The 55,619-nt window shown below is 72.9% G+C and carries 53 protein-coding genes (2 of these 53 cut by a window edge); 26 read left to right on the top strand and 27 right to left on the bottom strand.

Going from position 1 to position 55,619, the window contains the following annotated elements:
* On the top strand, nt 1–112 hold the 3' portion of the coding sequence (locus ACZ4SV_RS02460; protein WP_468000803.1) for a hypothetical protein. It extends 1,007 nt beyond the left edge of the window; only the last 112 of its 1,119 coding nucleotides appear in the window; its start codon lies beyond the left edge, outside the window; the stop codon is at nt 110–112.
* Nucleotides 113–206: 94 nt separating this feature from the next.
* Nucleotides 207–872, top strand: coding sequence for a peptide-methionine (S)-S-oxide reductase MsrA (msrA, locus tag ACZ4SV_RS02465; protein WP_468000805.1), 666 nt, complete (start codon nt 207–209; stop codon nt 870–872).
* 68 nt (nt 873–940) lie between these two features.
* Here the strand turns inward: msrA and ACZ4SV_RS02470 are convergent, their stop codons facing one another.
* Nucleotides 941–1,981: an NAD(P)-dependent alcohol dehydrogenase gene (locus ACZ4SV_RS02470; RefSeq protein ID WP_365876225.1), complete on the bottom strand. Its 1,041-nt coding sequence runs from the start codon at nt 1,979–1,981 to the stop codon at nt 941–943.
* Between the two features lie 173 nt (nt 1,982–2,154).
* On the opposite strand from ACZ4SV_RS02470, the gene ACZ4SV_RS02475 reads away from it, so the two are divergent.
* Nucleotides 2,155–3,063 carry a helix-turn-helix transcriptional regulator gene (locus ACZ4SV_RS02475; protein WP_365876226.1) on the top strand — a complete coding sequence of 303 codons (909 nt, stop codon included), beginning with the start codon at nt 2,155–2,157 and terminating at the stop codon, nt 3,061–3,063.
* A 117-nt stretch (nt 3,064–3,180) separates the two neighbouring features.
* On the opposite strand, the gene ACZ4SV_RS02480 is transcribed toward ACZ4SV_RS02475, so the two are convergent.
* The 5 genes from ACZ4SV_RS02480 to ACZ4SV_RS02500 all read right to left on the bottom strand — a co-directional run bounded on the left by ACZ4SV_RS02480 (nt 3,181) and on the right by ACZ4SV_RS02500 (nt 10,844).
* Nucleotides 3,181–6,489 carry a S8 family peptidase gene (locus ACZ4SV_RS02480; protein ID WP_468001298.1) on the bottom strand — a complete coding sequence of 1,103 codons (3,309 nt, stop codon included), beginning with the start codon at nt 6,487–6,489 and terminating at the stop codon, nt 3,181–3,183.
* A 242-nt stretch (nt 6,490–6,731) separates the two neighbouring features.
* The gene (locus ACZ4SV_RS02485) at nt 6,732–7,415 is read right to left on the bottom strand and encodes an ABC transporter ATP-binding protein (protein ID WP_397949027.1); all 684 of its coding nucleotides are present in this window, start codon (nt 7,413–7,415) and stop codon (nt 6,732–6,734) included.
* 44 nt (nt 7,416–7,459) lie between these two features.
* Entirely contained in the window at nt 7,460–8,884 is a 1,425-nt protein-coding gene (locus ACZ4SV_RS02490) for an ABC transporter permease (protein WP_365883433.1), read from the bottom strand.
* Nucleotides 8,885–9,016: 132 nt separating this feature from the next.
* Nucleotides 9,017–10,267: a L,D-transpeptidase gene (locus ACZ4SV_RS02495; protein ID WP_468000808.1), complete on the bottom strand. Its 1,251-nt coding sequence runs from the start codon at nt 10,265–10,267 to the stop codon at nt 9,017–9,019.
* Nucleotides 10,268–10,499: 232 nt separating this feature from the next.
* Nucleotides 10,500–10,844, bottom strand: coding sequence for a hypothetical protein (locus tag ACZ4SV_RS02500; RefSeq protein ID WP_365883971.1), 345 nt, complete (start codon nt 10,842–10,844; stop codon nt 10,500–10,502).
* A gap of 109 nt (nt 10,845–10,953) precedes the next feature.
* On the opposite strand from ACZ4SV_RS02500, the gene ACZ4SV_RS02505 reads away from it, so the two are divergent.
* Together ACZ4SV_RS02505 and ACZ4SV_RS02510 are read left to right on the top strand one after the other, a co-directional pair.
* A complete protein-coding gene (locus ACZ4SV_RS02505; protein WP_365883970.1) occupies nt 10,954–11,286 on the top strand; it encodes an LAETG motif-containing sortase-dependent surface protein in 333 nt (110 codons plus the stop codon).
* A 42-nt stretch (nt 11,287–11,328) separates the two neighbouring features.
* Complete coding sequence (locus ACZ4SV_RS02510; protein ID WP_468000811.1) at nt 11,329–12,123, top strand: hypothetical protein; 795 nt, start codon at nt 11,329–11,331, stop codon at nt 12,121–12,123.
* A gap of 71 nt (nt 12,124–12,194) precedes the next feature.
* Here ACZ4SV_RS02510 and hutH read toward each other — a convergent pair whose 3' ends face one another.
* From hutH to ACZ4SV_RS02525, 3 genes are all read right to left on the bottom strand, one after another.
* The gene (gene hutH / locus ACZ4SV_RS02515) at nt 12,195–13,754 is read right to left on the bottom strand and encodes a histidine ammonia-lyase (RefSeq protein ID WP_468001300.1); all 1,560 of its coding nucleotides are present in this window, start codon (nt 13,752–13,754) and stop codon (nt 12,195–12,197) included.
* An 88-nt stretch (nt 13,755–13,842) separates the two neighbouring features.
* Nucleotides 13,843–14,985, bottom strand: coding sequence for a GGDEF domain-containing protein (locus ACZ4SV_RS02520; protein ID WP_468000813.1), 1,143 nt, complete (start codon nt 14,983–14,985; stop codon nt 13,843–13,845).
* Between the two features lie 243 nt (nt 14,986–15,228).
* Complete coding sequence (locus ACZ4SV_RS02525; protein WP_468000815.1) at nt 15,229–16,023, bottom strand: enoyl-CoA hydratase/isomerase family protein; 795 nt, start codon at nt 16,021–16,023, stop codon at nt 15,229–15,231.
* Between the two features lie 180 nt (nt 16,024–16,203).
* Between ACZ4SV_RS02525 and ACZ4SV_RS02530 the strand changes: the two genes are divergently transcribed.
* On the top strand, nt 16,204–16,719 hold the full coding sequence (locus tag ACZ4SV_RS02530; RefSeq protein WP_468000817.1) for a hypothetical protein: 516 nt from the start codon (nt 16,204–16,206) through the stop codon (nt 16,717–16,719).
* Between the two features lie 51 nt (nt 16,720–16,770).
* On the opposite strand, the gene ACZ4SV_RS02535 is transcribed toward ACZ4SV_RS02530, so the two are convergent.
* Nucleotides 16,771–17,898, bottom strand: coding sequence for an adenylate/guanylate cyclase domain-containing protein (locus ACZ4SV_RS02535; protein ID WP_468000819.1), 1,128 nt, complete (start codon nt 17,896–17,898; stop codon nt 16,771–16,773).
* A 952-nt stretch (nt 17,899–18,850) separates the two neighbouring features.
* Nucleotides 18,851–19,711, bottom strand: coding sequence for a biotin--[acetyl-CoA-carboxylase] ligase (locus ACZ4SV_RS02540; RefSeq protein WP_468000821.1), 861 nt, complete (start codon nt 19,709–19,711; stop codon nt 18,851–18,853).
* Nucleotides 19,712–19,821: 110 nt separating this feature from the next.
* On the opposite strand from ACZ4SV_RS02540, the gene ACZ4SV_RS02545 reads away from it, so the two are divergent.
* The 4 genes from ACZ4SV_RS02545 (at nt 19,822) to ACZ4SV_RS02560 (ending at nt 22,655) form a co-directional block, all read left to right on the top strand.
* Nucleotides 19,822–21,444 (top strand): acyl-CoA carboxylase subunit beta, encoded by a 1,623-nt coding sequence (locus ACZ4SV_RS02545; protein WP_397970936.1) that lies wholly within the window; start codon nt 19,822–19,824, stop codon nt 21,442–21,444.
* Between the two features lie 9 nt (nt 21,445–21,453).
* Entirely contained in the window at nt 21,454–21,672 is a 219-nt protein-coding gene (locus tag ACZ4SV_RS02550; RefSeq protein WP_397941574.1) for an acyl-CoA carboxylase epsilon subunit, read from the top strand.
* 105 nt (nt 21,673–21,777) lie between these two features.
* Nucleotides 21,778–21,906 carry a morphogenic membrane protein MmpB gene (gene mmpB / locus ACZ4SV_RS02555; RefSeq protein WP_365878601.1) on the top strand — a complete coding sequence of 43 codons (129 nt, stop codon included), beginning with the start codon at nt 21,778–21,780 and terminating at the stop codon, nt 21,904–21,906.
* Nucleotides 21,907–22,037: 131 nt separating this feature from the next.
* Nucleotides 22,038–22,655, top strand: coding sequence for a Maf family protein (locus ACZ4SV_RS02560; RefSeq protein WP_365878599.1), 618 nt, complete (start codon nt 22,038–22,040; stop codon nt 22,653–22,655).
* Here ACZ4SV_RS02560 and ACZ4SV_RS02565 read toward each other — a convergent pair.
* Nucleotides 22,627–23,214 carry a hypothetical protein gene (locus ACZ4SV_RS02565; protein WP_468000824.1) on the bottom strand — a complete coding sequence of 196 codons (588 nt, stop codon included), beginning with the start codon at nt 23,212–23,214 and terminating at the stop codon, nt 22,627–22,629. The genes ACZ4SV_RS02560 and ACZ4SV_RS02565 overlap by 29 nt on opposite strands.
* Nucleotides 23,215–23,578: 364 nt before the next feature.
* On the opposite strand from ACZ4SV_RS02565, the gene ACZ4SV_RS02570 reads away from it, so the two are divergent.
* Entirely contained in the window at nt 23,579–25,354 is a 1,776-nt protein-coding gene (locus tag ACZ4SV_RS02570; RefSeq protein WP_468000826.1) for an acetyl-CoA carboxylase biotin carboxylase subunit, read from the top strand.
* A 150-nt stretch (nt 25,355–25,504) separates the two neighbouring features.
* Here ACZ4SV_RS02570 and ACZ4SV_RS02575 read toward each other — a convergent pair whose 3' ends face one another.
* The 3 genes from ACZ4SV_RS02575 to ACZ4SV_RS02585 form a co-directional block, all read right to left on the bottom strand.
* The gene (locus ACZ4SV_RS02575; RefSeq protein ID WP_468000828.1) at nt 25,505–26,743 is read right to left on the bottom strand and encodes a phosphorothioated DNA-binding restriction endonuclease family protein; all 1,239 of its coding nucleotides are present in this window, start codon (nt 26,741–26,743) and stop codon (nt 25,505–25,507) included.
* 72 nt (nt 26,744–26,815) lie between these two features.
* Nucleotides 26,816–27,760 (bottom strand): DeoR/GlpR family DNA-binding transcription regulator, encoded by a 945-nt coding sequence (locus ACZ4SV_RS02580; RefSeq protein WP_365879190.1) that lies wholly within the window; start codon nt 27,758–27,760, stop codon nt 26,816–26,818.
* Between the two features lie 166 nt (nt 27,761–27,926).
* Complete coding sequence (locus ACZ4SV_RS02585; RefSeq protein ID WP_365879188.1) at nt 27,927–29,375, bottom strand: NAD(P)H-quinone dehydrogenase; 1,449 nt, start codon at nt 29,373–29,375, stop codon at nt 27,927–27,929.
* A 96-nt stretch (nt 29,376–29,471) separates the two neighbouring features.
* Here ACZ4SV_RS02585 and ACZ4SV_RS02590 point away from each other — a divergent pair, with 96 nt between their 5' ends.
* From ACZ4SV_RS02590 to ACZ4SV_RS02600, 3 genes are all read left to right on the top strand, one after another.
* Nucleotides 29,472–29,909 (top strand): gamma-glutamylcyclotransferase family protein, encoded by a 438-nt coding sequence (locus ACZ4SV_RS02590; RefSeq protein ID WP_365879186.1) that lies wholly within the window; start codon nt 29,472–29,474, stop codon nt 29,907–29,909.
* A 133-nt stretch (nt 29,910–30,042) separates the two neighbouring features.
* Nucleotides 30,043–30,867 carry a purine-nucleoside phosphorylase gene (locus ACZ4SV_RS02595; protein ID WP_365879184.1) on the top strand — a complete coding sequence of 275 codons (825 nt, stop codon included), beginning with the start codon at nt 30,043–30,045 and terminating at the stop codon, nt 30,865–30,867.
* Nucleotides 30,868–31,219: 352 nt separating this feature from the next.
* Entirely contained in the window at nt 31,220–32,851 is a 1,632-nt protein-coding gene (locus tag ACZ4SV_RS02600; RefSeq protein ID WP_397941567.1) for a phospho-sugar mutase, read from the top strand.
* 262 nt (nt 32,852–33,113) lie between these two features.
* On the opposite strand, the gene ACZ4SV_RS02605 is transcribed toward ACZ4SV_RS02600, so the two are convergent.
* Complete coding sequence (locus tag ACZ4SV_RS02605; protein WP_397941566.1) at nt 33,114–33,815, bottom strand: PH domain-containing protein; 702 nt, start codon at nt 33,813–33,815, stop codon at nt 33,114–33,116.
* Between the two features lie 227 nt (nt 33,816–34,042).
* Here ACZ4SV_RS02605 and deoC point away from each other — a divergent pair, with 227 nt between their 5' ends.
* From deoC to ACZ4SV_RS02620, 3 genes are read left to right on the top strand one after another with little or no spacing between them, the layout of a single operon-like run.
* The gene (deoC, locus tag ACZ4SV_RS02610; RefSeq protein ID WP_365879194.1) at nt 34,043–35,002 is read left to right on the top strand and encodes a deoxyribose-phosphate aldolase; all 960 of its coding nucleotides are present in this window, start codon (nt 34,043–34,045) and stop codon (nt 35,000–35,002) included.
* A gap of 3 nt (nt 35,003–35,005) precedes the next feature.
* On the top strand, nt 35,006–36,436 hold the full coding sequence (locus tag ACZ4SV_RS02615) for an aldehyde dehydrogenase family protein (protein ID WP_468000831.1): 1,431 nt from the start codon (nt 35,006–35,008) through the stop codon (nt 36,434–36,436).
* Nucleotides 36,429–37,313, top strand: a complete 885-nt coding sequence (locus ACZ4SV_RS02620; protein WP_397946636.1) for an aldehyde dehydrogenase family protein — start codon at nt 36,429–36,431, stop codon at nt 37,311–37,313. Before ACZ4SV_RS02615 ends, ACZ4SV_RS02620 begins: the two co-directional genes overlap by 8 nt.
* 136 nt (nt 37,314–37,449) lie before the next feature.
* Here ACZ4SV_RS02620 and ACZ4SV_RS02625 read toward each other — a convergent pair whose 3' ends face one another.
* Entirely contained in the window at nt 37,450–37,854 is a 405-nt protein-coding gene (locus tag ACZ4SV_RS02625; protein ID WP_468000834.1) for a hypothetical protein, read from the bottom strand.
* Nucleotides 37,855–38,014: 160 nt separating this feature from the next.
* On the opposite strand from ACZ4SV_RS02625, the gene ACZ4SV_RS02630 reads away from it, so the two are divergent.
* Complete coding sequence (locus tag ACZ4SV_RS02630; RefSeq protein ID WP_468001302.1) at nt 38,015–38,617, top strand: uridine kinase family protein; 603 nt, start codon at nt 38,015–38,017, stop codon at nt 38,615–38,617.
* Nucleotides 38,618–38,809: 192 nt separating this feature from the next.
* On the opposite strand, the gene ACZ4SV_RS02635 is transcribed toward ACZ4SV_RS02630, so the two are convergent.
* Nucleotides 38,810–39,550 carry a SigE family RNA polymerase sigma factor gene (locus ACZ4SV_RS02635; RefSeq protein WP_365879170.1) on the bottom strand — a complete coding sequence of 247 codons (741 nt, stop codon included), beginning with the start codon at nt 39,548–39,550 and terminating at the stop codon, nt 38,810–38,812.
* 241 nt (nt 39,551–39,791) lie between these two features.
* Between ACZ4SV_RS02635 and afsQ1 the strand changes: the two genes are divergently transcribed.
* The 5 genes from afsQ1 to ACZ4SV_RS02660 all read left to right on the top strand — a co-directional run bounded on the left by afsQ1 (nt 39,792) and on the right by ACZ4SV_RS02660 (nt 43,809).
* Entirely contained in the window at nt 39,792–40,469 is a 678-nt protein-coding gene (gene afsQ1, locus ACZ4SV_RS02640; protein ID WP_026248263.1) for a two-component system response regulator AfsQ1, read from the top strand.
* The gene (locus ACZ4SV_RS02645) at nt 40,466–42,064 is read left to right on the top strand and encodes an ATP-binding protein (RefSeq protein WP_468000837.1); all 1,599 of its coding nucleotides are present in this window, start codon (nt 40,466–40,468) and stop codon (nt 42,062–42,064) included. The genes afsQ1 and ACZ4SV_RS02645 overlap by 4 nt, the downstream gene beginning before the upstream one ends.
* Entirely contained in the window at nt 42,061–42,663 is a 603-nt protein-coding gene (locus ACZ4SV_RS02650) for a hypothetical protein (protein WP_397941558.1), read from the top strand. The genes ACZ4SV_RS02645 and ACZ4SV_RS02650 overlap by 4 nt, the downstream gene beginning before the upstream one ends.
* A 278-nt stretch (nt 42,664–42,941) precedes the next feature.
* Nucleotides 42,942–43,538, top strand: a complete 597-nt coding sequence (locus ACZ4SV_RS02655) for a VanZ family protein (protein WP_468000839.1) — start codon at nt 42,942–42,944, stop codon at nt 43,536–43,538.
* Between the two features lie 70 nt (nt 43,539–43,608).
* Nucleotides 43,609–43,809 (top strand): PspC domain-containing protein, encoded by a 201-nt coding sequence (locus ACZ4SV_RS02660; protein WP_365884114.1) that lies wholly within the window; start codon nt 43,609–43,611, stop codon nt 43,807–43,809.
* A 75-nt stretch (nt 43,810–43,884) separates the two neighbouring features.
* On the opposite strand, the gene ACZ4SV_RS02665 is transcribed toward ACZ4SV_RS02660, so the two are convergent.
* The gene (locus tag ACZ4SV_RS02665; RefSeq protein WP_468000842.1) at nt 43,885–44,268 is read right to left on the bottom strand and encodes an ATP-binding protein; all 384 of its coding nucleotides are present in this window, start codon (nt 44,266–44,268) and stop codon (nt 43,885–43,887) included.
* A gap of 151 nt (nt 44,269–44,419) precedes the next feature.
* Nucleotides 44,420–45,607, bottom strand: coding sequence for an adenosine deaminase (locus ACZ4SV_RS02670; protein WP_468000844.1), 1,188 nt, complete (start codon nt 45,605–45,607; stop codon nt 44,420–44,422).
* Nucleotides 45,608–45,737: 130 nt separating this feature from the next.
* Here ACZ4SV_RS02670 and ACZ4SV_RS02675 point away from each other — a divergent pair, with 130 nt between their 5' ends.
* Entirely contained in the window at nt 45,738–46,499 is a 762-nt protein-coding gene (locus ACZ4SV_RS02675) for a dienelactone hydrolase family protein (protein WP_397941551.1), read from the top strand.
* Nucleotides 46,500–47,124: 625 nt separating this feature from the next.
* On the opposite strand, the gene ACZ4SV_RS02680 is transcribed toward ACZ4SV_RS02675, so the two are convergent.
* Nucleotides 47,125–48,078: a LysR family transcriptional regulator gene (locus ACZ4SV_RS02680; RefSeq protein ID WP_397941549.1), complete on the bottom strand. Its 954-nt coding sequence runs from the start codon at nt 48,076–48,078 to the stop codon at nt 47,125–47,127.
* Between the two features lie 63 nt (nt 48,079–48,141).
* Between ACZ4SV_RS02680 and ACZ4SV_RS02685 the strand changes: the two genes are divergently transcribed.
* Together ACZ4SV_RS02685 and ACZ4SV_RS02690 are read left to right on the top strand one after the other, a co-directional pair.
* Nucleotides 48,142–49,428 (top strand): MFS transporter, encoded by a 1,287-nt coding sequence (locus ACZ4SV_RS02685; RefSeq protein WP_468000847.1) that lies wholly within the window; start codon nt 48,142–48,144, stop codon nt 49,426–49,428.
* Between the two features lie 175 nt (nt 49,429–49,603).
* Nucleotides 49,604–50,617, top strand: coding sequence for a sigma-70 family RNA polymerase sigma factor (locus ACZ4SV_RS02690; protein WP_365880232.1), 1,014 nt, complete (start codon nt 49,604–49,606; stop codon nt 50,615–50,617).
* Here ACZ4SV_RS02690 and ACZ4SV_RS02695 read toward each other — a convergent pair.
* From ACZ4SV_RS02695 to ACZ4SV_RS02720, 6 genes are all read right to left on the bottom strand, one after another.
* The gene (locus ACZ4SV_RS02695) at nt 50,501–50,854 is read right to left on the bottom strand and encodes an STAS domain-containing protein (RefSeq protein ID WP_365880230.1); all 354 of its coding nucleotides are present in this window, start codon (nt 50,852–50,854) and stop codon (nt 50,501–50,503) included. The two genes, ACZ4SV_RS02690 and ACZ4SV_RS02695, sit on opposite strands and share 117 nt — an antisense overlap.
* A 108-nt stretch (nt 50,855–50,962) precedes the next feature.
* Nucleotides 50,963–51,547, bottom strand: coding sequence for a Uma2 family endonuclease (locus tag ACZ4SV_RS02700; RefSeq protein ID WP_468000850.1), 585 nt, complete (start codon nt 51,545–51,547; stop codon nt 50,963–50,965).
* A 95-nt stretch (nt 51,548–51,642) separates the two neighbouring features.
* Nucleotides 51,643–52,920: a thymidine phosphorylase gene (locus ACZ4SV_RS02705; protein ID WP_468001304.1), complete on the bottom strand. Its 1,278-nt coding sequence runs from the start codon at nt 52,918–52,920 to the stop codon at nt 51,643–51,645.
* A gap of 78 nt (nt 52,921–52,998) precedes the next feature.
* Nucleotides 52,999–53,403 (bottom strand): cytidine deaminase, encoded by a 405-nt coding sequence (locus ACZ4SV_RS02710; protein ID WP_365880228.1) that lies wholly within the window; start codon nt 53,401–53,403, stop codon nt 52,999–53,001.
* The gene (locus tag ACZ4SV_RS02715; protein WP_468000852.1) at nt 53,400–54,686 is read right to left on the bottom strand and encodes an ABC transporter permease; all 1,287 of its coding nucleotides are present in this window, start codon (nt 54,684–54,686) and stop codon (nt 53,400–53,402) included. Before ACZ4SV_RS02715 ends, ACZ4SV_RS02710 begins: the two co-directional genes overlap by 4 nt.
* A protein-coding gene (locus ACZ4SV_RS02720; protein ID WP_365880224.1) for an ABC transporter permease crosses the window boundary here: on the bottom strand, nt 54,686–55,619 show its 3' portion. Its footprint extends 194 nt past the window's final position; only the last 934 of its 1,128 coding nucleotides appear in the window; its start codon lies off the right edge, out of view — the gene reads right to left on this strand; it ends in the stop codon at nt 54,686–54,688. Before ACZ4SV_RS02720 ends, ACZ4SV_RS02715 begins: the two co-directional genes overlap by 1 nt.

Here is a 55,619-nt window from a genome sequence, read left to right on the forward strand (position 1 = left end):
GCTGCCGTGGACCCTGTCCGACGACCCGGCCGCCGCCTTCGCCCTCCACCGCGCCCTGGCGGTCGGCGGCTACGAGGCCAACGGCGGCACCCCGGCGGGCCTGCCGGGCTGATCAGGACCGGAATGCCCGGCGTCCGCCGGACGTTGTGAGAGTGTCGGCGCCGCGCAGGCGGCCGGCACTCCTACCCGACCGACAGGGAGACCCGATGCTCTTCGGCCGCACCCCCCAGCTGCCCACCCCCGAGCAGGCGCTCAAGGGCCGCCCCGCACTCGCCTACGAGGTCCCCGACCGCCACACCGTCCTCGGTACGCCGCTGCTCGGACCGTACCCCGAGGGTCTGGAGACCGCCGACTTCGGCCTGGGCTGCTTCTGGGGCGCGGAGCGCGCGTTCTGGCAGCTTCCGGAGGGTGTGTACACGACCCTGGTGGGCTACCAGGGCGGTTACACGGAGAACCCGACGTACGAGGAGGTCTGCTCGGGCCTGACCGGCCACACGGAAGCGGTCCGGGTGGTCTACGACCCGCGGCTGATCTCGTACGACCAGTTGCTGAAGACCTTCTGGGAGTCGCACAACCCGACCCAGGGCTTCCGCCAGGGCAACGACGTGGGCACGCAGTACCGTTCGGCGATCTACACCCACACCCCGGAGCAGGCCGCGGTGGCCGAGGCGTCCCGCGAGGCCTACCAGAAGGTCCTGACCGGCTCGGGCCACGGCACGATCACCACGGAGATCCTCCCGGCCGAGGGCCGCGTCTTCTACCCGGCGGAGGCGTATCACCAGCAGTACCTGGACAAGAACCCGGGCGGCTACTGCGGCCTCGGCGGGACCGGCGTGTCCTGCCCGATCGGACTCGCACGCGCCGAGGGCTGAGTCGTGCGCCGGGGGCGGGGCCGGGCGGGTGCCCGGTCCCGCCCCCCGGACGGTTGTACGGCTGATTGTCAGATCGTCGCCGTGTCGATCACGAAGCGGTAGCGGACGTCGCTCGCCAGTACCCGCTCGTACGCCTCGTTGACCTGCGCCGCGTCGATCAGCTCGATCTCGGCGCCGATGCCGTGCTCGGCGCAGAAGTCCAGCATCTCCTGGGTCTCGCGGATGCCGCCGATCATGGAGCCCGCGAGGGTCTTGCGGCCGCCGATCAGGGAGAACAGGTTGAGCTCGACCGGCTCCTCGGGGGCGCCCACGTTGACCAGCGCGCCGTCCACCTTCAGCAGCGACAGCAGCGCGCCGAAGTCCATCGGGGCGGACACGGTCGAGACGATCAGGTCGAAGGTGCCGGCCAGGTCCTCGAAGGTCTTCGGGTCGCTGGTGGCGTAGTAGTGGTCGGCGCCCAGCTTCAGGCCGTCGTCCTTCTTGCGCAGGGACTGGGACAGGACGGTGACCTCGGCGCCCATGGCGTGCGCCAGCTTGACGGCCATGTGGCCGAGCCCGCCCAGGCCGACGACCGCGACCTTCTTGCCGGGGCCCGCGTTCCAGTGGTGCAGCGGGGAGTAGGTGGTGATGCCCGCGCACAGCAGCGGCGCGGCCACGTCCAGGGAGAGGCCGTCGGGGATGCGCAGGACGAAGTTCTCGTCGACGACGATCTTCTCGGAGTAACCGCCGTAGGTGGGCCGGCCGTCCTTGCCGACGGCGTTGTAGGTGCCGACCATGCCGCGCAGGCAGTACTGCTCCTCGCCGCGCAGGCAGTTCTCGCACTCACGGCAGGAGTCGACCATGCAGCCGACGCCCACCCGGTCGCCGGCCTTGAACTTCGTCACACCGGGGCCGACCTCGGAGACGACGCCCGCGATCTCGTGACCGGGGACCATCGGGAAGGTCGCTTCGCCCCAGCCCTCCCGGACCTGGTGGATGTCGGAGTGGCAGATGCCGGCGAACTTGATGTCGATCAGGACGTCGTGCTCGCCGACCGCGCGCCGCTCGATGGTCGTCCGCTCCAGCGGGGCCTTCGCGGCGGGCGCGGCGTACGCGGCAACAGTGGTCATGCCGGGGATCTCCTAGCGAGGGGGGTCTCGTGCCCGGCTGCCTTCCGCCGGGCACGGCGTCCAGCCTGCCGCGTGGGCGGGCGTTCACCCAGACCACGGTCTTACGTACGACCGCTGTGCGTACCACCAGCAGTGTCAGGCTCCGGTGCGTAGGACCAGGAATACTGGAGGGCATGGAGAGCAGGGACGAGCAGCCGGACGCGACGACGGCCACCGGCCGGACCCTGGACCGGCGGGCGGAGCTGAGCGAGTTCCTGCGCAGCCGGCGGGCCCGGCTGAAGCCGGAGGACGTGGGACTGGCCGGTTTCGGACGGCACCGCAGGGTGCCGGGGCTGCGCCGGGAGGAGCTGGCGCAGCTCGCCGGGGTGTCGGTGGCGTACTACACCCGGCTGGAGCAGGGCAACGGCCGGAACGTGTCGGCGGAGGTGCTGGACTCGATCGCCCGGGCGCTGCGGCTGACGGACGCCGAGCACGCGCACCTGACGCATCTGGCCAAGCCGACGGCGCACAAGAAGAAGCCGGCGGCCCGCCAGCAGCAGGTGCGCGGGGCGCTGCGGCAGCTCCTGGAGACGATGGACGGGGTGCCGGCGTACGTGGTGGGCCGGCGGGCGGAGATCCTCGCCTGGAACCGGATGGCGGCGGCCGTCTTCGGCGACTGGGCGGAGCTGGTGCCGGCCGAGCGGAACTGGGCGCGGCTGGTCTTTCTGCGCCCGGAGTACCGGGAGCTGTTCGTCGACTGGGAGCAGAAGGCGATCGACATCGTGTGCGCGCTGCGCATGGACGCGGGCTGCTATCCGGACGATCCCCGGCTGTCGGCGCTGGTGGGCGAGCTGTCGGTGAAGAGCGAGGAGTTCCGCCGGCTGTGGGCCACGCACGACGTCAAGGAGAAGAGCCATGGCGTCAAGGAGCTGCACCATCCGCTGGTGGGCGCGCTCGCGCTGCACTTCGAGAGCTTCCGGCTGACCGACGGCTCGGACCAGTCCCTGATCACCTACCACGCGGCGCCGGACACGCCCACCGCCGAGTCGCTGCGCCTGCTGGCGAGCTGGGGCGCGGACGCGACCCGGACGGTCTCGTCCTAGGACACCGGACGGTGTCGTCCCAGGACACCGGGCGGGAGGGGCACGACGGCGGACGGCCCGCGGCAAGCAGACGCTTGCCGCGGGCCGTCCTCACGCGTTACCGGAGCCGGTGAGGGCTCACTTGCCGTAGTACGCGTGGTAGATCGTGATCTCCGACGTGTTGCCCTTCTTGTCGGTGATCTTGGCGCGGAACGAGACGGCCTTGTTCTTCGCCGGGTTCTTGATGGTGATCTTGCCGTTCTTCACGGTGGTCTTCGTGAAGGTCTTGCCGTCGTAGGAGACGTAGACGGCGAGGGACTTCAGGTTGCCGCCGGCGGCGGCGCCCTCCACGGTGACCGGGAAGGTGACCTTCTTGCCGGCCGCGACGCGGCTGTCCAGGCCCGTGGTGGCCCCGAAGTGCAGGGCGGAGGCGGGCAGCTGGGCGGAGGCGCCCGACGGCTTCTTCGAGCGGAAGGTCCACGTCGCGTCGACCCGCGTGGAGGCCTCGGAGACCTCCGCGGACCGCTTGACCGAGGTGGTCAGCTTGTACGCGGCGTCGCCGGCCGGGACCTTGAAGGTCTCGTCGCCGTACAGCGGGTCGGCGTTGGAGCCGACCTTGGTGCCGTTGCGGTACAGGGTGGTCTTCACCGAGGTGTACGACGAGTACCCGACGTGCTTCCCGGAGTCGGCGAGCAGCGGCAGCATGCCGTAGATCTCGTTGCCGTCGCGGAAGAGGCCGAAGTCCTTGGTGAGGTGCGGGCCGAAGACCGCGGTGTTGACCGTCTTGGTGTAGCTCTGGCCCGCCTTGAAGGCGAACTGGCCGAGCGAGTAGCCGGAGTCGGAGGCCGGGAAGCCGTCCTTGTCCGGCTTGCCCTCCTGGCCGAACTCCAGCTCCCAGCTAACGCCGCCCTTGGCGGACAGGTGCAGGGTGCGGGTGCCGGGCAGGCTCTGCGGCACGCTGATGGAGCTGCCGCTGGTGCTGCCGGGCAGCCAGCCGACCGCGTCGACGGAGCCCTTCTTGCCGTGTGCGGCGGCGCCCATGCGGACCTTCACCGTGGCCAGGTCACCGGCCTTGTAGTGCTTGGTGTAGCCGGTGGCGAGCTGCCTGACCTGGGAGCCGCCCACGACGGAGTACTCCTCGGTCGCGCCCTTGGTCCAGTGGCCGTCCCACTGCTGCCACAGCGTCCCGGCGGGCAGCTGCGCACCCAGGTGGGCGGTGCGGAAGTTCTTGTACGAGTCCAGGAACCAGCCGTAGCCGTACTGGCCGTCGCCGATGGTGACGTCGAACTCCGGCGAGACGAACTCGGACTTGGCGCCCGAGGCCGGGACGGTGATGTTCACCGGCTTGGCCTTGCGCGCGTCGATGGTGATCGTCTGCTTCTTGCCGATGGTCAGCTTCGGCTGCGCGATCCAGTCGATGCCCTTGGCGGGGTTGTCGAGGGCGCCGTAGACGGCGGTGTTGAGGATGTACGTGCCCTTGGGCGCGCGCACCTTCACCGTGCCGGACTTGTCGTACGGGTTCAGCCAGGTGCCGTTGGCCAGGCCCGCCACGCCGCTGAGGTTGGCGTCGTAGTACGGGGCCGGCTTGCCGTCGCGGCCGATGAACTTCAGCGTGACGTCGTAGGACTCCACCTCGCGCTGGACGGCGGCGGCGGTGCGGACCGTCTGGCCGTCGGCCTTCGCCGTCACGTACGCGGAGTAGGCGCCGTCGACGGTGCCGCCCAGCTTGGTGTCGGCGGTGAGGTCGACCGCGGCCGTACCGTGCGCCGGGACGGTCACCTGGGTCGCGCCCAGCTTGAAGAAGCCCGCCGGGGCGGCGGCGCCCTTGGGGTTGGTGGCGGTGCTGGTGAGGCTGAGCGTGACGTCCTTGTCGCCGAGGTTGCGGTACGTCAGCTTCTTGGTGACGGCCTTGTCGTCGGTGTGCGGCCACTGCTGCACACCGAAGTTCAGCGACACCGGCTCGGCGACGACCGACTGCTTGATGGCCTGGTCGACCTGGATGCGGCCCGTGCCCTGCTGGAACGGCGTGTACTTGCCGCCCTTGGCGGAGCCGGTGAGGGCGGCCTTCAGCTCGGTGTAGCCCCAGTCGGGGTGCTCCTGCTTCAGGATGGCGGCGGCGCCCGCGACGTGCGGGGTGGCCATCGAGGTGCCGGAGATGGTCAGGTAGCCCTCGGGCTTCTCCCCGACCTCCTTGTCGATGACGCTGCCCGCGGCCGCGGCGGCGGTGATGTCGACGCCCGGCGCGGTGACGTCCGGCTTGATGGCGCCGTCACCGGCACGCGGGCCGGTGGAGGAGAAGTCCGCCAGGACGTCCTTCTTGTCGACGGCGCCGACGGTGAGCGCGGCGTCCGCGCTGCCCGGCGAGCCGATCGACTGCGGGCCGTCGTTGCCCGCGGCGATCGCGAACAGGACGCCCTTCTCGGCGGAGAGCTTGTTGACCTCGGCCTCGAGCGGGTCGATCTCGGGGGTGTCGTAGCCGCCGAGGCTCAGGTTGATGACGTCGGCGCCCTGGTCGGCCGCCCACTCCATGCCGGCGAGGATGCCGGAGTCGTCACCGTAGCCGTCGTCGTCCAGGACCTTGCCGTTGAGCAGCTTGGCGTCCGGGGCCACACCCCTGTACTTGCCGCCCGACTTGGCGCCGGTGCCCGCCACGATGGAGGCGACGTGCGTGCCGTGCCCGAAGTGGTCGGTGGCGTCGGCGGCGGTGGTGAAGTTCCTGGACTGCGCCACCTGGTCCTTCAGGTCCGGGTGGCGGGTGTCCACACCGGTGTCCAGGATGGCGACCTTGACGCCCTTGCCGGTGTAACCGGCCTTCCACGCGGTGGGGGCGCCGATCTGCGGGACCGACTTGTCGAGGCTCGCCTTGCGGACGCCGTCGAGCCAGACGTGCGCGATACCGGAGGCGGTCTTGCCGCCGTTGGTGAGCGCGTCCCACAGTCCGGCGGTGTCCTTGACCGGGGTCTGCACGGCGTCCGCGTTGAGCGCCGTCAGGCTGCGGCGCAGGGTGCCCGCGTCCCGGACGTCGGTCTTGGCGGCGGTGGCGGTGCCGCGGTAGCCGACGATGACCTTCAGGCCGTTCTTCTGCGAAGCCCGGGTGACGGCCTTGTTCAGCTCGGTGACGTCGAAGAGGCGCTGGTCGAGCGTGCCGGAGGCGACCAGGTGGGCCGCGTCGGCGGGGATGACCAGTGTGTGTCCGGACGTCTTGCGGACCTGGAAGGGTATGTGTTCGCGGCCCTTGGCCCGCTCCAGGCCGACGACGCGGCCCTTGGCGTCGAGGGCGACGCGGTCACCGGTGATCAGGGTGACGTGGTGCTTGGCGGTGAGCTTGGAGGCGGCGGTGGCCGCGGTCGTGGTGCGGCCCGGCTTCGCCGACGCGGGGCTGGTCATACCCGCTGCGAGGGCGACCGCCGCGGCCGTCGCCACGGTGGCCGCGGCCGCGTTCTTCACTTGTCTGCGCAAGTTCTCCCCCTGGAGATGAGGTAACGGGCGAATTCCCCGTTCGCCCGGCCGGGGGCGGACTCGCACATCTGCACGCCAACCCCCCGGATCACGAAGTATGCCGGGGGGTGATCACGCGGCTCAATAGATGAGAGGACGGTGAGAAAGAGCGACCGGAAACTGTTACACGTCGCCCCGGACACCGTTACACAACCGCGAAGTCCCTTTACCGGAAAGGGTGTTATGGACCGTCAGGCGTCGGCGTTCTCCTTCACCGTGATCTTGCCCTTGCGCAGCGTGGCCAGTCGCGGCGCCTTTTTCGCCAGCGCGGAGTCGTGGGTGACCATGATGAAGGTCAGCCCGTGTTCCTTCCACAGGCGTTCGAGCACGTCCATGATCTCGTCGCGCATGCCCTCGTCGAGATTGCCGGTCGGCTCGTCGGCCAGCAGCACCTTGGGCTGCTTCACCACGGCGCGGGCGATGGCGACACGCTGCTGCTGACCTCCGGACATCTCGCCGGGGAGATGCCCGAGGCGCTCGCCCAGGCCGACGGATTCCAGCGCCCGCGCGGCGCGTTCGCGTCGTTCCCCGGCCTTGACGCCGAGGGGGACGAGGGCGGTCTCGACGTTCTCCTGGGCGGTGAGCGTCGGGATGAGGTTGAAGGACTGGAAAACGAAGCCGATGTTCTGGCTGCGGAGCCGGGTCAGCCGTGTCTCGCCGAGCCCGGCCAGGTCGGTGCCGTCCAGGAGGACTTCCCCGGAGGTGGGGCGGTCGAGGCCGCCGAGCATCTGCAGCAGGGTGGATTTTCCGCCGCCGGTGGGGCCCTGGATGACGAGCCGGTCGCCGTCCGGGATGGTGAGGTCGATTCCGTCGAGGGCGTGGACGGTGTCCTTGCCTCTGGTGTAGCGCTTGGTGACGTTTTTCAGCTCGTACACGGGATGGCTCCTGAGTGGTTTACGGGACGGGTCGGAAAGCCGGGTCATTCCACCCGCCGCAGCGCGTCCGCCGGGCGCAGCCGGGACGCGCGCCAGCCGCCGAACGCGCCCGCGACCAGACCGCCGGCCACCGCCAGGCCCACCGCCAGCACGATCGTGGTGACGCTGACCGGGGCGGTGAGCGCCACCTCCAGCGTCTTCGCGGGCTGCCGGCCCGGTCCGCCGAAGCCGCCGCCGGTGGTGCCGCCCGCGCCGCCGCCGAGCTGGGCCTCCAGGCCGGGGCTGACGGCGGTGACGGCGTACGCGCCCGCCAGGCCCAGGGCGATGCCGAGGACGCCGCCGACCAGGCCGTTGACCACGGCCTCGCCGATCACCTGGCCGGTCACCCGGCCGGACTTCCAGCCCAGGGCCTTGAGCGTGCCGAACTCGCGGACCCGCCGGGAGACGGCGGAGGAGGTGAGCAGACCGGCCACCAGGAACGCGGCCGCCAGCACGGCGGCGGACAGCCACCTGCCGACGCCGGCGGCGAGCGAGGAGGCGGTGGACAGGGAGCCGGAGACGGTGTCCGCGAGGTCGGCGGAGGTGGTGACCGTCGTACCCGGGACGTTCTTCCGGATCGCGGACCGGACGCTGCCGATCTTCGTTGAGTCGGTCGCCTCGACGTAGACCGTGGTGACCTTGTCCTTGGCGCCGGCCAGGGCCTGGGCCCGCTTCAGCGGCAGGTACAGGTCGGCGGCGGCGTCACCGCTGTCGGCGGTGGCGATGCCGATCACCGTGAACGCGACGCCCTTGACGGTGACGGTGGAGCCGGCCTTGTACTTCTTCTGCCGGGCGTAGGCGGAGTCCACGACGGCGACCTTGGCGTCCGACTCCGCCGGCCGGAAGGCGCGGCCGCTGGTGATCTTGGAGGAGGTCAGCGGGCCGAGGCCGGGCTTGGTGACGTCGGTGCCGTAGACGGAGTAGCTGTTGACGTCGAAGTCGGCGCCGCCGCCCTGCACCTGGCCCGGGCCGCCTTCGCCGCCGCGCTGGAAGCCGCCGCCGTCCTGCTGGACCTTGCCCCGGGTGAACTGGCCGCTGACCTTGACGACCTGGAGGCTCAGCCCGCCGACCGCGTCCGAGACGCCGGGCTGCGCGCCGACCTTGCCCACCGTGGCGGCGGACAGCGTCTGGAAGCCCTGCACGGTGACGCGGTCGCTGCTCTGGGCGGAACTGTCGTCGTCACCGCGCGCGTCGAACCGGAACCGGGGCCGCTGGGCGTCGCCGGTGGGCGCCGACGCCGCCTTGGTGACCGTCATGTCCGTGCCGAGCCCGTACAGCGACTGGAGGACCCTGTCCTGCGCCTTCCCCATGCCGTTCGACACGGAGTCGACGACGATGACGAGCGCGATACCCAGCGCGAGCCCGGAGGCGACGACGAGGGCCGCCTTTCTGCGGCGGCGCAGTTCGCGCCTCAGGTAGGTGAAGAACATGGCCGCAAGCTAGGCACGGACCGTGATGCCACCATAAGGCCGCCATAAGAGAAGCATGAGAAGGCCGCGGCCGGAGGTGAAAAAGCCGGTGCCGCCCCTGGGGGCGGCACCGGCGGACGGGGTGAGGGGGCGTCAGACGGCCGAGCCGGCCTTCCACTGCGCCCAGTCCATGTTCCAGCCGTTGAGGCCGTTGTCCGGCGAGACCGTCTTGTCGCCGGTGTGCTGGACGACCACCACGTCACCGATCAGCGTGTGGTCGTAGAACCAGGCCGCGGGCGTGCTCGGGTCGCTCGCGCCCTTCTTGTCCTGGAGGCCGACGCAGCCGTGGCTGGTGTTCACGTTGCCGAACACCGAGGGCGCGCCCCAGTAGTTGCCGTGGATGAAGGTGCCGGAGGTGGTCAGGCGCATGGCGTGCGGCACGTCCTTGATGTCGTACTCGCCCTTGCCGTCGTCGTCGGTGAAGCCGACCGTCGCGCCGTTCATCCGGGTCTCCGTGAACTTCTCGGAGACCACCATCTGGCCCTCGTACGTCTTGTTGTCGGGCGAGCCGGCGGAGATCGGTATGGTCTTGACGACCTTCCCGTCCTGCGTGATCTTCATCCGCTTGGTCTGCGCGTCGACGTACGAGACCTGGTTGCGGCCGATGTGGAAGGTGACCGTCTTCTGCTGGACGCCGTAGACGCCGGCGGCGCCCTCGACGCCGTCGAGCGCCAGCTTCAGGGTGACGGTGGCGCCTTCCTTCCAGTACTGCTCCGGGCGGCAGTCCATGCGGTTGGCGCTGAACCAGTGGCAGGCAACCTCCTGGCCGCTGCTGGAGCTGACCGTGATGCCCTTCTGCACGGCCGCCTTGTTGGTGATCGCCTTGTCGAAGTTGATCGACACCGGCATGCCGACACCGACGGTGGTGCCGTTGTCCGGGGTGAAGCTGCCGATGAAGCTGTTGGCCGGGGAGACGGTGGTGAAGGAGGCGTTCTCGTGGGCTATGCGGCCCTCGGAGTCCTTCGCCGCCGCGGCCAGCTTGTAGGTGGTGGACCGCTCCAGTTGGACGCTGGGCTTCCAGCTCTTCTTGTCCGCGGACAGCTCACCGGCGACGGTCTTGCCGTCCCGGCTGGTCATGGTGACGGCCGTCAGGGTGCCCTTGCGCACCGTGACGCCGGCGGCGTTGTTGATCGACGCGTTGTCCGAGCCGTCCTTCGGCGTGATCGTGATCTGCGCCTCGGAGGACTTCTTGGCCGCCGCCTCGTCGACCGTGGCCTGCGAGGTGTCGCCGCTGCCGCCACTGGAGGCATCGGCGTCAGCGCCGGAACACGCCGTGAGCACCAGCACACCACCGAGCAGAGCGGACGCGGCCGTCAGGCCCCTGCGCCGCTTACTGTCCGTCATCACAAGCTTCTCCATCGTTGCCGAGTCGCGATAACCCCGAGAGTCCCCGTCGAGAACCTTCAACGCTACGGCCGGTTCGTCCCGTTCCCCACCCCGTCAGGCTGTGGGGCATCCCACGTCCGCGGCTCGCGGCGGGACGCCGGTGGTGCGGGATGTGGTCCGTGCGCTCCCCCGGGACGACGAAGACCCCGGACGGCGGTCGCCGTCCGGGGCCCTGGGTGCCCCGGGACGCTCAGCCGATGCCGTCCTCTTCCTCGTCGTCCTCCCTATCATCCTCGTCCAGGTCCCACTCGGGCGAATCCGGGTCGTAGTCGATCGCCTCGCTGGACCAGGACGCCTGCTGGAGTTCCACTCCGGGCACCTCGCCGACCAGGTCGAACGGGTCCACGAGATACGCCAGGGCCTCCGCGGTGTCTTCCGTCACAGCGGCCTCGGCCTGGGGCCGCTCCGCCTGGGGCAGCTCGGTGTCCCCGGCCAGCCGGCGCAGCGCGGCCTTGGTCAGCTCGTCCTCGTCGTGCACTTCCAGCACCAGCTCGACGCGAAGCCGTACAAAACGTGAGGTCTCTTCTGTGGTCATGGCGCGAGCGTACGGCCGAAACCTCCCGTGACTTTCCTGTGACCCGCGCCTTTCACTAACATCGCCTCACACGGCCAATTCGCCAGCGTCACAAGGGGATCGATATTCCGTGTCATCCGCTCGCCGCCCGCTGCTGACCGCCACCGCCGCCGGCACCCTGCTGTGCGCGCTGTGGTTCGTCCCGTCCGCGAACGCCTCCCAGGAGGCCCCGGAGAGTCATGCGGCGGCTGTCTCGACACCGGCCCGGGTCGTGCACGTCACGCAGGCCAGAGCGGTCACGGCGCAGAGTGCCGGGACCGCGGAGCCGGCGGTGGAGGAGGCCGAACTGGCCGACACCGGCAGCTTCGACACCACGCCGTACGTCGTCGGCGGCAGCCTGTTCCTCGCCGTGGGCGCCGGATTCGTGGTGTATTCGGTGCGCCGCGAGCGCCTGGGGTTTTGATTTTCCTTGACTGAACTTTGACAGCCCGCACATAGTTCGCCCATGAAGAGATCATCGGGCGGGCGGCTGTGCGCCGCCGCGGTCGTGAGCGTGCTGTCGCTCGCCCTCGTCACCGGCTGTGGCGACGAGAAGTCCCCGGGCGCCGGGAGCACCGCGGGCGGGGACGGGGCGAAGCCGGCCGCGCGGACGCCGAGCGCCGCCGAGCTGGAGAAGCTGATCATCGCCAAGGGCGAGGTGCCCGGGTACACGGTGGGACCGGTCAAGGGCGGCGTCTCCGACCGGAGCAAGGTCACGTCCGCCGACGCCGGGTGCGCCCCGGTGCTCCAGGCCTTCGCCGGCATCGCGCCCGGCACCCCGGCGGCGCACACCAGCCGTATGGCGACCGAGGACAAGAAGGCTCCCACGGACGGCGCCACGTCCCTGGACGGCCTGTCCGACGGCAGGTTCGAGGGCGCGATCAACAAGTCCATGGACCTCGACGTCACCGTGGTCACCCTGGCCTCGTACGACGGGGACGGCGCCGAGCGGGCCCTGAAGTCCGTCCAGGACGCGGTCGAGAACTGCGCGGACGGCTTCGCCGGCGAGCAGGACGGCGAGAAGGGCGAGTTCACCAAGGTCGCCGAGGAGAAGTCCGCCGGCACGGGTGACGCGTCGGTGGCGTTCACGGCGACCGACGAGGCGGGCGAGGACGGCGCGCTGCCGCTGCACGCCGAGGTGGTGCGGCACGGCAACACGCTCGCGACGTACACCACGGTCAACATCGGCGCGATGATGAGCAAGAAGCCGTACACGGTCTCCGCCGCGGTGGTGAAGGCGCAGGCCGCCAAGCTGAAGTGACGTTCCGTCGATGACGCGGAAGGGGCCCCGGCCGTGGCCGGGGCCCCCTCGCGTTCATCCGGAGCCGTGGCTCACTGGAGCGGACCGGTGACCTTCTCCACGGCCGTGAGCAGGTCACCGCCGCGCACGAAGGCGTCGGCGGCGGCCAGGTCGGGCGCGAGGAACCGGTCCGGGCCCGGCCCCTGGACGCCCGCGGCGCGCGCGGCGTCGATGACCGCCCGGGTGGCGGGCGCCGGGGTGAGGCCCTCGCGCAGTTCGACGGCGCGGGTGGCCGCGTACAGCTCGATGGCGATGACCCGGGTCAGGTTGTCCACGGCGGTGCGCAGCTTGCGCGCGGCCGACCAGCCCATGGAGACGTGGTCCTCCTGCATGGCGGAGGACGGGATGGAGTCGGCGGAGGCGGGTACGGCGAGCCGCTTCAACTCGCTGACCAGCGCGGCCTGCGTGTACTGGGCGATCATCAGACCGGAGTCGACACCGGCGTCGTCGGCGAGGAACGGCGGCAGGCCGTGGCTGCGGTTCTTGTCCAGCAGCCGGTCGGTGCGGCGCTCGGCGATGGAGCCCAGGTCGGCGACCGCGATGGCGAGGAAGTCCAGCACATAGGCGACGGGCGCGCCGTGGAAGTTGCCGTTGGACTCCACCCGCCCGTCCTCGCCGGAGCCCGGAGCACCGGGCAGGACGACCGGGTTGTCCACGGCGGCGGCCAGTTCGCGTTCGGCGACCAGGCGGGCGTGCGCGAGGGTGTCGCGGCCGGCGCCGGCGACCTGCGGGGCGCAGCGCACGGAGTAGGCGTCCTGCACGCGCGGGGCGTCGTCCTGGTGGTGCCCGGTGAGCCCGGACCCCTCCAGCACGGCGAGCATGTTGGCGGCGCTGGCGGCCTGTCCCGGGTGCGGCCGGATGGCGTGCAGTTCGGGCGCGAGGACCCTGTCGGTGCCGAGCAGCGCTTCCAGGGTGAGGGCCGCGGTGACATCGGCGGACTTGTACAGGGTGTCCAGGTCGGCGAGGGCCATGATCAGCATGCCGAGCATGCCGTCGGTGCCGTTGAGGAGGGCCAGGCCCTCCTTCTCGCGCAGTTCGACGGGCCGGATCCCGTGCGCGGCGAGCAGTTCGCCGGCGGGCCGTACGGTGCCGTCGGGGCCCTCGGCTTCACCCTCGCCCATCAGGGTGAGGGCGCAGTGGGAGAGCGGGGCCAGATCGCCGGAGCAGCCGAGGGAGCCGTACTCGTGCACGACCGGGGTGATGCCGGCGTTCAGCACGTCGGCCATGGTCTGCGCGACCTCGGGCCGCACTCCGGTGTGTCCCGAGCAGACGGTCTTCAGCCGCAGGAACATCAGGGCGCGGACGACCTCGCGCTCGACCCGGGGGCCCATGCCGGCGGCGTGCGAGCGGACAATGTTGCGCTGTAGCTGGGCGCGCAGCTCGGGGCTGATGTGCCGGGTCGCCAGCGCGCCGAAGCCGGTGGAGACGCCGTAGACCGGGTCGGGCTTGGCCGCCAGCGCGTCCACGATCTCCCGGGCCGCCGCGAGGGCCGCCACCGCCTCCGCCGACAGCTCGACGCGGGCACCCCCGCGCGCCACGGCGAGAACGTCGGACGCCGTGACACCGGACGTCCCCACCACCACAGTGTGCATATCCATATTCAGGAGCGTACGCATTGAATGCGACGGTGTCACTAGTGGAAGGCGGAGTCACCCCTTACCGCGCGGTGTGGGCTTCGCCTCACGGCCGGCGCCCGCGGAACCGGCGCCGCTCGGCGCGCGGCGGCGGCGGCTCGTCGGCCAGCCGTACGACCGGGTCCTCGGGCCCCTCCCGGCCGGCCACCACCGGCCGGCTCAGCCGCAGCGCCTTGGCCCGGTACTGGGCGGCGTCCGCGAGCCGGAACAGCCGCCGGGCGTCCCGCACCTCGCCGATCGCCTCCTCGGTCGAGGCGACCCCGCACGCGACGCCCTCGCCCAGCTCCAACTCCCCCGCCCTGCGGCACACTTCGTCCGCAGCCCGCACCACCTCGTCGGCCGGCGGCCCGACCGCGAGCAGGCAGAACTCGTCCCCGCCGAGCCGCGCGACCAGCGCGCCCGGCACCATCGCGCCGCACAGCGACAGCACCGAGCCGAAGCGTTCGAGGAGCCGGTCGCCTACGGCGTGCCCGAGGGTGTCGTTGACCCGCTTGAGCCCGTTGAGGTCGCAGACGACGAGACTGACGGCCACGCCCTCCACCCGGTGCCGGTCTACGGCCTCCTCCAGGCGCACGTCCACGGCCCGGCGGTTGGCCAGACCGGTCAGCGGGTCGGTGTACGCGAGCCGGCGGGCCTCCTCCAGCCGCTCGGTCTGCGCCATGCCCGCGGCGACGACGGCGGCCAGCACGGTGGCGAAGTCGGCGTCGGCCCGCGCGAACAGCGGCGCACCGACCGGGCGGGCCACGTACAGCTCCCCCCAGGCGCGGCCGTGCAGGACGACGGGGGCGACCACACAGCAGCCGCGGCCCCTGCGGCGCAGGGCCGCGACCCGCTGATGGAGGTACCCGGGGGTGCCGGCGGCCGCGCCGGCGGCGGTCTCCACCCACGCGTGCGGGCCGCCGCCGCCGGCCCAGCGCTCGTGCAGGAACTCGGTGATCTCCGGGAACTGGTGCACCGGATACGTCTCGGACTCCGGGAACTCCTCCTCGTCCGGCGTGCGGTCCCCCACGTTCGCGAGGACCCGGAGGCGGCCCAGCTCGCGCTCCCACACCGACAGCGCGGCGAAGCCGCCGTCCAGCGCGTGGCAGGCCCCGAGGGCGGCGGCCCGCCAGGACTCCCGGGGGGTGTGCGCCGCCGCCATGCCCTGGGCCAGCGCCACGACCGCGGCCAGCCGCTCGTCCTCACCCATTACTCCAGATTAGGGAGGAATGTTCCCTTCCGGGATGTCGGGAGGGCGATCAGGTGGAGCACACGGGCCGGGCCGCCCCTTCCGGGGCGCCGGTAAAAGCGAGCAGGTGGACGGCGAGCCCCCGGCTGCCCCCTTCCGGGATGCCGGGAAGCTGATCAGACGGACCGCGCGGCCCCGGCTGCCCCCTTCCGGGATGCCGGGAAGCTGATCAGACGGACCGCGCGGCCCGGCCCGGGGCCGGGTCTACTCGCCCGGCCACTGCGGCTTGCGCTTGTCGTTGAAGGCCGCCACGCCCTCGGCCCGGTCCCCGGAGAACGCCACCGCCCGCCACGCCGCGTCCTCGACCTCCAGGCCGGCCCGCAGATCCAGTCCGTGCCCCAGCCGCAGCGCCCGCTTGGCGGCCCGCAGCCCCACCGGCGAGTTCGCGGCGATCCGGGCGCCGAGGGCCAGCGCCTCCTCCCGGTCCCGCCCCTCCTCCACCACCTGGTCGACCAGCCCCAGCCCGGCCGCCTCCGCCGCCTCCACCCGCCGCGCCGTGAAGATCAGCTCGGCGGCGCGGGCGGCACCGACCCGCCGGGGCAGCAGCTGCGTGCCGCCGCCGCCCGGGATCACTCCCACGGACACCTCCGGCAGCCCCACCACCGCCGTACGGTCCGCCACGATCAGGTCGCAGGCCAGGGCCAGCTCGAAACCGCCGCCCAGCGCGAAGCCGTGCACCGCCGCGATCGTCGGCATCGGCAGCTCCAGCACCCCGGTGTACGCCCCGCGCGCCACCGGGCGCTGGCGCACCAGTTCGGCGTCGGTGAAGGAGTTCCGCTCCTTCAGGTCCGCCCCGACGCAGAACGCCCGTGCGTGCGACGAGGTCAGCACGACCACCCGGGCCTCGCGGTCACCGGCGAGCGCGGCGCACGCGCCGGCGAGGGAGCGGGCCATCTCCGTGGAGACGGCGTTCATCGCCTTGGGCCGGTCCAGCACCAGCTCCGCGACCGGCCCGTGCCGCCGCACCAGCACGAACTCCCCGAACCGCTCCTCGCTCATGACGCCCTCCGGTTAACGCGGGTTAACTTCCTACACGTCCGATCATCGCAGCCGCGACCGATCCGGAAAAGACCAGGGCCCTACGCCCGTTCGAGTGACAACCCGGCCGTATCCCGGCACCTCGCCCACCGCGGCGCATAACGTGCGCTCCTTCATGGCGCGCGCCGGGGAGGAAAACCCATGACACCGAGGGCGGCACCGCGGAGTGCGCCGGGCGTACGCCGCGGACGGCACCGCAGGCCCCGCTCCCGCACGTGGCTGCTGACGGCCGGCGCCCTGATCCTGGCCGCGGCCGTGTTCGCCGTGCTCCGGACCGCCCCGGCACCGGGCACGGGCGCACCCGCCACGACGGACGCGGTCCCCCGCCCGGCCGACCGCTCCCCGCGCCCCGCGGCGAGCACCCGGGCCGCCACGCCGCCGCCGGCGCCCCCGCCCGTGACCAGCGCGAGCCGTACCCCGCTCCGCACGCCCCCGAGCGCCCCGGACACGCCGTACCCGGACCGTCCGCACCGACCGGAGCAGCTCCGCGCACCGCGCCCGCCGGCCGCGCCCGCGCCGTCCCTCCTGGCCACCCGCTCCGCCCCGCCCGCCACCGGCCCGGCGGGACCCGGTCCGGACCGGCCCGGACCGGACGGGGTCTGCCTGCCGGTGATCGGCCTGTGCGTGGACGTACTCGGCGACCGGGACGGACGGTGACCGGCTGGGACCGGCCGTCGCGGGTGCCCGGCCGGGACGGACGGTGACCGGCTACGGCTGGCTGTCGCGCCGGGTGAGCAGCCAGGGCTCGACCACGCCGAGCCCGCGTACCGGGCGCTGCCACATCGGCTGGAGCGCGAAGCGGTACACCGGCGGCTCCTCGCCCTCCTTCTCGGCCGCCGCCGCGGCCTCCGCCGCCTCCGCCTCGGAGACCGGCGCCTCGCCGGTGCGGATCAGCTCCTCCGCGAAGGCGCTGTCGACCAGGACGGCGTCCCGGGGGGCTATGGACGTCAGCCGGGAGGCCAGGTTGACCGTCGTACCGAACACATCGCCCATCCGGGTGGTCACCGTGCCGAACGCCATGCCGACCCGCAGCGCGGGCATCGTCTCGTCGTTCGCCAGCGTCTCCACCAGCCGCAGCGCGATGTCCGCGGCCGTACCGGCGTCGTCCGCCGCGTACAGCACCTCGTCGCCGAGGGTCTTGATCAGCCGGCCGCCGCGCGCGGCCACCAGGTCGGCTGCGGTCGTCTCGAACGCCTCGACCAGCTCGCCGAGCTCCTCCTCCTCCATCCGGCGGGTGAGCCGGGTGAAGCCGACGAGATCGGCGAAGGCGACGGCGAGCCGCCGGTCCACCATCTCCTCGTCGTCGGCGACCTGCACGACCCGGCCGGCGGAGGCGGCGAGCTGGCGGCGCCAGACGTAGACGAGGAACTCCTCCAGCTCGGGCAGGAGCAGCTCGACGATCGGGTACGTCACCTCGGTGCGGGTCATCCCCGGCTCCGGCGGCTCGGTCAGGCCCTCCAGGAACGAGTCGATCTGCCACTCGGCCAGCCGGGCGGTGGTCTGCCCGGTGGACCGGGCCACCTGCACCGCCATCGCCTCGCTCAGCAGCCCGGCCTCCACCAGACCGGCGAGCCGGCGCAGCGCCAGCACGTCGGCCTCCGTGAGGGCCTTGGCCTGGCCGATGTCCGCGAAGCCCATGGCCCGCCAGAACCGGGACGCCAGCTCCATGGACACACCGGCGCTGCGGGCGGCCTGGAACGGGGTGTAGCGGCGCTCGGCGCCCAGGATGAGCTGTTCGAGCCGCAGGGCCAGCGGGTCCTCGCCGGTGTCGGGGGCGTGGGGATCCACCCGGTCGCCGTCCCCGCCAGCGCCGGAGCCCGTGTCGTCGACGGTCACGCCTGCTGCCCTTCCGATCTGCCGCGGTCAGGTTTCGACCGGCCTCAACTCTACGGCAGGTGTGCGCCAGCTCACTCCGTCGGGCCGGGCCGACGGGTCCCTCCCGGACCCCCGCCACCGCCCCGGGGCCACACCCCCGTCCCCCGCATCGAAGCAGGTCCAAGGCAATCCCGCGCTGGCTGCCACACGCTTCCGGGGGCACCGGCGCCCCGGACCCGGCCGACACCACGAGCGGCCGACGCCCCGGACGGGGCGGCGGCAGGACGCCCGGTGAGACGGTCGCGTACGACGGGAAGGGGCCGCGCCGGGAGGCGTCCGCCCACGGCAGCCGACGCGGCGCCCGCGCCGGGAGGCGACCGCCCGTGGCAGCCGACACGGCACTCGCATCGGACGATGCCCGCCCGCAGCGGCCGACACGGCGTCCGTGCCGGGAGGCGACCACCCGCAGCAGCCAGCGCGACGGCCGTGACGGGAGGCGCCCACCCGCGGCCGTAGACACGGCGCCCGCCCCGGCGGATGTCCGCCCGCGGCAACCGACACAGCGTGCGTGCCGGAAGGCGACCACCCACAGCGGCCGACGCGGCGTCCGTGCCGGAAGGCGACCACCCGCAGCAGCCAGCGCGGCAGCCGTGGCGGAAGGCGCCCACCCACGGCCGTAGAAGCAGCATCCACGCCGGCAGGCGACCGCCCCCGGCAGCCGACACAGCACCCACGCCGGGAAGCGACCACCCGCGGCCGTAGACACGGCACCCGCCCCGGCGGATGTCCGCTCGCGGCAGGCGATACGGCACCCGCGCCGTGTGGTGCCGCCCGCGGCAGCCGGCGTAGCGGCACCGGTCCCTTTGCTCGCGCCCGGTCCCGCGCCGTCCCCACGGCAGACGCCCCCCACGCCGCCCCGGGGCGAACCCCCACCGGCGTCCCCCCGCGCCGCCCCCAGGCGCGCAGCCGCCTCCTAAGCGGGACGCAAATGCACGATGTCCCCCGCTCCCACCGGCTCCTGCACGCCCTCCTTCGTGGCGATGACCAGCCGGCCGTCCCCGTCCAGGGCCACCGCCTCGCCCACCAGCGCCCGGTCGCCCGGGAGTTCCGCCCGCACCTCGCGGCCCAGGGTCGCGCAGCCCGCCGTGTACGCCTCCAGGAGTCCGCTCGCCGAGGCGTCGCCGCCCGCCGTGCGCCAGCGCCCGTACCAGTCCTCCAGCGACCGCAGCACCGCCCTCAGCAGCGGATCGCGGTCCGTGCTCACCGCACCGGCCAGCGCCAGCGACCCCGCCTGCGGCACCGGCAGCTCGTCCGCCCGCAGGGTGACGTTGATCCCGACGCCGACGACGACGCCGTCCGCGCCGGCCCGCTCGGCCAGGATGCCGCCGGCCTTGCGCTCCTGTCCGCCGACGGTCACCAGCAGATCGTTCGGCCACTTCAGCGCCGTGTCGACGCCCGCCGCCCGCGCCAGCCCCGTCGCCACCGCCACGCCCGTCAGCAGCGGCAGCCAGCCCCACCGTGCCACCGGCACCTCGCCCGGTTCGAGCAGGACGGAGAAGAACAGCCCCGAGCGCGGCGGCGCGGTCCAGCTCCGGTCCAGCCGGCCCCGGCCGGCCGTCTGCTCCTCCGCGACCAGCACCACCCCCTCCCCGGCCTCCCCGGCGGCGGCCCGCGCGGCGAGGTCGGAGTTGGTGGAACCGGTCCGCCGCACCACCTCGATCTCCCGGTACAGGCTTCCCTCCCGCACCAGCCCGCGCCGCAGGGACACGGCGTTCAGGGGCGGACGGTCGAGGTCGGACCAGCGGCTGTCGTCTGAGGGATTCTGGGGCGTCATGCAAGCCACCCTAGGTGTGGTAAACGACGCACTGCTGATAGGTGAGCCCGCCACTACTCTACGAATGAGTAACCGTCCCCCCTTTTGAGCAGGCAGGGAGCCGCATCCCGATGTCCGAGCCGGAAGAGCGTCACGAGATCCAAGAGATCGACATCCACACGACCGCGGGGAAGCTCGCGGATCTCCAGCGGCGCATCCACGAGGCGACGCACGCCGGCTCGGAGCGCGCCGTCGAGAAGCAGCACGCCAAGGGAAAGCTGACGGCCCGTGAGCGGATCGAACTGCTCCTCGACGAGGGTTCCTTCGTCGAGCTGGACGAGTTCGCCCAGCACCGCTCCACCCACTTCGGACTGGAGAAGAACCGCCCCTACGGCGACGGCGTCGTCACCGGGTACGGCACGGTCGACGGCCGCCCGGTCGCCGTCTTCTCCCAGGACTTCACCGTCTTCGGCGGCGCCCTCGGCGAGGTCTACGGCCAGAAGATCGCCAAGGTGATGGACTTCGCGCTGAAGACCGGCTGCCCGGTCATCGGCATCAACGACTCCGGCGGCGCCCGCATCCAGGAAGGCGTCGCCTCCCTCGGCGCGTACGGCGAGATCTTCCGCCGCAACACCCACGCCTCCGGCGTCATCCCGCAGATCAGCCTGGTCGTCGGCCCGTGCGCCGGCGGCGCGGTCTACTCCCCGGCCATCACCGACTTCACGGTCATGGTCGACCAGACCTCGCACATGTTCATCACCGGCCCGGACGTCATCAAGACGGTCACCGGCGAGGACGTCGGCTTCGAGGAGCTGGGCGGCGCCCGCACCCACAACACCGCCTCCGGCGTGGCCCACCACATGGCCGGCGACGAGAAGGACGCCATCGAGTACGTCAAGCAGCTGCTGTCGTACCTGCCGTCCAACAACCTCTCCGAACCCCCCGTCTTCCCCGAGGAGGCGGATCTCGCCGTCACCGACGAGGACCGCGAGCTGGACACCGTCGTACCGGACAGCGCGAACCAGCCGTACGAGATGCGCACGGTCATCGAACACGTCCTGGACGACGCCGAGTTCTTCGAGACGCAGGCCCTGTTCGCGCCGAACATCCTCACCGGCTTCGGCCGCGTCGAGGGCCGCCCGGTCGGGGTCGTCGCCAACCAGCCGATGCAGTTCGCCGGCTGCCTCGACATCGACGCCTCCGAGAAGGCCGCACGCTTCGTGCGCACCTGCGACGCCTTCAACGTCCCGGTGCTCACCTTCGTGGACGTGCCCGGGTTCCTCCCCGGCGTCGGCCAGGAACACGAGGGCATCATCCGGCGCGGCGCCAAGCTGATCTACGCCTACGCCGAGGCCACCGTCCCGCTGATCACCGTCATCACCCGCAAGGCCTTCGGCGGCGCCTACGACGTGATGGGCTCCAAGCACCTGGGCGCCGACCTCAACCTCGCCTGGCCCACCGCCCAGATCGCCGTGATGGGCGCCCAGGGCGCGGTCAACATCCTGCACCGCCGCACCCTCGCCGAGGCCGAAGCGAACGGGGAGAACGCCGAAAGCGTCGAGGCGGTACGCGCCCGCCTCATCCGGGAGTACGAGGACACCCTCCTCAACCCCTACGTCGCCGCCGAGCGCGGTTACGTCGACGCGGTGATCATGCCGTCCGACACCCGCGCCCACATCGTCCGCGGTCTGCGTCAACTGCGCACCAAACGGGAATCCCTGCCTCCGAAGAAGCACGGAAACATCCCCCTCTAAGGAGCCGCTGTGACGATCAGAGTCGTACGGGGCAACCCGACCCCCGAGGAGCTGGCCGCCGCCCTGGCGGTGGTCCGTGCCCGCGCCGCGGCGGCAGCGGCGGCGCCGGGCGCGGCGGAGGGCGCGCGCGGCCCGAGGGACGCGTGGTCCGACCCGGCCAGGATCGCGGCGGCCCGCGTCCCGAGCCCCGGGCAGGCGTCCTGGTCCCGCACCTACTGGCCCGGCTGACCTCCGGACCACGCGCGGACCACGCGGTGTGGCGCGGCGGGCGCGGGGCGCCAATTGAGTACCGGTACTCAGGCGCCCGCTCCCGCCAGGCCGCACGCTGGAGGGATGCTGTGGTCAGACCCGGAGGACGAGCCGCCGAAGGAACTGCGTGACGCGCAGGCCATGCTGCGGCGGCTCGGCCTCCTCATGGCCCTCGCGATGGTCCTGGCGATGATCGTGATCGGCCTGAGGTGAGCCCGGCGGCGCGGTCCGGCCAGGCCTTGTCCGGCCCTGCGCGCCGTCGCCCGCGGGGCCCTGTCCGCCCTGCGCGCCGTCGCCCGCGGGGCCGCGGACGGGACCTGCCGGGCAGGCCCTAACCTGGCCGCATGACTGCCACTCCCCGCAGGCGGCTCGTGCTCGCCTCCCAGTCCCCCGCCCGGCTGGGCCTGCTCCGGCAGGCCGGACTCGACCCCGAGGTCATCGTCAGCGGCGTCGACGAGGACGCCGTCACCGCGCCCACCCCGGCCGAGCTGGCGCTCGCCCTGGCCGAGGCGAAGGCGTCGGTGGTCGCGGCGCGGCCCGAGGTGCGCGGCGCCCTGGTGATCGGCTGCGACTCGGTGCTGGAGCTGGACGGGCGGGCGCTCGGCAAGCCGGCCGACGCCGAGGAGGCCACCGCCCGCTGGAAGGCCATGCGCGGGCGGGCCGGGGTACTCCAGACGGGGCACTGCGTATGGGACACGGAGGCCGGGCGGTACGTGTCGGCCACCGCCTCCACCGTCGTCCGGTTCGGCGAGCCGAGCGACGCCGAGATCGCCGCCTACGTGGCCTCCGGAGAGCCCCTCCACGTCGCCGGCGCCTTCACCCTGGACGGCCGTTCGGCGCCGTTCGTGGAGGGCATCGAGGGCGACCACGGCAATGTGATCGGCATCAGCCTGCCCCTGGTGCGCCGGCTGCTGGCGGAACTGGGAGTCGGCATCACGGAGTTGTGGGCGCCCCGGAGCTGACCTGGCCGGGCACGGAGTCCTGCGGCCCGCCGGCGCCGTCCCGCGGTCCGTCCGTACGGCTCGCCGGCACGTCCGCGTCGACGGGCGCCGCGCCCGGTTCGGGCCGGGCGGCCGGCCCGGCGTCCCCGCCGGGCGTGCCGCCGCCGCCCGCGCCCTCCTCGGGGCCGGCCGCGCGGTCGTTGGTCATCAGGACCAGGACGATCAGGCCGCAGACCACGAGCATGAAGACGAACGCCGGCCAGCCGACCGGGCCCCAGGCGAACGCGCCGAGCAGGCCGTGCACGACGGCCACGCTGATCAGCAGGACCCGGCCGAAACCGGCCGGGGCGCGGTCGCGTACGGCGACGAGCGCGGCCACCAGCGCGCACAGGGCGAAGTAGAGCCCGAAGAGGACTCCGGCGACCTTCGAGGACGTCGACATGACGTGCGGGTCGAGGCCGGCCAGGGACATCTTCTGCCGGTCCACGACCATGCCGAGGAACCAGTTCAACGCCGTGACGAACACCGCCTCCCCGAGGAGGACGACCGCCACCGCCCCTGCCACCGGTCTGCGCACCACCGGTCCCCACCCACTCTCACGCCGACAGCCTGTTACCTCAGGTACGTTCGAGACAGCGCGAACGCTACTCACGGGTAAACCGGGGGACAAGGGTTCGGGCGGCAGCAAAGAATCATTGGGCCATTCGTAGGGACTCGACAAAGAATCCGAGTGGGCCGCAGCACGCCCTCACAGAGACCTTGACCACATGACGGGGCTAGGGTTTTCCGCAGGAGTCCTGCGTACCGCGGTACGACATGGGCTTTTGCGGGTCGAGCGAGCCACGTATCACGCTCCGTGTGGGCAAGCTCACCAGTGGGGACGGGTCGAAGTGCCGTGTCGGCAGTCCCTAAACTCGGCTTGTTTCAAGGAGGGAGCCTCAATCGTGCGCAAGGTGCTCATCGCCAATCGTGGCGAAATCGCTGTCCGCGTGGCCCGGGCCTGCCGGGACGCGGGGATCGCGAGCGTGGCCGTCTACGCCGACCCGGACCGGGACGCATCGCATGTCCGCGCGGCGGATGAGGCGTTCGCCCTGGGCGGTGACACCCCGGCCACCAGCTATCTCGTCATCGACAAGATCCTGAACGCCGCCCGCGAGTCGGGTGCGGACGCCGTGCATCCGGGGTACGGCTTCCTGTCGGAGAACGCCGAGTTCGCCCAGGCCGTCCTGGACGCGGGCCTGATCTGGATCGGCCCGCCCCCGCAGGCCATCCGCGACCTCGGTGACAAGGTCGCCGCCCGGCACATCGCCCAGCGCGCCGGCGCCCCCCTCGTGGCGGGCACCCCCGACCCGGTTGCGGGTGCGGAGGAGGTCGTCGCGTTCGCGCGGGAGCACGGCCTGCCCATCGCGATCAAGGCCGCGTTCGGCGGCGGCGGCCGCGGCCTGAAGGTGGCCCGCACCCTGGACGAGGTCCCCGAGCTGTATGACTCGGCGGTCCGCGAGGCGGTCGCCGCGTTCGGCCGCGGCGAGTGCTTCGTCGAGCGCTACCTCGACCGGCCCCGGCATGTGGAGACGCAGTGCCTGGCCGACAAGCACGGCAACGTCGTCGTGGTCTCCACCCGGGACTGCTCCCTGCAGCGCCGCCACCAGAAACTGGTGGAGGAGGCCCCCGCCCCGTTCCTGTCCCCGGAGCAGGTGGCGGAGCTGTACCGGGCGTCGAAGGCCATCTTGAAGGAGGCCCGCTACGAAGGCGCGGGCACCTGCGAGTTCCTCGTCGGCCAGGACGGCACCATCTCCTTCCTGGAGGTCAACACCCGCCTCCAGGTCGAACACCCCGTCACCGAGGAAGTCGCCGGCATCGACCTGGTGCGGGAGATGTTCCGTATCGCCGACGGCGAGGAACTCGGCTACGACGACCCCGTCCTGCGCGGCCACTCCTTCGAGTTCCGTATCAACGGCGAGGACCCCGGCCGCGGCTTCCTGCCCGCCCCCGGCACCGTCACCCGCTTCGACGCCCCCTCCGGCCCCGGCGTCCGCCTCGACGCCGGCGTGGAAGCCGGCAGCGTGATCGGCCCCGCCTGGGACTCCCTCCTCGCCAAACTCATCGTCACCGGCCGCACCCGCAAGGAAGCCCTCCAGCGCGCCGCCCGCGCCCTGAACGAGTTCCAGGTCGAGGGCATGGCCACCGCGATCCCCTTCCACCGCGCCGTGGTCACCGACCCCGCCTTCGCCCCCGAGCTGACCGGCTCCAGCGACCCGTTCACGGTCCACACCCGCTGGATCGAGACCGAGTTCGTCAACGAGATCAAGCCCTTCACCGCGCCGGCCGAGGCCGGCGCGGAGGACGAGGCCGGCGGCCGCGAGACGGTCGTGGTCGAGGTCGGCGGCAAGCGCCTGGAAGTCTCCCTGCCCGCCTCCCTGGGCATGAGCCTGGCCCGGACCGGTCTCGCGGCCGGCGCCAAGCCCAAGCGCCGCGCGGCCAAGAAGTCCGGCCCGGCCGCCTCCGGCGACACCCTCGCCTCCCCGATGCAGGGCACCATCGTCAAGATCGCCGTCGAGGAAGGCCAGGAAGTCGAGGAAGGCGACCTCGTCGTCGTCCTCGAAGCCATGAAGATGGAACAGCCCCTCAACGCCCACAAAACCGGCACCATCAAGGGCCTGGCGGCGACGGTGGGCGCATCCGTCACCTCGGGCGCGGCCATCTGCGAGATCAAGGACTGAGCCGAGCGGCGAGCACCTGCGCCACGCCCGGCGGACCGGCTGTCCCGGTCCGCCGGGCGTGGCGTTTCCCGGACCGCCGGGCGTGGCGTTTTCCCGGACCGGCGCCGGTCCGCGGCACCCGTCGCCCTTCCCCTGCGGGCGGCAGACGGCTCAGGAAAGCGGCGGGCGGGCGTCGAGGCGCATGCTCCGGTGACGTTCCTCCGCCACCCGCAGCAGGATCTCGCGCAGTTCCTCGCGCGTGCTGCCCCGGGTCTTCACGGCGTGGCAGTTCGGGCACAGGGCCACCATCTGACCGGGGTGGTCCCGCCCGCCCAGGGCGAGGTCACGCACATGGTCGATCTCCAGTATCGGCTGGCGCCGGTCCGTCACATCCGCGGGCTGGCCCGTGCAGCCCGGGTTCTCACACCGCCCCTGGCTGCGCTTGAGCACCAGATAGCGGGCGGCCCGGGAGCGCTTCGGCCGGTGTGTGGTCCGTGTGTCGCGCCCGCCGGCGCCGTTCGCGGCCTCCCGCTGTTCGATGAGCCGACAGCCCCGCTCGTACTCGGCCGCCGTGACGAGCCAGGGCTCGGGCCGGTCCGCCGCCTCCCCGGCCGCCCGCCCGGGCTGCTCCGGCTCCGTGCCGGTCTCCTCCAGGCCCACGTCCGCGAGGAGCGGGGCCGGGTCGAGACCGTCGAAGAACGTGCCGAGCAGTTCGTCCAGTACCGCGAGCCGGGTGACGGGCGAGTGCCGGAGGAGGTCGTAGACCGCCTCGGTCGGACCGCCGCGCGGCCGGTGCTCGGCGAACCAGCGCTTCAGTCCCGCGTCCCCGTGGGCCGTGGGCACCTCGCCCGGGTGGTCGGGCAGCGTCCACAGCCCGTCGCGGCACAGGGACGCCACGGGGTAGTCCGGGCGCGGCCGTTCCCCACGGGCTCCGTGCCGCGCGAGCAGCGCCGCGAGCGCCTGCTCCGTCTCCGTCCAGGCCAGCAGCCGCGGTTCACCGCGCAGGGCGCGCCCCATCGCCCACAGCAGCGTGACGGGCTTGTACAGGGCGGGCCGGCCGGCGACGCGGTGCGCCCGCATCGCGGTGACGCGCCGGAGCAGCCCGCCGTGGGTGAGGGTCCCGTCCGGCGGCGGGTCCTGCGCCATCGAGAAGCCGAGCGTCTCCAGGAGGGCCACGGCGTGCTTCGCGCCACCGGAGAACTCCGCCGCGGCCAGGGGCCGCCGGCCGGGCAGGTACCCGTGCGCGGCCCCGACGATCGCCTTCGAGTCGTAGCACCTGCCGTGGTGCGCCAGCAGGTACCGGCGGGCCGGCCGGAAGCCGTAGCGGGCGAGGAAGGCCGCTCGGCCGAGGCGGTCGTACTCCTCCATCGCCTGTTCTATCTCGACCCGGGTGATGTCCGTCAGCGCCATGCCCGCACTGTAGGCGGGGCCACCGACAGCGCGGGGTCCCGCGGACGGTGGCTGTCCCGCGGGCGGCGGGCGCTACCGCCGCCGCAGGTCCGCGACGCGGGCGCGGTCCGGGTTTGCCGGTTCGGGGAGGGGGGTGGTGGAGCGGAGCGGGGAGGGGCCCGGTGCGTGGCTTCTGCGTGGTCCCGGCAGGGGGGTGCGGCGGCCCGCCGGGACCTGGTCACCCCCCTGGTTCCCGCTCCCTCCCGCCACGGCGATCTGCACGCCCTGGTCGGCGAGCGCCTGCAGCTCCGTGGCGGCGCGGTCGTCGTGGGCCGGGGGCTCGTCGGTGACCAGCCGGGTGATCAGGTCCGTCGGCACGGTCTGGAACATCGTGTCCGTGCCCAGCTTGGTGTGGTCGGCGAGGACCACGACCTCCGCGGCGGCCTGGACGAGGGCCCGGTCGACGGATGCCGAGAGCATGTTGGAGGTGGACAGACCGCGTTCGGCGGTCAGACCGCTTCCGGAGAGGAAGGCCCTGGACACCCGCAGCCCCTGGAGGGACTGTTCGGCCCCGGAGCCGACGAGGGCGTAGTTGGAACCGCGCAGGGTGCCTCCGGTCATCACGACCTCCACCCGGTTGGCGTGGGCCAGTGCCTGGGCCACCAGCAGGGAGTTGGTGACGACCGTCAGGCCCGGCACGCGCGCGAGGCGGCGGGCCAGCTCCTGCGTGGTCGTACCCGCTCCGACCACGATGGCCTCGCCCTCTTCGACGAGGCCCGCGGCGAGGTCGGCGATGGCCGTCTTCTCGGCGGTCGCGAGGTGCGACTTCTGCGGGAAGCCGGATTCCCGCGTGAACCCGCCCGGCAGCACCGCACCGCCGTGCCGGCGGTCGAGGAGTCCTTCTGCCTCCAGCGCCCGCACGTCCCGCCGTACGGTCACTTCGGAGGTCTGGACGACGCGGGCGAGTTCACGGAGCGACACGGCACCGTTCGCTCGCACCATTTCGAGGATCAATTGGCGACGTTCAGCAGCGAACACGAAACAGACAGTAACCCCAGCGACCGTCTGCTTTCAGCAGTTTGCGGCGAATAGCAGAAGTTGTTCGCACGGCGGGGCGGGAGGTGATATAGGACCCGTCCGCCCCGCCCATGCCGGCCGCATACGCCACGATCCGCCGTGACCAGCGGGAAGCCGGCCGGGGCCGTCAGGCCTCCGCGCTCGCCTTGCGCGTGTGCAACTGCCGGGCGACCTCCGCGATCGACCCCGAAAGGGAGGGGTACACGGTGAAGGCGTTCGCGATCTGTTCGACCGTCAGATTGTTGTCGACGGCGATCGAGATGGGGTGGATCAGTTCCGAGGCGCGCGGCGCCACCACGACACCGCCGACGATGATGCCCGTGCCCGGCCGGGAGAAGATCTTGACGAAGCCGTCCCGGATGCCCTGCATCTTCGCGCGCGGGTTGCGCAGCAGCGGCAGCTTGACGACCCGGGCGTCGATCTTGCCCGCCTCCACGTCCGCCTGCGTGTAGCCGACCGTGGCGATCTCGGGGTCCGTGAAGACGTTCGAGGAGACGGCCTTCAGGTTCAGCGGGGCCACCGCGTCGCCCAGGAAGTGGTACATGGCGATACGTCCCTGCATGGCGGCGACGGACGCGAGCGCGAAGACGCCGGTCACGTCGCCGGCCGCGTAGACGCCGGGCGCGGTGGTGCGGGACACCTTGTCGGCCCAGATGTGGCCCGACTCGCGCAGCTTGACGCCGGCCTCCTCCAGGCCGAGGCCCGCGCTGTTCGGGATGGCGCCGACGGCCATCAGGCAGTGGGTGCCGGTGATGACCCGGCCGTCGGCCAGCGTCACCTCGACCCGGTCGCCGACGCGCTTGGCGGACTGCGCGCGGGAGCGGGCCATCACGTTCATGCCGCGGCGCCGGAACACGTCCTCCAGGACGGCGGCGGCGTCCGGGTCCTCGCCGGGCAGCACCCGGTCGCGGGAGGAGACCAGGGTGACCTTGGAGCCCAGCGCCTGGTAGGCGCCGGCGAACTCGGCACCGGTGACGCCGGAGCCGACCACGATCAGCTCCTCCGGCAGCTCGGTGAGGTCGTAGACCTGGGTCCAGTTCAGGATGCGCTCGCCGTCGGGCCGGGCGTCGGGCAGCTCCCGCGGATGCCCGCCGGTGGCGATGAGGACGGCGTCGGCCGTCAGGGTCTCCTCGGAGCCGTCGGCGGCGGTGACGACGACCTTGCGGGACCCGTCCAGGGACTGCATGCCGTCCAGCCGGCCGCGGCCGCGCATGACCCGGGCGCCGGCCCGCGTCACGGACGCGGTGATGTCGTGGGACTGGGCGAGCGCGAGGCGCTTCACCCGGCGGTTGACCTTGCCCAGGTCCACGCCCACCACCCGGGCCGACCGCTCCAGCGGCGGGGTGTCGTCGGCGACGATGATCCCCAGCTCCTCGTACGAGGAGTCGAAGGTGGTCATCACCTCGGCCGTAGCGATAAGGGTCTTCGACGGCACGCAGTCGGTCAGCACCGACGCTCCGCCCAGACCGTCGCAGTCGACGACGGTCACCTCCGCGCCGAGCTGAGCGGCCACGAGGGCCGCTTCATATCCGCCGGGTCCGCCACCGATGATCACGATCCGAGTCACGTACTCCATTGTCCCGCACGCTTCAACGTGCCACTGCCCGGGGGCGCCGCCGGGACACTACCGTGACGCCCGGGGCCCGCGGGGCGGCTGCCGTACCCTCTGACCATGTCGCTCTATGCCGCGTACGCCGGCAACCTCGACGCGCGTCTGATGTCCCGCCGCGCCCCGCACTCCCCGCTGCGCGCCACCGGCTGGCTGAACGGCTGGCGGCTGACCTTCGGGGGCGAGCAGCTCGGCTGGGACGGCGCGCTGGCGACGATCGTCGAGGACCCGCTGGCCCAGGTCTTCGTGGGCCTGTACGAGATCGCCCCGATGGACGAGGACTCGCTCGACCGCTGGGAGGGCGGGGCGCTCGACCTCTACCGGCGGGTGCGCGTGCGCGCGCACACCCTGGACGGCGAGGAACCGGCCTGGGCCTATGTCCTCAACGGCTACGAGGGCGGGCTGCCGTCGGCACGCTATCTGGGCGAGATCGCCGACGCGGCGGAGTCGGCGGGCGCCCCGCACGACTATGTGATGGAGCTGCGCAAGCGCCCCTGCTGAGGCGCCGCACCGCCCCGTTCGCGCACCTCCTCCCCTTCCGTCCACCGTTTGTGGAAAACGACAAGGCAACGAAAACAATCCCGTGGGCTCTGTCATCTACGCGCGTAGGCGAAGAGCGGTTACCCTCGTCGGCGTGAACGCATCTCTTCTTCCGGACGACATCCAGGGCGACCCGTACGCCGCCGCCGACGCCGCCGCCACGCGCCTGCGCGCGCTCACCGGCGCCGAGACCCACGACGTCGCCCTCGTGATGGGCTCCGGCTGGGCTCCGGCCGTCGACGCCCTGGGCGCTCCCGACGCCGAGTTCCAGGTCACCGAGCTGCCCGGCTTCCCGCCGCCGGCCGTCGAGGGGCACGGCGGCAAGGTCCGCTCGTACTCCTTCGGTGACAAGCGCGCCCTGGTCTTCCTGGGCCGCACCCACTACTACGAGGGCCGTGGCGTCGCCGCCGTCGCCCACGGCGTGCGCACCGCCGTCGCCGCCGGCTGCAAGACGGTCGTGCTCACCAACGGCTGCGGCGGCCTGCGCGAGGGCATGCGCCCCGGCCAGCCGGTGCTGATCAGCGACCACATCAACCTCACGGCGACCTCCCCGATCGTCGGCGCCAACTTCGTCGACCTGACGGACCTGTACTCCCCGCGCCTGCGCGCCCTGTGCAAGGAGATCGACCCCTCGCTGGAGGAGGGCGTCTACGCCCAGTTCCCCGGCCCGCACTACGAGACCCCGGCCGAGATCCGCATGGCCCGGGTCATCGGCGCGGACCTGGTCGGCATGTCCACCGTCCTGGAGGCGATCGCCGCCCGCGAGGCGGGCGCCGAGGTGCTGGGCATCTCCCTGGTCACCAACCTGGCCGCGGGCATGACCGGCGAGCCCCTCAACCACGAGGAGGTCCTCCAGGCGGGCCGCGACTCGGCGGCGCGCATGGGCCAGCTGCTGACCCGGGTGCTGGGCCGCATCTGACCCGCCGGACGGGCGAGCGGACGGGCGTGAGCAGGGCGGCACGGGCCGGGCGGGACGCGGCGGCCGGTGACGGCGGCACGACGGCCGGTCGTGGCGGTACGGCGGCGAGGCCGGCGTACGGCAGCCGGTACGGCGACCGGTGACGGAGACCGGCGTACGGCCGGCGGCACGACGGCCGGTCATGGCGGCACGGCCCCTTCTGGACGCGCCCGCGGGCCCGCCCGCTCACCCGTCCGCCCGGCCCCCCGCTTTCCGCGTTCCGCATTCCGCGTTCCGGCCGGCCGCGCAGGACGGGGTCCGGGGGCACAGTCCCCCACCGGACCAGGTAGACACAGGAGAGGTTGATCCCAAGGTGCACGACGATCTGATCGCCCGGGCCAAGGCCTGGCTCGCCGAGGACCCGGACCAGGAGACCCGCGACGAACTCGCCGGGCTGATCGACGCCGGTGCCGTCGAGGAGCTGGCGGCCCGCTTCGCCGGCACCCTCCAGTTCGGCACCGCCGGCCTGCGCGGCGAACTCGGCGCCGGCCCGATGCGCATGAACCGCGGCGTCGTCATCCGTGCCGCCGCGGGCCTCGCCGCGTACCTGAGGAAGCAGGGCCGGGGCGACGGCCTGGTCGTCATCGGCTACGACGCCCGCCACAAGTCCGCCGACTTCGCCCGGGACACCGCCGCCGTGATGACCGGCGCCGGTCTGCGTGCCGCCGTGCTCCCCCGCCCGCTGCCCACGCCCGTGCTCGCCTTCGCGATCCGGCACCTGGGCGCGGTCGCCGGCGTGGAGGTCACCGCCAGCCACAACCCGCCCCGCGACAACGGCTACAAGGTCTACCTCGGCGACGGCTCGCAGATCGTCCCGCCCGCCGACGCGGAGATCGCCGCCGAGATCGCCGCCATCGCCTCCCTGCACGACGTCCCCCGTCCGGACGCCGGCTGGGAGATCCTGGACGACAAGGTCCTGGACGCCTATCTGGCCCGTACGGACGCCGTCCTGGCCGCCGGTTCCCCGCGCACCGCCCGCACGGTCTACACGGCCATGCACGGCGTCGGCAAGGACGTGCTGCTGGCCGCCTTCGCCCGGGCCGGCTTCCCGGAGCCGGTGCTGGTCGCCGAGCAGGCCGAGCCGGACCCGGACTTCCCGACGGTCGCCTTCCCGAACCCGGAGGAGCCGGGCGCGATGGACCTGGCGTTCGCGCGGGCCCGCGCCACGGACCCGGACCTGGTCATCGCCAACGACCCGGACGCGGACCGCTGCGCCGTGGCCGTCCGGGACGGCGGCGACTGGCGGATGCTGCGCGGCGACGAGGTCGGCGCCCTGCTCGCCGCCCATCTGGTCCGGAGCGGCGCCCGGGGCACCTTCGCGGAGTCGATCGTCTCCTCCTCGCTGCTCGGCCGGATCGCGCGGAAGGCGGGGCTGCCCTACGAGGAGACCCTGACCGGCTTCAAGTGGATCGCCCGCGTCGACGGCCTGCGCTACGGCTACGAGGAGGCCCTCGGCTACTGCGTGGACCCCGAGGGCGTGCGCGACAAGGACGGCATCACCGCGGCGCTGCTGATCACCGAGCTGGCGTCGGTGCTGAAGGAAGAGGGCCGTACGCTCCTCGACCTGCTCGACGACCTCGCCGTGGAGCACGGCCTGCACGCCACCGACCAGCTCTCCGTCCGGGTCGAGGACCTGTCGCTGATCGCGGACGCGATGCGCCGGCTGCGCGAGCAGCCGCCGGCGGAGCTGGCCGGTCTGCCCGTCGTCCGGGCCGAGGACCTGTCCCGGGGCACGGACGCGCTGCCGCCCACGGACGGCCTGCGCTACACCCTGGACGGCGCCCGGGTCGTCGTCCGCCCGAGCGGCACCGAGCCGAAGCTGAAGTGCTATCTGGAGGTCGTCGTACCGGTCTCCGGGCCCGCCGGCCTGCCGGCCGCGCGCACCCGCGCGACCGAGCTGCTGACGGCCGTCAAGCGGGACCTGTCGGCGGCCGCGGGCATCTGAGCCCGCCCACCGGACACCCGGCGCGCACGCCCGCCCGCCGGGCACCGGACATCGGCACCGGGGGCGCACGCCGGCCCTCCCGGGCACCGGAACACCGCGGCGCGCACGCCGGTCCTGCTGGATACGAGCGACGCCGGGGCGCGCACGCCGGTCCGTCCGCATACGAGCGACCCGCATACGAGCGACGCCGGGCACCCTCGCGGGAGCCCGGCGTCGTCCGCAGGGGCGGGGCCGGCCGGCGAAGACGCGCCCCCGCCCGCTCTCACCCCGTGGCGAGCAGGATCGCCAGCAGGACCGCGCCGGCGACCGCCGGTGCGGCCACCTCGTAGGCCCAGCGCACGGTGACCTCGCCCTGCGCCTGCTCGGCCGCTTCGTGGTGTTCGAGGAGTTCGCGCAGGTCGTCCATGACCTTGTCGGTCTCGGCGCGGGCCGGCCCGGTGTCCGGACCGCGCAGGCTGAACCCGCCGAGGCCGAAGCCGCCCGGCCCGAGCCCGCCGCCCCCGCCGCCCGGCGTCCCGCCCCGGGCCGCGTCCGCCGCCGCCCGCTGCTGCCGGCGGGCCGCCTTCTTGCGGGCGCGCAGGGAGACAGGTACGGCCCAGAGCTGGTACTTGCCGCCGGACTTCGTGAGGACCTCGTTGGTGTAGCCGGAGCGCAGGCCGGCGATCTCGCCCCAGGGCACGGTGATCACCCGGAACGGGTTGCGGACCCGCAGCCGCTCCTCGTTGGCGAAGACCGCCGGGCGCAGGGTGAACGCGACGACCAGCGGCACGATCAGGATCAGGCCGGCCAGCGCCAGCCACGGGGTGCGGCCGTGGCCCTTGAACAGCGCGTCGAAGCCCAGCCAGAGGACGACCAGGAGCAGCAGCACGCCGCCCGCCAGCCCCAGGGGCGAGCGGTAGATCCGGTCCTTGGGGGCGGGCACCGGGGGCTGTGACACGGGTGACGGGTGGTCCGGGGTGGTCATGGGCCGATTCTGCCCCACGCCCGCGTCACCCGTCCGGCCCGGCCGGAGACGGACCCGTCACACCTCCCCGCGGCCTCCTCGCGCGCGGGCCGCTGACGCCCGCCGTCGTACGCGCCGCGCCGCGCGCGCCCCTCCCGCCGCACGCCCCGTGCCGCCCGCGCGCCCCACCGCGATCCGTCCTCGGGCTATACATCCGCTACGCGCGTAGATATGCTCGTCTGGTGACCATGCCCACTACCGCACCCACAGCTCACGCTCTCTCGGACGTCGCCGCGTCCGACAGCACGCTGCGCCGCTTCCTGCACGGGCTGCCCGGCGTCGACGCGGTCGGCCTGGAGGCGCGGGCCGCGTCTCTCGGCACCCGTTCCATCAAGACCACCGCGAAGGCGTACGCCATCGACCTCGCCATCTCGATGGTCGACCTGACGACGCTGGAAGGCGCGGACACCCCGGGCAAGGTCCGGGCGCTCGGCGCCAAGGCGGTCCATCCCGACCCCACGGACCGCACGGCGCCCACGACGGCCGCGGTCTGCGTCTACCCCGACATGGTGACCGCCGCCAAGGAGGCCGTCGCCGGCTCCGGCGTGAAGGTCGCCTCGGTGGCCACCGCGTTCCCGGCCGGCCGGGCCGCGCTCGACGTGAAGCTGGCCGACGTCCGCGACGCCGTCGCCGCCGGTGCCGACGAGATCGACATGGTCATCGACCGGGGCGCGTTCCTCGCCGGCAAGTACCTGAAGGTGTACGACGAGATCGTGGCCGTGCGGGAGGCCTGCGGGACGAGCGCCCGGCTGAAGGTCATCTTCGAGACCGGTGAGCTGTCGACGTACGACAACATCCGCCGCGCCTCCTGGCTCGGCATGCTGGCCGGCGCCGACTTCATCAAGACCTCCACCGGCAAGGTCGCCGTGAACGCGACCCCCGCGAACACGCTGCTGATGCTGGAGGCCGTCCGGGACTTCCGCGCGCAGACCGGCGTGCAGATCGGCGTGAAGCCGGCCGGCGGCATCCGCACCTCCAAGGACGCTGTCAAGTTCCTGGTGCTCGTCAACGAGACGGCCGGCGAGGACTGGCTGGACAACCACTGGTTCCGCTTCGGCGCCTCCTCGCTCCTCAACGACCTGCTGATGCAGCGTCAGAAGCTGGCCACGGGCCGCTACTCCGGGCCCGACTACGTAACGGTGGACTGACACATGGCATTCGAGTACGCTCCCGCGCCCGAGTCGCGCGCGGTCGTCGACATCGCTCCGTCCTACGGCCTCTTCATCGACGGCGAGTTCGTCGACAGCGCGGGCGGGGATCTCGTCAAGACGGTCTCGCCGTCCACCGAGGAAGTGCTCTCCGAGTACACCCAGGCCACCGCGGAGGACGTCGACCGGGCGGTCAGGGCGGCCCGCAAGGCGTTCGAGAAGTGGTCGGCGCTGCCCGGCGCCGAGCGCGCCAAGTACCTGTTCCGCATCGCCCGGATCATCCAGGAGCGCAGCCGCGAGCTGGCGGTCCTGGAGACGCTGGACAACGGCAAGCCGATCAAGGAGACCCGCGACGCGGACCTCCCGCTGGTCGCCGCGCACTTCTTCTACTACGCGGGCTGGGCCGACAAGCTGGACCACGCCGGTTTCGGCGCCAGCCCGCGTCCGCTGGGCGTCGCCGGCCAGGTGATCCCCTGGAACTTCCCGCTGCTGATGCTGGCGTGGAAGATCGCCCCGGCGCTGGCGACCGGCAACACGGTCGTGCTGAAGCCGGCCGAGACGACCCCGCTGTCCGCCCTGTTCTTCGCGGACATCTGCCGTCAGGCGGGCCTGCCCCGGGGCGTCGTCAACATCGTCACCGGCGACGGCCGCACCGGCGCCGCGCTGGTCGCGCACCCGGACGTGGACAAGGTGGCCTTCACCGGCTCCACGGCGGTGGGCAAGCAGATCGCCCGGACGGTCGCCGGCACCCGCAAGAAGCTCACGCTGGAACTGGGCGGCAAGGGCGCCAACATCGTCTTCGACGACGCGCCGGTCGACCAGGCCGTCGAGGGCATCGTGAACGGCATCTTCTTCAACCAGGGCCAGGTCTGCTGCGCGGGCTCGCGGCTGCTGGTGCAGGAGTCGGTCCAGGACGAGGTGCTGGACGCCCTCAAGCGCCGCCTGTCCACGCTGCGCCTCGGCGACCCGCTGGACAAGAACACCGACATCGGCGCGATCAACTCCGCCGAGCAGCTCGCCCGGATCACCGCGCTGGCCGAGCGGGGCGAGGCGGAGGGCGCCGAGCGCTGGTCCCCGTCCTGCGCACTGCCCTCGGCCGGCTACTGGTTCGCCCCGACGCTGTTCACGAACGTCACCCAGGCGCACACGGTCGCCCGCGAGGAGATCTTCGGCCCGGTGCTGTCGGTGCTCACCTTCCGCACGCCGGACGAGGCGGTCGCCAAGGCGAACAACACCCCGTACGGCCTGTCGGCGGGCATCTGGACCGAGAAGGGCTCGCGCATCCTGGCGGTCGCCGGCAAGCTGCGGGCCGGTGTCGTCTGGTCCAACACGTTCAACAAGTTCGACCCGACCTCGCCGTTCGGCGGTTACAAGGAGTCGGGCTTCGGCCGCGAGGGCGGCCGCCACGGCCTGGAGGCGTACCTCGATGTCTGATCGGCTCACTGTCTTCAAGACCTACAAGCTGTACGTCGGCGGGAAGTTCCCGCGTTCCGAGAGCGGCCGGGTGTACGAGGTGACCGACTCGAAGGGCAAGTGGCTGGCGAACGCGCCGCTCTCCTCCCGCAAGGACGCCCGTGACGCGGTCGTGGCCGCGCGCAAGGCGTTCGGCGGCTGGTCCGGCGCGACCGCGTACAACCGCGGCCAGGTCCTCTACCGCGTCGCGGAGATGCTGGAGGGCCGCAAGGAGCAGTTCGTCCGGGAGGTCGCGGACGCGGAGGGCCTGTCGAAGTCGAAGGCGGCGGCCGTCGTGGACGCCACGATCGACCGCTGGGTCTGGTACGCGGGCTGGACCGACAAGATCGCCCAGGTGCTGGGCGGCGCCAACCCGGTCGCGGGCCCGTACTTCAACCTCTCCTCCCCGGAGCCGACCGGCGTGGTCGCCGTGCTGGCCCCGCAGGACTCGTCCTTCCTCGGTCTGGTCTCGGTCCTGGCCCCGGTGATCGCCACCGGCAACACGGCGGTCGTGATCGCCTCGGAGAAGGCTCCGCTGCCCGCGCTGTCCCTGGCCGAGGTGCTGGCCACCTCCGACGTGCCGGGCGGCGTGGTCAACGTGCTGTCCGGCCGTACGGCGGAGATCGCGGCGCCGCTCGCCGCGCACCAGGACGTCAACGCCATCGACCTCGCGGGCGCGGACGAGGAGCTGGCGAAGGAGCTGGAGATCGCGGCGGCCGACAATCTCAAGCGGGTGCTCCGTCCCCAGCCTGTGGATTACGCCGAGACGCCGGGCATCGAGCGGATGACGGCGTTCCTGGAGACGAAGACGGTCTGGCACCCGACCGGGTCGCTGGGCGCCTCCGGCTCCTCCTACTGACGCCGCCACCGGCCCGGCGCCCCGTCGGCCCGGGACGGGGACTACTGAGCCGGTCTGGGACTACCGAGTCGGTCTGTGACTAGTGGGCCGGCCCGGGACCAGCGGGTCGGCCCGGGACTAGTGGGCCGGTTCGGGACTACTGGCGGCCCAGCGTCCCCAGCAGCGGGCCCACCCCCGGCACGCTGCCCAGCGACGGGGCCTGGGCCAGCGGGGCCGTCAGCATCCGGGAGCCGACCGGCTTGAAGTCGGCGAGCTGGGTGCCCACCCCGTTGTCCAGCGGGTCGACGCCGGTGCCCGCCAGCGGGTTGGGCTTGAGCCCGGCGACCGGGCCGGTGACATAGCCGACGATGCCCGTCGTGGCGCGCAGGCCGGCCTGGGGGTCGATGGTGCCGAAGTCGAGGGGCCGGTAGTTGACGCCCAGGCCGGGAACCGAGTCGGCGGACGCCGTGGCCGCGCCCGCGCCCAGGGCCGCTCCCGCGGCGGCGAGGACGAGCAGGGCGCGCCGTGCGGCGGGGCGGTGCGGAGAAGTGTGTCGGGCCATCGCTGATGCCACCTTCTGGTGCGCAGGGTGATGCTGTCGACACGAAGGGTAGTTGAGGCGGGACGCGCGCTCAAAAGCGGACCCGCGGGGTCGGCAGGGCGCCCGCCATGCGTCAAACTGGTGTTCCGTGAGCATTCATCCTCCGTCTCCCGCCCGTGTCGTGCTGCTGTGCGGCCCCTCGGGCTCGGGCAAGTCCCTCGTCGCCGCCCGCTCCGGGCTTCCCGTGCTGCGCCTGGACGACTTCTACAAGGAGGGCGACGACCCGACTCTGCCGCTGGTGGAGGGGAGCGCGGACATCGACTGGGACCACCCGCGGTCCTGGGACGCGGACGTCGCGGTCGAGGCCATCGTCCGGCTGTGCGCCACGGGTTCGACGCCGGTGCCGGTGTACGACCTTGCGCGCAGCGCCCGTACCGGCGAGCGGACGCTGCGCATCGGCCGTACCCCGGTGTTCATCGCCGAGGGCATCTTCGCCGCGGAGATCGTCGGGCGCTGCCGGGAGCTGGGCGTGCTGGCGGACGCGCTGTGCCTGACCCGCGGCCCGGTCACCACCTTCCGGCGGCGCTTCCTGCGGGATCTGAAGGAGGGCCGCAAGTCGGTGCCGTTCCTGCTGCGGCGCGGCTGGCGGCTGATGCGCGCGGAACGGTCGATCGTCGCCCACCAGGTGTCCCTGGGCGCGCGTGCGTGCGGCCGGGACGAGGCCCTGGGCCGGCTGGCGACCGCGGCGGCCGACCGGCGGGCCCGGCAGGAGACGGCGGCCTGACCGCCGTACGGCTACCGGTTACGGCGGCCTGACCGTCGTACGGCTACCGGTTACGGCGGCGTGATCGCCGTACCGGAGCGCGGAATGCGGAACGGGACCGGCCGGCCCCCCGGCCCGCCGATCCCGTTCCTCTGTGCTCCCCCGTTGTTCCCCCGTGTCCCCCCTCGGGCCATCCCCCGATGGCCCCCTGCCTCAGGCGACCAGTTCGCCGAAGGCGCTCTCCTCGTCACGGCCGAAGCTGAGGACCTCGTCCTCGCGCAGCCGGCGCAGCGAGCGCCAGATGCTGGACTTCACCGTGCCGACACTGATGCCGAGGATGTCGGCGATCTCCGGGTCCGTGCGGCCCTCGTAGTAGCGCAGGACCAGCATGGTGCGCTGGAGTTCGGGCAGCCGGGCCAGCGCCTGCCACAGGACCGCGCGCAGCTCGGTGCCGCGCATCGCGTCCGTCTCGCCGGGCGTCTCGGGCAGTTCCTCGGTCGGGTACTCGTTGAGCTTGCGCCGCCGCCAGGCGCTGATGTGCAGGTTCGTCATGGTGCGGCGCAGGTATCCGCCGACCGCGGCCTTGTCGCTGATCCGGTCCCAGGCCCGGTACGTCGAGAACAGCGCGCTCTGCAGCAGGTCCTCGGCCTCGAAGCGGTCGCCGGTCAGGTGGTAGGCGGTGGCGTACAGGGAGGCGCGGCGTTCCTGGACGTAGGCGGTGAACTCCGCCTCCGTCAGCGAACGGCGCCGCTCCCCCGAGTCCTCCCTGTACGCGGTTCCCCCGTGTGTCTCCCCCGTGTGCGCGTCAACCACCGACATGTACGCCGGGTGCTGACGCCCGGTGCCGCGAGCGCACCCCCATCCGCTCGCGCCACCGGACTTCTCGGACCCCCGGTGCACGTCGTGCAGACGCGTGACCACTGCGCTGGTGCTGATGCCGTGCAGCGTTTTCATCTCGCGCTCCCCGTCGTGGACTTCCGGTGATTCGGTGGTGCCGGGCCGGTTGTGGATCATCCCCCCGCCCTGTGACCAAAAGCCTGCCGGGGGCACTTCATCGCCGTGTCCGCCGACTGTCACAGACCTGTCACAGGGGTCCCGCCCCGGGCCGTCACCCGCCGCGCACGGCCGGTGGCGGTGGGGAAGGCAGGGCACCGGCAGGTCGTACGACACCCGCTCCATGGGCCAGAATGAGCGCGTGCCTTCCCTGTTGCTGATCGAGGACGACGACGCCATCCGCACGGCCCTGGAGCTGTCCCTGACGCGCCAGGGTCACCGGGTGGCCACCGCTGCCAGCGGCGAGGACGGTCTGAAGCTGCTGCGCGAGCAGCGGCCGGACCTGATCGTGCTGGACGTGATGCTGCCCGGCATCGACGGGTTCGAGGTCTGCCGGCGCATCCGGCGCACCGACCAGTTGCCGATCATCCTGCTGACCGCGCGCAGTGACGACATCGACGTGGTGGTCGGGCTGGAGTCGGGGGCCGACGACTATGTCGTCAAGCCGGTGCAGGGACGGGTGCTGGACGCCCGGATCCGGGCCGTGCTGCGCCGCGGCGAGCGCGAGTCCAGCGACTCGGCGACCTTCGGCAACGTCGTCATCGACCGCTCCGCGATGACCGTCACGAAGAACGGCGAGGACCTCCAGCTGACCCCGACCGAACTGCGGCTGCTGCTGGAGCTGAGCCGGCGGCCCGGTCAGGCGCTGTCCCGGCAGCAGTTGCTGCGGCTGGTGTGGGAGCACGACTACCTGGGCGACTCGCGCCTGGTCGACGCGTGTGTGCAGCGGCTGCGCGCCAAGGTCGAGGACGTGCCGTCCTCCCCGACGCTGATCCGTACCGTCCGTGGTGTCGGCTACCGCCTGGACGCTCCTCAGTGACCGAGACGCGAGGAGGGCTGCGCGGCTGGGCCGCGGGGCGCGGGGGAAGCCTGTCGCGGCTCAGGTTCACGAGCCTCAGGCTGCGGCTGGTCGTCGTCTTCGGGCTGGTGGCGCTCACCGCCGCCGTGTCCGCGTCCGGCATCGCCTACTGGCTCAACCGGGAGGCGGTGCTCACCCGCGCCCAGGACGCGGTGCTGCGCGACTTCCGGCAGGAGATGCAGAACCGCGCCGGCGCGCTGCCCGAGCACCCGACCCAGGACCAGCTCCAGCGCGCGGCGGGCCAGATGGCCGCCAGCAGCCAGCGCTTCAGCGTGCTGCTGGTCGCCGAGGACGCCGGGGGCAAGACGGTGTACGGCACCTCGGGCGGCATCAACGGCTTCGCGCTGGAGGACGTGCCCGGCTCGCTGCGCACGGCCGTGGCCAGGCGGCAGCGGGCGACCGGCGCCGACGAGGAGCCGTACCACCTGTACTGGCAGCGGGTCACGGACCACGGCACGCCGTATCTGGTGGCCGGCACCCGCGTCATCGGCGGCGGCCCGACCGGTTACATGGCCAAGTCCCTGGAACCGGAGGCGAAGGACCTCAACTCGCTGGCCTGGTCGCTGGGCATCGCCACCGGGCTCGCGCTGATCGGCGCCGCGCTGCTCGCGCAGGCCGCCGCCACGACCGTGCTGAAGCCGGTGCACCGGCTCGGAGTGGCCGCGCGGCGGCTCGGCGAGGGCAGGCTGGACACCCGGCTGCGGGTCTCCGGCACCGATGAACTCGCCGATCTGTCCCGGACGTTCAACAACGCCGCCGAGGCGCTGGAGAAGCGGGTCGCGGACATGGCCGCCCGGGACGAGGCGTCCCGCCGGTTCGTCGCCGACATGTCGCACGAGCTGCGGACACCGCTCACCGCCATCACCGCCGTCACGGAGGTGCTGGAGGAGGAACTGGAGTCGGAGGCCGGCGGCATCGACCCGATGGTCGAGCCCGCGGTCCGGCTGGTGGTCAGCGAGACCCGGCGGCTGAACGACCTGGTCGAGAACCTGATGGAGGTCACCCGCTTCGACGCGGGCACCGCCCGGCTGGTGCTGGACGACGTCGACGTGGCCGACCAGATCACCGCCTGCATCGACGCCCGGGCCTGGCTGGACGCGGTCGAGCTGGACGCCGAGCGCGGCATCCACGCCCGGCTGGACCCGCGCCGCCTGGACGTCATACTCGCCAATCTGGTCGGCAACGCGCTCAAGCACGGCGGGTCGCCGGTGCGGGTGTCGGTGCGCGAGACGGACGACTCGGTCGAGATCCGGGTCCGCGACCACGGGCCCGGCATCCCCGAGGACGTCCTGCCGCACGTCTTCGACCGCTTCTACAAGGCGAGCGCGTCCCGGCCCCGCTCCGAGGGCAGCGGGCTCGGCCTCTCCATCGCCCTGGAGAACGCCCACATCCACGGCGGCGACATCAGCGCGGCCAACTCCGAGGAGGGCGGCGCGGTCTTCACGCTCCGCCTGCCCCGGGACTCCTCGCCGCTGACCGAGCGGGACGGCGACGGGGACGGCGGGGACGGCACCGGCGGACCGGACACCGGCACGGCGGGGAAGGCGGGGTCATGACCGTACGACGCCTGGTGGCGCTGCCCCTGCTCGGCGCGCTGCTCACCGGCTGCGGCATCCGGGCCACGGAGGTGCCGACCGACTTCGGGGCGGCGCCGTCCCGGGTGCCGTGCACGCTGACCGGGCCGGACCTGTCCACGCAGTCCTCGCGCGGGGTGCCGGCGCAGGTCTTCCTGCTGTGCGGGGCGTCCCTGGTGGCCGTGGACCGCACCGTGCCGGTCCCGGAGGGCACGCCGGACGCCCGGCGCCGGGTGATCGTGGCGCAGGGGCTGCTGGACCAGCTCGCCGCGTCCCCGTCGGCCGCGGAGCGCTCCGCGGGCTATACGACGTACGTGCCGGGCGGTCTCGGTGTGCGCGGGCCCGGCCCGAAGGACCCCGAGGACACGCTCCGGCTGACCACGGCCCCGTCGCGGCTCACCTCCTACGCCCTGGCCCAGCTCGTGTGCACCCTGTCCGACTCGGCGGCCACGGAGGGCGACGGCTCGGTCATCCTGGGCGGCCCGGACGGCAGCCCGCTGCGCCGCTACGAGTGCACGGACCGGGTCCGCGAACGCCCGGGCGGCACCCGGCCGCCGTCGGGCGAGGTGACCGACTCGTAGCGACTCCGGGCCGCCGACTGTCCGGGGTCGGGGGGTCGGCTGTCCGGGTTCGGGGGGCGGGCTCCGGGTGTGTGCGGGGGCGGACCGGCGCGGGCGGTGGGGGCTGGAGCGGGCCGTGGCCCGGCGCGGGCGGGGAGGCCCGGAGCCTGCGGAGGCCGGTGGTCCGGGTGGGCCGGGGGTGTGCGGCGGGCCGCGCGCTCTTGCGTGCGCCCCCGCCATGTCCAGCCGAATCGTTTCCACCCGGAACCAATCGGCTTCGCCCCGGCGTCTAGGGGGGAGTGCAGCGTCAAGGCTCCATCGGCGGCAGCGCCGTGATCCGCGTCCGTGTGACAGGGGGTGTCCTCCTCGTCGCGCACCTCGCCCTCGTCGCCTGGCTGATGCTGCGTCCCCTGGACGTCCCCTGGGTGATGCCCCCGAACCTGCGCCCGCTGGCCGGTGTCCGGGCCGATCTGGCGCTGGGCTGGCCGGGCGCCGCCAGACCGCTCGGCGAGGGGCTCGCGCTGCTCGCGCCGCTGGGCGTGCTGCTGCCGGCGGCGCACGGGAGGCTCACCGTCTCCCCGCTCGTCTCACTGCTGCGGACGGCCGCCGCCGGCGCGCTGATCTCCCTCGGCATCGCCCTGTTGCAGACCGGTGTGCCGGGCCGGGTCGTGGACGTCGACTCCCTCCTGCTGAACACGGCGGGTGTCGTCCTCGCCCACCTGGCCGTCGTCCCGGCGGGCCGCGCCCTGCTGCGGCGGGCGGCGAGGGAATCCGGCGAGACCGGGCCGGCCTTCGCCGTCCCGGAGGAGCCGCCTCAGGGCCGTACCCCGACGATTTCCAGGGTCGGTATCGCCCCTTGGAGTGATGCTTCGTCCCCTTCGTCTGCCTATCGTTGAGGGCAGTTGAGGGTCCCGCCGGGACCCGCCAGCGGCTCGTCAGCGAGCCGACGACCACGGAGGAGCCGACATGACCGCCCTTTCCCGCCCCACCCACGGCCGCGTGATCGGCGGAGTCTGCGCCGGACTGGCCCGCCGGTTCGGCACCTCGGCCACGACGATGCGGGTGATCTTCCTGGTGTCCTGTCTGCTGCCGGGCCCGCAGTTCCTGCTGTACATAGCGCTGTGGCTGCTGCTGCCGTCCGAGGACAAGGTGCGTACGGCCTGGTGAGCGCGGGGACGCGCCCCGGGGGCGCGTCCGGACGTACCGCACCGGAGCGCCCCGCGTGTCGTACGGAGGGCGGGCTCAGCCGAGCGGGAGCCCGTTGACCGGCACGCCGTGCGTGGGCAGCCCCTTCAGCGGCAGTCCGCCGAGCAGACCGGCGACCGGCTTGGTCGGCCCCTCGGCGACGACGCTCTCGGCGACGGGCTGCGCGGCGGCCGCTCCCTTCTTCAGGGCCGGCAGCGCGGCGGCGGCACCGCGCTTGGCCACGGGCTTGAGCGTCTTCACCGCTCCGCTCTCGGGCAGCGCGTCGATGAGCTGCTCGGGCGGCAGCGTCTTCGTGACGGTGTCCAGCGTGTGGCCGGCGTCCCGGGTGGCCGGGGCCGCGTGGGCCGCGCCCGCGCCGACGGCGGCGATGGCGGCACCGAGGGCGGCGACACCGAGGGTCCTGGCAGCAGACTGCTTCATGGTGATTGCGTCCTTGCGTGCGGAGAAACGAGATCACAAACGATCCGAGCGGTCCACGACCGTAAACACCCCACGCCGCCCACCGCAAATACCAAAATGCGGGCGCCGGGTGAGGGAGCGCCCGCATTCCGTGCCGCACAGGATGCGGCGACTATGCCTCCGGACCGCCGGAACCGCTGGTAGAGGCGGTCTGCCGGAACAGCCATTCGGATTTCAGCTCGGCGAATCCGGGCTTGATGACGTCATTGATCATCGCGAGTCTTTCATCGAAAGGAATGAACGCTGATTTCATCGCATTGACGGAGAACCACTGGACGTCGTCCAGCGTGTAACCGAAAGCGGACACGAGATGCTCGAATTCCCGGCTCATACTGGTGTGCGACATCAGCCGGTTGTCGGTGTTCACGGTGGCCCGGAAGTGCAGCCGGCGCAGCAGCCCGATCGGGTGCTCGGCGTAGGAGGTCGCGGCTCCGGTCTGGAGGTTGGAGCTGGGGCACAGTTCCAGCGGGATGCGCTTGTCCCGCACATAGGAGGCGAGCCGGCCGAGGGTGACGGAGCCATCCTCGTGGACCTCGATGTCGTCGATGATCCGCACACCGTGCCCGAGCCGGTCGGCACCGCACCACTGGAGGGCCTGCCAGATGGAGGGCAGCCCGAACGCCTCGCCGGCGTGGATGGTGAAATGGTTGTTTTCCCGCTTCAAATACTCAAAGGCGTCGAGGTGCCGGGTGGGCGGGTAGCCGGCCTCGGCACCGGCGATGTCGAAGCCAACCACGCCCGAGGCCCGGTGGCGGTTGGCCAGTTCGGCGATCTCCAGGGAGCGGGCCGCGTGCCGCATGGCGGTGAGCAGGACGCCGACCCGGATGCGCCGGCCGTTCTCCCGGGCCAGCCGCTCGCCCTGCCGGAAGCCCTCGTTGACGGCCTCCACCACCTCCTCCAGGGTCAGCCCGGCGCCGAGGTGCTGCTCGGGCGCGTACCGGACCTCGGCGTAGACGACGCCGTCCTCCGCGAGGTCCTCGGCGCACTCCCGGGCGACCCGGACCAGGGCCTGCCGGGTCTGCATCACGCCGACCGTGTGCCGGAAGGTCTCCAGATAGCGTTCCAGGGAGCCGGAGTCGGCGGCCTCCCGGAACCAGAGGCCCAGTTTCTCCGGGTCGGTCTCGGGCAGCCCGGCGTAACCGCTCTCCCGGGCGAGGTCGACGACGGTTTCCGGGCGGAGTCCGCCGTCGAGATGATCGTGCAGCAGTACCTTGGGCGCCCGGCGGATCTGGTCCGGCGTGGGAACGTGGGCCGGAGCGGTCGCCGGGACGGCCCCCGTCGGTGCAGTCTGGCTCGTCATTTCGGCACTCTAACTCCTACGCGCGTAGAACACCCGGATCCGGCAGCGGTTTCCGGTGCTTTTCCGTCGATACGCAACGGTGACCCGACGTACGGGTTTCGTACACCGCGCCTTCTGACACTGTTCTGTCATGGGACAGCAAGCGACACCGCCGCGAACGGCCAGGCTGGGAAAGGCAGTCGGCCCGCGGCCGGCAGCGGTGTGCGGAGCGGTGCTGCTGCTCCCCGGGGGCGAGGAGGTCTCGGTCCGCCGGCCGTCCCCCGTCCGCCCGATGACCCTCGTCCGCGCCCTGGGCCGCCGCCTCGCCCGCGCGGGCCACGCCGAGGGACTGGCCGTGCACCCCGTGCACTACCGCTACCGCGGCTGGAACGGCGGCGAGGCGCATCTGGCGGCGGACGCCGAGTGGGCCGCCGACGAGGTCGTCCGCCGGTACGGGGACGTTCCGGTGTGCCTGGCCGGCGTGGACATGGGCGGCAGGGCGGCGTTGCGGGCGGGCGGCCACGAGGCGGTCAACTCCGTGGTCGCGCTGGCTCCCTGGCTCCCTGAGGAGGACATGGCCGCGCCCGCCGAGCCGGTACGGCACCTGGCCGGGCGCCGGGTGCTGATCGCGCACGGCACGAACGACGAACGGACCGACCCCGAACTGTCGTTCCGCTTCGCGGCGCGGGCGAAGAAGGCCAACCGGGAGGTGTGCCGGTTCGAAGTGCACTCCGACGGCCACGGCTTGCACGGCCACCGCAGCGAAGTGCTGTCCCTCGCGATCGACTTCGCGATGGGCGCGCTGTTCGGCCACGCCGTCTCCCGCCCCGTGGAGGACGCCCTCGCCGCACCACCCCCGATCGGCCTGCGCATGCCGCTGGCCGCGGGGTTCGGACGGTCGCTGCGGCGGTAGCGCGCGGGCGGGTCGCGTGTGGGGCGCGTGGCCCCGTGGACGGGTCGCGCGCGGGGCGCGTGGCCCCGCGGGCGGGTCACGTGCGGGACGCGCGGCCCCGTAGACGGATCGCGTGCGGGACGCGCGGCCCCGTAGACGGGTCACGTGCGGGACGCGCGGCCCCGTAGACGGATCGCGTGCGGGACGCGCGGCCCCGTAGACGGGTCACGTGCCGGACGCGCGGCCCCGTAGACGGGTCACGTGCCGGACGCGCGGCCCCGTAGACGGGTCACGTGCCGGACGCGCGGCCCCGCGGGCGGGTCACGTGCCGGACGCGCGGCCCCGTGGACGGGTCACGTGCGGGATGCGCGGCCGCGTGGGCGTGCGGCCGTGGTTCCGTGCGGTCGTCGAGCGCGCGGGGAGTGCCGCCTCATATGTGGTCGTGTGCGTCGCGCGGTCGTCGGGCGCGTGCGGTCGCCGTCTCCGTGCGCTCACCGGTCACGTGCGGTGGCTTCCGGGGCGCCGGCCGGGTCGGGGGCGGGCGCCTCCCGGCCCGGCACGGGCACGCCACGGCCGGACGCGGGCCTGCCGCGTGCTCGCCCGCAGCCCCGCCCAGCCTGCTGGCAGGCCCGCCGGCAGGTTGTCGTCAGGCCGGCAGCAGGTTGCCTCTTCTGGAGAGCAGGAACTTCTTGAACGCGGCCACCGGTGGGGTGTCCGGGCGGCCGGCCGGCCAGGCGACGCCGATCTCCCGGGCCGCCCTCGGGGCCGTGACCGTCAGTTCCACCACGCCCGGCCGCGGGACCGTCGGCGGTGGCAGGAGGGCCACGCCCAGGCCCGCCGCCACCAGACCGCGCAGGGTCTCGGCCTCCTCGCCCTCGAAGGCCACCCGGGGCTTGAAGCCGGCCTGACGGCACAGGTCGTCCGTGATCCGGCGCAGACCGTAGCCGGGTTCCAGCGTCACGAAGGTCTCCTCGGCCGCCTCGGCGAGCCGGATCCGGCGGCGGGCCGCCAGCCGGTGGTCGGCGGGAACGACCAGGCGCAGCTTCTGCTCGTCCAGCCGGCGCGCGACCAGGTCGGGCGCGTCGGGCACGGGCGAGGTGAGGCAGAGGTCCAGTTCGCCGGCGCGCAAGCCCTCCAGCATGGCCTCGCCGTGGTTCTGCACCAGGCTGAAGCGGACCCGCGGGTGATCGGCGCGGAAGGCGTGCAGCAGCCCGGGTACGGTCTCGGCGCCCATGGTGTGCAGGAAGCCGAAGGCGACCTTGCCGGTGGCCGGGTCGGCGTCCGCGCGGACCTCCTCGGCGGCCCGCCCGACCTCGGCGAGGGCCCGCTCGACGGAGGCGAGGAAGGTGCGGCCCGCGGTGGTCAGGGACACCGTGCGGCCGTGCCGGGCGAACAGGTCGACGCCCAGGTCCTGCTCCAGGCGGGCCATCGCGCGGGACAGGGTGGACTGCGGGACGTTCATCTCCCGCGCGGCCCGGGTGACGTGCTCCGTGCGGGCCACCCCGGCGAAGTAGGCCAGACGCGGCGCCAGCGACAGCGTCATGTCTTCTGTGTCACCGGACGGTGACAGCCGCGCGCCTGACCTCTGCTGATGCACCATGGGAACGATTATGGCGATGGTGTGCATTGGACGGATGAGCGGGGCCGTCTCTACGGTCGAGGCATGTCTCCCGCCAGTACCGGGGCGTCCATCAGCGTGGGCGCCGTCTCCTCCGTCCCTGCCTCCGACTCCGACTCCCGGATGACCCCGGGCGGCCCCGGCTACCGCCGGATGAGCTTCGCCCTCTTCCTCGCCGGGGTCGCGACCTTCGCCCTGCTGTACTCCACCCAGGCCCTGCTGCCGCTGATCTCCGGCGAGTTCGGGGTCGCGGCGGGCCGGGCGAGCTGGACCGTGGCGGCCGCGACCGGCGGGCTGGCCCTGTTCGTGCTGCCGATGAGCGCGCTGTCGGAGCGCTTCGGCCGCCGTACGGTGATGACCGCCTCGCTGGCCGTCGCCGTCACGGTCGGCATGCTGGTGCCGTTCGCCCCGTCGATCGGCGCGCTGGTGGTGCTGCGCGGTGTGCAGGGCGCGGCGCTGGCCGGTCTGCCGGCCTCGGCGACGGCGTACCTGGCGGAGGAGGTACGGCCGAAGGCGCTGGTCACGGCCATCGGACTGTTCGTGGCGGGCAACAGCGTCGGCGGGATGAGCGGCCGGGTGATCACCGGCTGGGTCGCGCAGGAGTGGGGCTGGCGGGTCTCGGTGGGCGTCATCGGGGCGCTCGCGGTGGTGTGCGCGGTGGCGTTCCGGCTGCTGCTGCCCGCGCCGCGGCACTTCACGCCCGGCTCGCTGCGGCCCCGCGTACTGCTCGGCACGGTCCGCGGGCACCTCTCCGACCCGCTGCTGCGCCGCCTGTACGCGATCGGCGCGCTGTTCATGACCGTGTTCGGCGGTGTCTACACGGTGATCGGCTACCGGCTGACGGCGGCGCCGTTCGGGCTGCCGCAGGGCATCGTGGGCTCCATCTTCCTGGTCTATCTGGTGGGCACGGTCTCCGCCTCCACCGCGGGCCGGCTGGTGGGCCGGTTCGGCCGCCGGGGCGCGCTGTACCTGGCGGGCGGTACGACGGCGGCGGGCCTGGTGCTGTCCCTGGCCGCCACGCTGCCGCTGGTCCTGCTGGGCCTGGTGCTGATCACGGCGGGTTTCTTCGCCGGGCACGCGGTCGCCTCCTCGGCGGTCGGCAAGACGGCCGCGCACGGCCGGGCCCAGGCGTCGGCGCTGTACCAGTCCGCGTACTACATCGGCTCCAGCGCGGGCAGCACGGTGGGCGCGCTGGCCTTCCACGCCGGCGGCTGGGCGGGCACGGTCGGTGTCGGACTGCTGGCGGTCCTCGGCGTCGTCGCCATCACGGTGCTCGGTTCCCGGGCGGCCCGGGCGGCGGCCCGCGGGCCGCAGGTGGCCGAGGCGCGGTGACCGCGTCCTCCGCGCCCGTCCCCCGGTGACCGGGGCCTCGTACTGACCCTCTCCTCGCACCCCATCCCACCTGTGCGTTCGACGACTTCGGGCGCCCTTGTCAGTGGCCTGCGGTAGCTTCCAAGGTGCTGGGGCGCGACGGTGCGCCGGGAACGGCCGCAGGGGTGGGTGGACGATGGGGAACGGAACGGCGACGGCGGACCTGGACGTCGTACTGGAGAAGCACCGGACCGAGCTGACCGGGTACTGCTACCGGATGCTCGGTTCCTCCTTCGAGGCCGAGGACGCGGTGCAGGACACCCTGGTGCGGGCCTGGCGGAGCTACGACAAGTTCGAGGGCCGCTCCTCGCTGCGGTCGTGGCTGTACCGGATCGCGACGAACGTGTGCCTGGACATGCTGTCGGCCGGCAGCAAGCGGGCGCGGCCGATGGACCTGACGGAGTCGACCCCGCTCGCCCGGGCGGCGCTGTCCCCGCGCCCGGACCACACCTGGCTGGAGCCGATGCCGGACGCGCGGGTGCTGCCGGCCGTCGCGGACCCGGCGGAGGCGGCGGTCGCCAAGGAGTCGGTGCGGCTCGCCTTCATGGCGGCCCTCCAGCAACTGCCGCCCAAACAGCGGGCGGTGCTGATCCTGCGGGAGGTGCTGGCCTGGAAGGCGAGCGAGGTGGCCGAGCTGCTGGGCACCTCGGTGGCCTCGGTGAACAGCGCGCTGCAGCGGGCCCGGGCGACGCTCGCGGAGCGGGCGGACGCGGGCGCGGAGGGGGCGGTGTCCGATCCGCTGGACGAGGAGCAGCGCAAGCTGCTGGAGCGGTACGTCAAGGCGTTCGAGGGCTATGACATGACGGCGCTGACGGCGCTGCTGCACGAGGACGCCATCATGACGATGCCGCCGTTCGACCTGTGGCTGCGCGGCACTGCCGACATCACCGGCTTCATGACCACCTTCGGCGCCTCGTGCGCCGGGTCCCGGCTGCTGCCGGTGCGGGCCAACGGGCTGCCGGGGTTCGCGCACTACAAGCCGGACCCGGACAACGGCGGGTTCACGCCGTGGGCGGTGCAGGTGCTGGAGATCTCAGCCGGCCGGATCACCGGTTTCCACTTCTTCCTCGACACCCCGCGCTGGTTCCCGCTCTTCGACCTGCCCCTCCGTCTCGAAGCGGAGGCCGACGAGGCCGAGCAGGGCGCCTAGCGCGGGGCCGGCGCCGCGCAGCCGTATCCGCCCGCCGGCCCGGCGGGCGGCCAGCTCCAGCCGGGCGAGCAGGTCGACGGCCGCGAGGTCCGGCGGTCCCAGCCCGCCCACGTCGCACACGACCACCCCGGCCCCGCTGTCCCGCAGCAGTGTCCGCACGGCGGCACACAGCGCCGGCACCTCCTCCCGGCGGACGGTCCCGGGCACGACGAGCACGGCGGGCGTCTTGGCATCCACACGCGGTTAGACCGCCGACACCCCCGGAACTCATCGCCCCACCCCGCCGCCCCGGGCACCCGGGCACCCGGGCAACGCTTCCGCCGGGCCGCGCCCGGTCGTACCGGCTCAGTCGACGGGAAACTCCCCAGTGTCGATGGTGATACCGAACGGGTCCGGCAGCTTGATCGGGTCGCCGAACTTCACCGCGCTCAGCACCCGGTACACCTCGCCCTTCGGCTCGCCGTACAGCGTCGCGGTGGGGCCTCCGGGGGCCCAGCGGTCGACCAGGAGGTAGAGCGGGATACCGGCGGTGGCGTAGGCGGCCGGCTTGGCAACGCGGTCATGGCGGGCGTTGGACTTGGAGGTCACCTCGACGACGAGTCCGGCCAGGGCGGCGGGCAGGTGGGAGTCCGTCTGAGCGCATTCCCGCACCGGAGCCACCAGCAGGTCCGGGATGAGCATGCCCAGCCGCGACGGCACGGCGATGGCCTGGGTCTGGAAGATCCCCCAGTCCTCGGGGACGACTGAGTAGAGGCGACGCTGAATGCGTTCCGCGATCACGTTGTGGCGGGACGCGGGAGCAGGTGACACGGTGACGATCCCCTCGATGATCTCCACCTTGCTGCCCTCAGGCCATTCCATCTCCTCCCAGAACCGGACGAGGTCGTCCCAGCTCTGCTCGGGGTCGTGGCTGACGGTGAGTGCGCTCATGGCGGTCTCCTATCGGTGCGTCACCGATACCAGCATGCCGAAGGGGAGCGGCGGGGGTCCACCGCTCCCCTTCACCCGAACGGGGAATTCGCTGGTCAGGCGATGCGCTCCAGGACCACCGGGGTGGGCGTGAACGGGGTTCCCGGGGGTGCGATGTCGTAGGAGCCCGTCACCGCTTCCAGGGCGTAGGCGAAGCGGTCGGGGGTGTCGGTGTGCAGGGTCAGCAGGGGCTGGCCCTCGGTCACCGTCTCGCCCGGCTTGGCGTGCAGTTCGACGCCCGCCGCCGCCTGCACCGGGTCCTCCTTGCGGGCGCGGCCGGCGCCCAGCCGCCAGGCGGCGATGCCGATGTCGTAGGCGTCGAGGCGGGTGAGGACACCGGTGGCCGGGGCCTTGACGACGTGCTGTTCCTTCGACGTGGGCAGCGCGGCGTCCGGGTCGCCGCCCTGGGCCGCGATCATGCGGCGCCAGACGTCCATCGCCGAGCCGTCGGCCAGCGCCTTCGCCGGGTCGGCGTCCTTGATCCCGGCGGCCTCCAGCATCTCCCGGGCCAGGGCGATCGTCAGCTCCACCACATCCGCCGGGCCGCCGCCCGCCAGGACCTCCACCGACTCGCGGACCTCCAGCGCGTTGCCCGCCGTGCGGCCCAGCGGGGTCGCCATGTCGGTGAGCAGCGCGACCGTCCGCACGCCGTGGTCGGTGCCGAGGCCGACCATGGTGGACGCCAGCTCGCGGGCGTCCTCGATCGTCTTCATGAAGGCGCCGGTGCCCACCTTCACGTCCAGGACCAGGGAGCCGGTGCCCTCGGCGATCTTCTTGGACATGATCGAGGAGGCGATCAGCGGGATGGCCTCGACCGTGCCGGTGACGTCCCGCAGCGCGTACAGCTTCTTGTCGGCGGGGGCCAGGCCGTCGCCCGCCGCGCAGATCACCGCGCCGGTGGTGTCGAGGACGTGCAGCATCTCCTCGTTGGAGAGCAGGGCACGCCAGCCGGGGATCGACTCCAGCTTGTCCAGGGTGCCGCCGGTGTGGCCGAGGCCGCGGCCGGAGAGCTGCGGCACGGCGGCGCCGCACGCGGCCACGAGGGGCGCGAGCGGCAGGGTGATCTTGTCGCCGACGCCGCCGGTGGAGTGCTTGTCGGCGGTCGGCCGGGACAGCGAGGAGAAGTCCATGCGCTCGCCGGAGGCGATCATGGCCGCGGTCCAGCGGGCGATCTCGCGGCGGTTCATGCCGTTGAGCAGGATCGCCATGGCGAGCGCGGACATCTGCTCGTCGGCGACCTCGCCGCGGGTGTACGCGTCGATGACCCAGTCGATCTGCTCGTCGGTCAGCTCGCCGCGGTCCCGCTTGGTGCGGATGACGGAGATGGCGTCCATGGCCATGGCTGGGGCTTCCTTCCGGGAGGTGCGAAGTGCGCGGCCCCCCTGCCGGTGGGGCAGGGGGGCCGTACGGCCTTAACGGGTGAGATGGTCCGGGCCGAAGGCCTGGGGCAGCATCTCGGCGAGCGTCAGGACGCCCGCGGGGGTGTCCAGGAGCAGACCGGGGCCGCCGAACTCGTAGAGGAGCTGGCGGCAGCGGCCGCACGGGACGAGCAGGGCGCCGGTGCCGTCGACGCAGGTGAAGTGCGTCAGCCGGCCGCCGCCCGTGCGCTGGAGCTGGGAGACCAGGCCGCACTCGGCGCACAGGCCGATGCCGTAGGAGGCGTTCTCGACGTTGCAGCCGGTGACCGTGCGGCCGTCGTCGACCAGGGCGGCCACGCCGACCGGGTAGCCCGAGTAGGGGGCGTAGGCGTGGGCCATGGCCTCGCGGGCCTCGGCGCGCAGCGCCTCCCAGTCGAACGCGTCGGCTTCCCCGGTCACTTGCCCTGGCCCTTCCGGTAGCGCATGCCGTCCGCCTTCGGCATCCGCAGGCGCTGCGCGGACAGCGACAGCACGAGCAGCGTGACGACGTACGGCGTGGCGCCCACGAAGTCGCTGGGGACCTCGTCGGTGACCAGGTACCAGACCAGGACCAGCGCGGCCATGACGGCGCTGACCACGCCCTGCACGACGGCCTTCTGGTACAGCTTCCAGCCGGCCAGCAGCGCGAGCAGGACGACCAGCAGGAGCAGCAGGGCGTGCACGGTGACGCCGCCGTTGCGGAGCTGGAGGGCGTCGGAGTAGCCGAAGAGGCCCGCGCCCATGGCCAGCCCGCCGGGCCGCCAGTTGCCGAAGATCATGGCGGCGAGACCGATGTAGCCGCGGCCTCCGGTCTGGTTCTCCAGGTAGGTGTGCGAGGTGACCAGGGCGAGGAACGCGCCGCCGAGGCCGGCGAGACCGCCGGAGACGGCCACGGCCGCGTACTTGTACCGGTAGACGTTGACGCCGAGGGACTCCGCGGCGACCGGGTTCTCACCGCAGGAGCGCAGCCGCAGCCCGAACGGGGTGCGCCACAGCAGCCACCAGCTTCCGGCGAACAGCACCACGGCCAGGACCGTGATCACGGACAGGTGGGTGACCAGGCCGCCGATGATGCCGGCCAGGTCGGAGACCAGGAACCAGTGGTGCTTCTCGATCGAGGCGAGGCCGTCGGACAGGCCGGGGACGGTGATGTCGGGCAGCGTGTCCGCGGGCGGCGACTGCTTGGGGTTGCCGCCCGCCTCCGCGGCCTTGCCGTCGGCGAAGAACAGCTTGGCGAGGTACTGGGTGGCGCCGAGCGCGAGCAGGTTGACGGCGACACCGGAGACGATGTGGTCGACGCCGAAGGTGACGGTGGCGACGGCGTGCACCAGGCCGCCGAGGACGCCGAAGCCGATGCCGCACAGCAGGCCGAGCCAGGGGCTGGACTGCCAGCCGACCCAGCCGGCGCCGAAGGTGCCGAGGATCATCATGCCTTCGAGGCCGATGTTGACCACGCCGGCCCGCTCGGACCACAGGCCCGCGAGTCCGGCGAGGCCGATCGGCACGGCGAGGCCGAGCGCGGCGGCGACCTGTCCGGCCGAGTCGAGCTGCTCGGCGCCGGTGATCATGCGGACGGCCGCGACGAGCAGCAGGGCACCGGCGACGATCATCAGGATCAGGCCGGGCGAGCGGCCCGTGCGCCGGGACGCGTCCGGTGCCTTGGGCGCCGCGGGCGGCGGCGCTTCGGTCATCGTGGCAGTCATCACGCCACCTCCTGCTTCTTCGTCGGGGCGGCGGCCTGGGCGGCGAGTTCCGCGCCGACCCGCTGCTGCTGGCGCTTGAGGCCGTAGCGTCGGACGACCTCGTAGGCGATCACGACGCACAGGACGATGACGCCCTGGATCACGCCGAGGATCTCCTTGTCGTAGCCCTGGAACTCCAGGTGGTTGGTGGTGCGCTCCAGGAAGCCCCACAGCAGGGCGCCGAGCGCGATGCCGACCGGGTTGTTGCGGCCGAGCAGCGCGATGGCGATGCCGGTGAAGCCGATGCCGGTGGGGAAGCTGTTGTCGTACTGGTGGCTCTCGTTCAGCAGCGTGGGCATGCCGATCAGACCGGCCACCGCACCCGAGATGATCATGCTGGTGGCGACCATCTTCTTCACCGACACACCGCTCGCGGCGGCGGCGCTCTCGGACTGGCCGACGGTGCGCAGGTTGAAGCCGAACCGGGTGCGGCCGAGGACGAACCAGTAGGCGAGGCCGACGATCACGGCGACGACGATGAAGCCGTCGAGCACACCGGCCGGGCCGGTGTCGATGCTGAAGAAGAACGAGGACGCCGGCAGCGGCTTGGTGGAGACGAGGGTGCCGCCCTGCTGGAGTTCGCCGAGGCGCTCCGGCTGGAGCAGATAGCCGATGATCGCGGTGGCGATGGAGTTCAGCATGATGGTCGCGATGACCTCGCTGACCCCGCGGGTCACCTTCAGGACGCCGGCGATGGCCGCCCACAGGGCGCCGGTCGCCATGGCGCAGATCATGATCAGGGGTATGGCGATCCAGCCGGGCACGGTCAGCGCGCCGCCGAGGACGGCGGCGATGAACGCGGCGAGCCGGTACTGGCCGTCGACACCGATGTTGAACAGGTTCATGCGGAAGCCGACGGCCACCGCGACACCCGCGAGGTAGTACGTGGTCGCC

The sequence above is a fragment of the Streptomyces sp. NPDC027672 genome (genome assembly GCF_055566335.1).

Bases quoted from the DNA above. Each gene is read 5' to 3' on its own strand.
- ACZ4SV_RS02475 (WP_365876226.1), top strand. From the start codon at position 2,155: ATGGAGAGCAGGGACGAGCAGCCGGACGCGACGACGGCCACCGGCCGG.
- ACZ4SV_RS02575 (WP_468000828.1), bottom strand. From the start codon at position 26,743: ATGGCGCTGACGGACATCACCCGGGTCGAGATAGAACAGGCGATGGAG.
- ACZ4SV_RS02625 (WP_468000834.1), bottom strand. From the start codon at position 37,854: ATGGCCCGACACACTTCTCCGCACCGCCCCGCCGCACGGCGCGCCCTG.
- ACZ4SV_RS02680 (WP_397941549.1), bottom strand. From the start codon at position 48,078: ATGGTGCATCAGCAGAGGTCAGGCGCGCGGCTGTCACCGTCCGGTGAC.
- mmpB (WP_365878601.1), top strand. From the start codon at position 21,778: ATGCTGTGGTCAGACCCGGAGGACGAGCCGCCGAAGGAACTGCGTGAC.
- ACZ4SV_RS02510 (WP_468000811.1), top strand. From the start codon at position 11,329: ATGAAGAGATCATCGGGCGGGCGGCTGTGCGCCGCCGCGGTCGTGAGC.
- ACZ4SV_RS02590 (WP_365879186.1), top strand. From the start codon at position 29,472: ATGTCGCTCTATGCCGCGTACGCCGGCAACCTCGACGCGCGTCTGATG.
- deoC (WP_365879194.1), top strand. From the start codon at position 34,043: ATGCCCACTACCGCACCCACAGCTCACGCTCTCTCGGACGTCGCCGCG.
- ACZ4SV_RS02525 (WP_468000815.1), bottom strand. From the start codon at position 16,023: ATGAGCGAGGAGCGGTTCGGGGAGTTCGTGCTGGTGCGGCGGCACGGG.
- ACZ4SV_RS02620 (WP_397946636.1), top strand. From the start codon at position 36,429: ATGTCTGATCGGCTCACTGTCTTCAAGACCTACAAGCTGTACGTCGGC.
- ACZ4SV_RS02530 (WP_468000817.1), top strand. From the start codon at position 16,204: ATGACACCGAGGGCGGCACCGCGGAGTGCGCCGGGCGTACGCCGCGGA.
- ACZ4SV_RS02700 (WP_468000850.1), bottom strand. From the start codon at position 51,547: ATGAGCGCACTCACCGTCAGCCACGACCCCGAGCAGAGCTGGGACGAC.
- ACZ4SV_RS02705 (WP_468001304.1), bottom strand. From the start codon at position 52,920: ATGGACGCCATCTCCGTCATCCGCACCAAGCGGGACCGCGGCGAGCTG.
- ACZ4SV_RS02540 (WP_468000821.1), bottom strand. From the start codon at position 19,711: ATGACGCCCCAGAATCCCTCAGACGACAGCCGCTGGTCCGACCTCGAC.
- ACZ4SV_RS02690 (WP_365880232.1), top strand. From the start codon at position 49,604: ATGGGGAACGGAACGGCGACGGCGGACCTGGACGTCGTACTGGAGAAG.
- ACZ4SV_RS02470 (WP_365876225.1), bottom strand. From the start codon at position 1,981: ATGACCACTGTTGCCGCGTACGCCGCGCCCGCCGCGAAGGCCCCGCTG.
- ACZ4SV_RS02585 (WP_365879188.1), bottom strand. From the start codon at position 29,375: ATGGAGTACGTGACTCGGATCGTGATCATCGGTGGCGGACCCGGCGGA.
- ACZ4SV_RS02660 (WP_365884114.1), top strand. From the start codon at position 43,609: ATGACCGCCCTTTCCCGCCCCACCCACGGCCGCGTGATCGGCGGAGTC.
- msrA (WP_468000805.1), top strand. From the start codon at position 207: ATGCTCTTCGGCCGCACCCCCCAGCTGCCCACCCCCGAGCAGGCGCTC.
- ACZ4SV_RS02495 (WP_468000808.1), bottom strand. From the start codon at position 10,267: ATGACGGACAGTAAGCGGCGCAGGGGCCTGACGGCCGCGTCCGCTCTG.
- ACZ4SV_RS02490 (WP_365883433.1), bottom strand. From the start codon at position 8,884: ATGTTCTTCACCTACCTGAGGCGCGAACTGCGCCGCCGCAGAAAGGCG.
- ACZ4SV_RS02615 (WP_468000831.1), top strand. From the start codon at position 35,006: ATGGCATTCGAGTACGCTCCCGCGCCCGAGTCGCGCGCGGTCGTCGAC.
- ACZ4SV_RS02665 (WP_468000842.1), bottom strand. From the start codon at position 44,268: ATGAAGCAGTCTGCTGCCAGGACCCTCGGTGTCGCCGCCCTCGGTGCC.
- ACZ4SV_RS02605 (WP_397941566.1), bottom strand. From the start codon at position 33,815: ATGACCACCCCGGACCACCCGTCACCCGTGTCACAGCCCCCGGTGCCC.
- ACZ4SV_RS02670 (WP_468000844.1), bottom strand. From the start codon at position 45,607: ATGACGAGCCAGACTGCACCGACGGGGGCCGTCCCGGCGACCGCTCCG.
- ACZ4SV_RS02635 (WP_365879170.1), bottom strand. From the start codon at position 39,550: ATGAAAACGCTGCACGGCATCAGCACCAGCGCAGTGGTCACGCGTCTG.
- ACZ4SV_RS02560 (WP_365878599.1), top strand. From the start codon at position 22,038: ATGACTGCCACTCCCCGCAGGCGGCTCGTGCTCGCCTCCCAGTCCCCC.
- ACZ4SV_RS02685 (WP_468000847.1), top strand. From the start codon at position 48,142: ATGTCTCCCGCCAGTACCGGGGCGTCCATCAGCGTGGGCGCCGTCTCC.
- ACZ4SV_RS02500 (WP_365883971.1), bottom strand. From the start codon at position 10,844: ATGACCACAGAAGAGACCTCACGTTTTGTACGGCTTCGCGTCGAGCTG.
- ACZ4SV_RS02675 (WP_397941551.1), top strand. From the start codon at position 45,738: ATGGGACAGCAAGCGACACCGCCGCGAACGGCCAGGCTGGGAAAGGCA.
- ACZ4SV_RS02520 (WP_468000813.1), bottom strand. From the start codon at position 14,985: ATGGGTGAGGACGAGCGGCTGGCCGCGGTCGTGGCGCTGGCCCAGGGC.
- ACZ4SV_RS02545 (WP_397970936.1), top strand. From the start codon at position 19,822: ATGTCCGAGCCGGAAGAGCGTCACGAGATCCAAGAGATCGACATCCAC.
- ACZ4SV_RS02650 (WP_397941558.1), top strand. From the start codon at position 42,061: ATGACCGTACGACGCCTGGTGGCGCTGCCCCTGCTCGGCGCGCTGCTC.
- hutH (WP_468001300.1), bottom strand. From the start codon at position 13,754: ATGCACACTGTGGTGGTGGGGACGTCCGGTGTCACGGCGTCCGACGTT.
- ACZ4SV_RS02715 (WP_468000852.1), bottom strand. From the start codon at position 54,686: ATGACTGCCACGATGACCGAAGCGCCGCCGCCCGCGGCGCCCAAGGCA.